The following is a 57,671-nucleotide window of genomic DNA, read 5'->3' on the forward strand; positions in this document are numbered from 1 at the left end:
CACTTGAAAATAGCAGACAGAGTTGCTTATTGGCAGGTGTAGCGATTTTATTAAAAAGATTTTAAACAGGTTCTTAGGAATATAAGTCGTTCTGGAAAATGAATCTCCTACAAGTTCCTCAAATCGTGTGTTCTTCTCTAATTGAATCTAAAATCCAATGTTTGTTAACGCTTTCAAAATCTTTTGATTGTAGATGGGTATATTTAAGTGAATAAGGATTAAAAAAATTGTAAGTATGTCCAGAATTCCCCCTAAAACTATTGCTTTTAATTCGTGAGACAGCTGTCTTCCATCCCTTTATATCGCTTCAATAACCTCGTCAACATTGTAGACATTGCTAAGGCATAGCTAATGCGATGTCTTTTGCTACTAAAGAATTTTTAATGAATTTTCTTTTTGATTACACACCTTTCTGTGAGTGATTTTTTCATCTTGTCCAATTTTAGAAAGTTGATATTTTCTAAGGTACTAATAGGTTATCCCTAGACGTCCCTATTATAGCTTGTATATTTATAAGTTAAATTTTTTTGTATTTTAAGAAAAAATGAACAAACAGAATTTTGAATAGGTAATAAATTCAACATTACATGTAGTATTTGTGTCTAATGTTTGAAACTGTATTAGTTAGAGGGAAATCAGTAGTAATACAGGGGTTCTTACATTTTTACATTGTTTATATTGGTAATCTCTTGTTAAGATACCTATATTTCTCTTTTTTGAAATATCTTATTTTTAGCGTGAAAGCTGTTGTAATAAATAATACATATAGATGATAGGAACTTATGTTAGGACATGTATAGGTGAGATGTTGAATATTAAATAGTTAATTTGTATTTAAATTCATTTTTCGAAATAAATAAACTTTTATGCGAAGTCAAATTCCTATCAAATTAATACAACTAAATGTTATTAAAATAAAAAATAATCAATTATAAAAGTAATTTTGAACGTAAGGAATTTGTAAGGAAGAGGTAAGAAAAAAGAGATTTTCCTTGTGTAAGATGAAAATGTAAAGAAGAGTGAGAGGAGAAAAATACTATATATTTCTATAAAAAACAAATCAATTAATAAGACTTCTTTGGAGGAAAAGAGACATTACAGATTCAATGTCGTCCTTTTGCAGTGGGTTAAGAAGAAAGCTGTGTGATTAGTTCCAAACAGCAAATAACCATTTATACAATATGAATAGGGGAGAGGATTATTTTGATGAAAAAGCATAGTCAAATTACATGTACAGGCTTAGCTCTTTTAATAATTGGAGGTTCCCTGTTTTATACACCTCTAACCTCAAATGTAAAAGCGGAGTCCATTCAAAATGTATCTAGTTCGTTACAAACAAGCACTCAAAGAGACCGTAATTCCGTCAAAGAGGCAATGCGAGATACATTGAAACTAGGATATCCAGGGATACTTGCTAAAACTTCTGAGGGTGGAAAAACATGGAGTTATGCGGCTGGTGTAGCTGATCTGAGTAACAAGAAAGCAATGAAAACAGATTTTCGTTTTCGGATTGGCAGCGTGACAAAGACGTTCACTGCAACAGTTGTACTTCAATTAGCAGGAGAAAACCGCTTGAATTTAGACGATTCTATTGAAAAATGGTTGCCTGGTGTCATTCAAGGAAATGGATATGATGATAAACAGATTACTATCCGGCAATTATTGAATCACACAAGTGGTATCGCTAATTACACAAGGTCAAAGGATTTTAATATGATGGATACAAAAAAATCTTATACTGCTGAAGGATTAGTAAAGATGGGAATATCCATGCCTCCAGATTTTGCTCCAGGAAAGAGCTGGTCGTATTCAAATACAGGATATGTATTACTAGGAATTCTTATTGAAAAAGTAACTGGGAACAGCTATGCGGAAGAGATTGAAAATCGAATTATTGAACCACTTGAATTAGCGAATACATTCTTACCTGGAAATTCAAGCGTCATTCCAGGAACCAAGCATGCCCGTGGATATATCCAATTAGACGGAGCAAGTGAGCCGAAAGATGTTACTTATTATAACCCAAGTATGGGGAGCTCGGCCGGAGATATGATTTCTACAGCTGATGATTTAAACAAATTCTTTTCTTATTTACTTGGGGGCAAATTATTGAAAGAACAGCAACTAAAGCAAATGCTTACAACAGTCCCTACAGGAGTAGATGAGCTTGGTGATTCCGGGCTTGGAATTTTCAAAATGAAGCTTTCAAACGGTGAATCGATATGGGGGCATGGAGGAACCATTCCTGGTTTTTTAACTTTTGCTGGAGGCACACTTGGAGGCAAGCATACATTGGCAGTCAATTTGAACAGCCTTAAAGCTGATACTCCTGATCCTTTTAAAAATATTTTACTTGCTGAATTTAGCAAGTAGTCTAAAAGTAAAAACGGGTAAAATTTATCATAGTTTCATAGTTAAACAAATTAATGATGAAAACGATCAATTATTTAAGGAGGTATCCGTGATGAAAAATAAGCTAACTGGTGTGTTAGCCACTGCATTAGCGGTAAGTATGATTCTACCAACAGGAGCGAAAGCATTTTCTGAAAGTAAGACTACTGTTGTAACTGGTGAAGAAGTAGCTAGTCAGGAACTGAAGAAGATTGCAGCAGAGAAGGCGGAGCTACTTACGAAGTCCCATGGGGCAGCTAGCGTGCAGTATGCACTAATTGATAATGGAAAACTTATTTTGTCGGGTCAGGCTGGCAAGAACGATATGGAAGGGGAAAAGCCGCTAACCCAAGATACTTTATACGGGATTGGTTCAGTTAGTAAAATGTATGCAACAGCGGCTGTAATGAAATTGGTCGATGAAGGAAAAGTCGATTTGGATGCTCCTGTTGTCCGCTATGTTCCTGATTTTAAGATGAAAGACGGTCGATACAAACGTATTACACCGCGTATGTTATTGAATCACTCCTCTGGATTGCAAGGTTCTACGTTAGGTAATGCATTTTTATTTAACGATAATGATACCTATGCCCATGATACTTTGTTACAACAATTGTCAAATCAAAACTTGAAGGCGGATCCTGGTGCTTTCTCGGTATACTGTAACGATGGTTTTACGCTGGCCGAAATTTTGGTGGAAAGAGTTAGTGGTATGAGCTTTACTGAATTTCTACATCAAAACTTTACAGAGCCTTTAAAGATGAATCATACGAAAACGCCGCAGGACAAATGGAGGGATGAAAATCGGGCTGGACTATATTACCCGGCGTACCAAGGACAACTTCCAATTGAATCGGTGAATGTTATTGGTACGGGAGGTATATCTTCCACGGCAGAAGATATGGTGCGATTCTCACAACTATTTATGGGACAGGGAAAAGGAATCCTCTCTGATAAGGTAGTTAAGGCAATGGAGCAAGAGGAATATAAAAAAGGAATGTGGCCGGGGGCTGGCGAGAATATTTTTAACTATGGTCTTGGCTGGGATAGTGTAAAACTATACCCATTTAGTGAATATGGGATCAAAGCTTTGGCTAAGGGCGGCGATACGGCATTGCAACATGCTATATTAGTCGTGCTTCCGGAACAGAAAATAGCAGCGGCTGTATTGACATCTGGTGGACGGAGCTCTACAAATCAGCTAATGGCAACTGAATTGCTGCTCGCTACGCTTAAAGAAAAAGGTACTATTAAGGAAATCAAGCCGAACAAATCCTTTGGTAAGCCGGTCAAAGTCAAAATGCCTCAAGGCGTAGCAAAGAAAGCTGGATTTTATGGTAATAGCGAAACTCATTTCAAGATTGAAATTACGAAGAACGGTGAACTATTCTTACCATCTAATCCAGAAGAAAAATATGTATATACTGCTGATGGAAGCTTTATTAATGAGGGGGGTACTTCCAAGCTCAACTTCGTAACCGAGAAAAATGGAAGAACTTATTTGAAGGAGAGCGCATATAAATCTCATCCAGGTTTAGGGCAAAGTGTGATGACCCACTATTTAGCTGAGAAACTAGAAGATAACGTGCTTTCGAAGAAAACCGCTGTTGCATGGGCAAAGAGGGAAGGTGTCAAGTTTTATCGTGTAAACGAGAAATTTAGTTCTATTCAATATCTTGTTCAGTCGAAACATCTTAGTACTCAAATTACTCGCAAGGAAGGCCCAGCAGGCTATTGGGATGGCAGAAAAATTACAGGTCCGAACACCGCGGTCCATCAGATCCAAGTACCCGTGATGAATGGTCGTGATACGACGGAAACGCATTTCTATACAGAAGGCGGCAATGAATATATGGAGATGGCTGGATTGTTATACGTAAGTGAATCTAATGTAAAACCAATTGATGTAGGCCAATCATCCAAAGTTACGTTGGATGCAAATGGGCATGCGAAATGGTTTACAATTCCACAAGCGGCAACAGACAAAAGGATGACCGTGACGCTGCCATCAAATGGTTCATTTGCGGTGTATGATGAGAAGGGAGTTTGCGTCAACTTCACCATTGTGAGTGGCAATAACAAGGTGGAACTTCCGAAGAACGGAACAATCGTATTCGCTGGGGCACCGAAATCGGAATTTGCAATCTCGGTGAACTAGCTATAATTTAAGATGATCTTAAACAAAACCAGTACGGTACAGAAAAGATGTATTACTGGTTTTGTTTGTATTTATGCATTCTTAATGAAAAAACTTGAATAATATCACTCTCAAGCACTATAAAAACATCAAAACTAGAAAATTAGTATCTCTAGAAGATGTACAGTTTTTTGGGAGTTGAATAATTTTAACAGCGTAGAGAGATTAAATTTCTACTCTTTTTCTTCTTAATTGGGGTACGACCTCAATTAAGAAGGTTTCTTCAATTAATAGAAATGTATGTACATACACATTGTATTTTTATTCCATAACTTTTAAAATTTTGTTCACGATAGTTTGATATTGTAAAAAAAGAAAATATGTGGCACGACATCACTTTGTTTTTTATACAGCTTTGTAATTAAACTATAGTATTGTATTTTTTTTCATTATTGAAATTAGTAATAATAAAATGTATTATTGAAAAGCACAATTTATAATTCAAGTAATCAAGCATATGTACCCATAATAATTTGAACATTCAGAAATTATAATATTGTCTAAAAACGAGGTGAGATTCATAGAAACAGTACATATTAAGTGGTATGGCATGTATAGTATAAATGACTTTTATAATAGGGAAGAAGCTTCTAAGAAGGGGATATTTGCAATCTCTAGAGTATATGCTAAGAATGTAACATTGCTCTATATAGGACAAACCAAAAGAAGCTTTATACAAAAGATAAGAGAACTTAATAAAGAGTGGACTTTTGATGAGAGCGAATTAAAGATTACATTAGGAATAATAGAATTTCCTAGTGGTGAAATTTACTCTGAAAAGAAGGTAAAAGAGATAAAATCTCTTTTGATTTTACGACATACCCCATTAGAAAACGAAACATCTTTATTATACTATAGAGGGAAATTTAATTTAAAAATTATAAATAAGGGAAGAAGAGGCTTAATTGTTAAAAAGCTTTCTACAGGAGATCTAATGTGGACGTAATTGGAATCACCTTTGAATAAAATTGAAGGTTTCTTAAGTGCAGAAGCTTATCAATTTTTAATGTATTAAACTATTTTGAATAACATATGTCAGATACTTGAAAAAACACAAATTATATTATGATATGAAATCCTGTATGGAAAGTGTAGTTTATTTCTATTGTTTAATAAAAATATTAAGAATTTTAGGGATAATACATAAAGAGTAGAGGAGAAAGTAAAAACGGAGGTTTGAAGAATGGGACAAGTAAGCAGATTTCAAGAAAAACAACAGAATCGTCGTCAAAAGGCAATTTTTAATATTGCATTTACTTTGGTATTAGTGACAGTTGGTATAGTGACATACCAGTTGTTTACCCCTTCTAATACATCAAAGAAAGCAATTGCTCAAGAAAAGAAAGTAACAAAGATAGAAGAGAAGAAAACTAAAGATAAAGAAACAGCAAAGATAGAAGAGAAGAAAACTGAAAATAAAGAAACAGCAAAGATAAAAGAGAAGAAAACTGAAGATAAAGAAACAGCAAAGATAGAAGAGAAGAAAACTGAAAATAAAGAAATAGCAAAGATAGAAGAGAAGAAAACTGAAGATAAAGAAGCAGCACAGTTAGAAGGGAAACAAAAAGTAGAAAAATCGGTAAAAACGAACGGAACTGAAAATAAAGAGGAAGAAAAAACGGTATTTCAAGAAAAGGATCCTCAAACTAATCCTTCATGGAAGCCAATTGGTACAGAGCAAGGAGCAAAACCTGATATGAAATTTAAAGAAGGAACAGTAGATTGGAGTGAGATGAAAAAAGCAATCTCTTATGCTGTTGATGTTCCAGAGAGCCAATTGATTTTCGATTTTATTGGAAATAATGGTAATAATAAAGCCTACGGTAATGTACGAGATAAACAAAGTAATAAAAAATATAAGGTTAATATTGATTGGGTAGAGAATCAGGGGTGGAAACCAGTATCTGTACAAGTGGTAAAATAAAGAATAGAAATGTAATTATGTGTTTAAAAGTTTATACTTGTAAAAACTCATAAAAGAGTTTGTTTCAATCAGGACTCTTTTTGTTATGTTGACAGCATTAATTACTCAGGCTCAATTGTGAGATCCTGATGCAGACAAAGTTTGAAGTTTATTAAAATCTACCTGATTTAGTGCTTCGAAAGGTTCAAAATTGCATTTTTAAAGCACTAAATAATTTATGGTACCTTTTGAAATATTTTTGGTCTCATTTCATTAGAAACAATTTCGTCTATATAACTAAAAAATGTATTATAATATCTATTGAACAGATGAATAGGATAACAATTACCTGCTGTTAGCAAGTTGCAGTTTATCTAATAAAAAGATCACTTGTTTCTAAGACAAGTGATCTTTTTATATACATTTCCTTTACTATTTTTAAAATTGAATAGATATTTCAATCTGTGTAATTACAATAGACTTGATTAAAATTAAAACTGCAACAAGGATAATACCGTCCATATTTGTAGTAAGAAATATATATAATATCTTAATGCAAGGTTGGCCTATGTTCTATGAAGATACTAAAGAATTATAGGAAACATTGATAAACGGGAATTATTTTTATTACAATATTTATGCATCTTTAGGCCTAAATAGCTGGGTATTAGCTAAGAAACTTGAGATATTAGACTCCTATTAAGTTAAAAATGGCCTTAAGGTATTTCCAATAAAGAAAATTATGTAAATAAGCTGTCCATATGGGCAGCTTATTGTATTTTTTTGCTTAGCTTGTTTTTTCCGAAGTGCTGGCGGTTCCTCTACAAGTATTCTTGCATTTAAATTATTTTTAATATATTATACTTATATGGTTATATAGAAATGGATGTATACAAAAAAGACTCAAATCTATTAATAAGATTTAAGTCCTTTTCAAAGATAAAAAGATTGTACCGAAATGGAATACAACTTATACTTTTCTTTTTAATATGTATCTAGTAAAAAGACATCTTTCATCAATAAAATTGTATTTTCAATATAAATGGAAGTTCATTTATATTCAATGATAGGAAATAGTGGGTCTAGAACATAGAGGAACAAAGAACCATACAGAGAAATTTGAAGAACCTGAAAGCTATTGTATGTAGTTTGTTCATCTCAAGTACAATACTAGTGGAGTCTTACCTCTGTAGGCAAGACTCCACTAGTATTGTTGTATAATATTTACATATCAACTAAAAAACAAAAACCATATAACACCAAGTAGCAGAATCCTAATATTCCTCCTACAGCTAATACTTGTTTAAACCAACTTTTAAATTTTATATTACTGTAAATACCTTGAACTTTTTCCATATTTCCTCCTATTAAGGAGAACCCTTAAAGACTCTCACTTCGTTATGGTACCATTAAAGAATGGAAAATAGAGGTCAAATATTGTCAAAACGTATAAATATGCAATATTGCATACAGAAATGTATTGTTACAAATGTAAGCGTTTACTATAATAAGGGTATAAAGTTTAATCACATCCCAGTACTAACAAAAGAGGAGGAAATAATATGGAAATCGCAATGGCAGTTTTAAAATTTATAGGTGGAGCAATCCCATTAGTTCAAGAGCTTCTAAAAGCATTTATGTAAATTCACTATTTAGCAATTATTTATAAAAATTATCATTCGTATGAGTAAAGCCCCTTTAACAATATTAGGGGGCTTTTTAAATTTCTAAATATTTAAGGTTACGTCACTTTTAGCTAGCAGAATTAATAGAGCTATTGAATTTTATAAGAAACAAGAAGCAGTTTCCTCACCACCTAAGATTATTTTCTCTGGTGGACAAGGATCAGATGAAAATATTTCTGAAGCGAAAGCTATGCAGGAGTATGCTGTGAATAATGGGATTCCTCTAGAGAATACAATAAAAGAGGACCGTTCTACTACAACATACCAAAATATGCTTTTTTCAAAGAGAATTATGGAATCATTAAAAGGAACACAGTATAACTGCATTTTTTCTACAAACAACTTCCATGTGTTTCGCGCCGGATTATACGCTAAAATAGTAGGATTAAATAGCCAAGGAATTGGCTCAAAAACAGCCTTCTATTATTGGCCAAATGCGATGATTCGAGAGTATATCGCAATCTTCGGTATGAATCGTGTACGTCACAGTATTGTAATAGCAATTATTATGGGATTCTCTATCATAGCAACCGGAGTAAATTATTTATTTTTTTAAGGGTGTTGTATAACTTATATTTTGGGAGTTATCTTAGGCAAGGAGTCACCTTAGGGTGACTCCTCTTTTTTGTGTTTATATGGGTTGGTTTATTTAAATGTTAGACTACAATGCAAGTGATTGTTATGATGTTGATTAAAAAGGCAGCTGTTGTAGTCGTCTTTTTATTATCTTACAAAAGTGTAATCTTCATGTCATGTTCTTGAATTTCTTCTCAAATAAAAAGGGGTTATGATAACAGCATAATAAAAAACGCATGAGGTGAATGACGTGAAAAGATATATTACACTTTTTAGTATTCTAGTTGTATTTGCTACAACGTTAGTTGGTTGCGATGTGAATCGTATGGGAAAAGATGAATACTATGTTCAAATTACAACTGATGCGAAAATAAAGTCAGGGGTATCTAAAGAAGGAAATAAATACACAGAGTATAATTATGAATTACAAGGATTTGACGAAAATGGTAATGAAAAAACAGTGAAATTTAATGGATTTAAAGAGCTTCGTAAAGAAGCATTCTTACGCGTGTTCCACTCCGATAAAAAAGGTGTAACTGCTTGGGAAGAGGTGAAGAAAGACGAGCTTCCTGGGAAGGTGAAAGAAAAATTAGACATGAAATAAATGATTTATAATGGCGAACCCACATATTCGAAGGGTTCGCTGTTTTTTTGTGGGGTAAATTTTGCCCAAATCCCCGAAAAGGGAGAATAAGCTAAATTAAGTAGGTATACCACCATATTGCCATAAAGACGTTATTCTTACGGTAGAATTATAGGAAAGGATGATGTTTTTTTATGTCTAATTCTGTATCTGACGACTTACAATTATTTGCACAGGAGATTAAGAGTCTTTTATCACCAAATACCTTACAGAATCTAGCTAGAGATGTTGGATTTGGGGTACCGCCACATCGCCATCAACCTAAGATTTTGAATTATCCCCAAAACGAAAATTTCATTCTTTCATAGTTGTCCATAGAAGTTCAGTTCGTTTTTTTCGTTTATGGGAAGAATGTATTTTTTAACTTGATAGCACTGTGACGATTCCCCTAAGAGACCTAAAAAAACTATGTAAAGAAGGTTTTCCAAAAGATTAAGCATAGCGCTACTCTTTTTGGAAAACCCTAATCGATAAATTCGTGTTATTATTCTTGATATTGCTGTTGAACCGCCTCTGGTAGTTCCTCAAAGATTATTCTTTTAAAAATGTTAATAATACTTCATTAAATTCTTTTGCAGGAGTTGCGTTTAATCCATGAGGATAACCTGTATTAGAGCAAGTTTACTATCAGGAATGGAATCATATGTGCGTTTCCACTTAACTTAAAAGGTACAGTTGCATCAGAGTCACCGTGAATTATAAGATTTAATATAAATATAAAATTTACCAATATATATATATAAACCAGTATTATAGTTTGATACTAATTTATTTGATTCTTTTATTTATGTGCTTGTTAATTTAGCATAGATGATAAAAAATAAGGTTAATTGTCCTATTATCACAATATTCGGCACTACTATAATTAAATTAATAACAAAAAAGACTGCTAAAATTCCTAAAAACAAGCACAAATGATAAATGTTCAAGCGGTGTTGTTCAAACCTGTATTGATGAAAAACAATTGTAGTTGACAGGAAATAGAGCAATACAGAACCAAAAACAAAATATAAGATAAAAGAATAATAGACCTCATGTAAAAATAATAATCTAATGGATGCTGCAACCATACTCAAAGACATTAAAATAAATAGATGACCGTAAATAATAATTTGACCAGAAGTTTGTCTAGACTTGTCGAGTTTCTTCTCCATGTTATCGAAATATTGCCACCACATCGAAATAATGAGGATAAATGAAATGATCGCAAAGCTTATTGAATCCCAATTTCCTTGTTTAGGTTGAATGACCACAAGAGTGCTTACAAGAGCTTCCCCAAAGAGAATAATGGAAAATAGACCAAATCACTCTAACAAGTGGGCTGTATTTGTAGGAACCTTTTCTAAACACTTCCTTCCAAGCAGTGGGACAATAATATCGATAAGAATCCCAAAATATAACACAGCATATCGAATCCAAGAATCAAAAAAGACGGATAGTAATGAAATAACGATTCCAATCCAAAAATATCTTCCTAAAAAGAGTGCTGCTTTTTTTCGAGCCCCCTCTTCTATACGCTGGACAACAAGATATTGAATTGCAGTCACGACCCTTAAGCCAATATAGCCAATTAAAAAAGAAAGATAATAAGGATCAAAATCAGCTGATAAGCTTGATGTCATTATTAGGACAAAAAACATTTGCAGGATCAAAAAAATTCTTTGATGAAATAAATCTTTTCCAAACCGGTTAACAAAGATGGTTTGCCCTACCCAAGCCCACCAAATCGGAATAAAAATTAAGACAAATTTTACTAAATACTCTGCATGGATTTGACCATCTTCAACATGAAGTAAAACATGAGTCGCAGCCGTCACTGCCGCCACAAATAACAAATCATAAAAGAGTTCTAACCACGTCACTTTCTTTTCTTCCATTTCTGCACTCCCTCCTTATAGTTAATAGTATGCTAAAAATATATAGTAATTGGAAGAGAAAATAATATAGACATAAACCATTTCTCCTCATTATTGTATTCAACATAATCCCCTGGAACGTCAGTGTTACATTTTATATAGTTGGCTACCCTTAAAATTTCAATATTAAAATACAATACTTTTAGGCCGTTTAGTTTTTCTCCTATGTTATCCGCTACGATTCTATCTCCACCATATAGGGGGCACCCTATATTCCCATCAACTTAAGAAATTTTAATACCTTTAAGTACAAAAAAACGTTATCATTTCTAAACAGGATAGATTAGAAATGATAACGTATGGATGATACTAGCTTATATTAGTCTTTCTGGTGCTTTGATGGTATATCATACTAATTAATAAAATGAAAGAATGTAGCAATAATAATTCTAGAATTTTTTATCATAAAGATGTAGCAACTATAGAACGCTTAGTAACAGCTATGAACAAGAAGAACGTAAAGCTAGAACAGGCTATAAATCGAGCAATGTCAAGTGTTGAAGAAAATGAGATAACAACTTTTGCTACAGATAGTGTAGCGGATACAGAACACGAACTTCATCACATGAGGGTCATCCGAAATCGGTACTTGAGTTAATCGTCAGCTGAGGTCTTTGGAATTGAACTGACGGGTAACTTTAACAAAATAAGGAGTACAATTAAACAGCCTAAAATATGCAAGTTTTTATGCGAAACTGCTTGAGTATTTTGGCTATTTTTGCATTCGTAAAAGTGCTATAAGTAAACAGCATTTTTAAATTACCAAATACCCCCATGAGATTAATGGGACTTATATTCCACCTCTTTAACAGGATTATATTAAGAAGTGGAAATAGTATAAGTACCCAAAAAACTATATTCATCAGTTTCTACTCCTTATGTGGATCATAAAGTTATTATCCCGTTTATTGTGGGCTGACTAAAGTTTCACTCTATCTCTCCGTCTCAAAAAACTCAATCCACTCCCCATCAGGACCAGCGAAGAATATGTAACGTGTTCCATCTGGTAATGTTTCGATTTCTTCTCCTAGTAAAAAGGTTACTGCGTGTTTCTTTAGTCTCTCGATTTCATCTTCTAATGAATCTACCTTAAAGCAAATGTGATGTACTTTTCCTTCGATTCTTCCACACCTAAAAAAGCGAGTTTTAAATCTGGATTCGGGTGCCCCATACGTTTAAGGAGCTGTAAGCCGACTACTTCTTCATAAAATGAGATAGATGCTTCTAAGTTTGCAACCATAAGTCCTACGTGTTCAATTCTTCTAACTGGCATGTAGATTCCTTCTTTCTGAAAATTATATACAATATATTATTGAAAATTAAGAAAATAAGCAAGATAAAAACCTTACAAATTTTAGCGTGTTGTATGGTATAGTGAGAAAGTATGTTTGGGGAGAAGGAAGGAGATTATACGATGAATACAACTACTCAAACTCCTTCATTATCAGAAACGATGAAAGAGTGGCATTATGCATTAGCATATGAAATTAAACATTGGAAAACGATAGGTGGTAGTAAAATTTCTATCATGAACGGTCGTTTTTTATATACAGATTATGAGAATACAGTGTATGTATTTCAGCTTATTTCGGAAGTAAGCTTACCTGAAGGTTCACCAATTCGAATTGAGTTCGATGGTGAGGAAGCGACAGGAGAAGTATTATCTGTACATGGATTAGAAATAGAACTGAAATTAAATGATTATATACAAGGTGAAATAAGAGAAGCGGTTTTATACAGTGAACCGTGGCAACTTTTAGAGCAACTGCAAGAGCGATTGAAAGAAGCACGTAAAGATAAGCTGAAACGTAATCGTATAAAGCGTCTTGTTGATGGGACGAGCAGTCCGAAACATATTGAGAAGATGAAAAATCCAAAAAATGAACTGGCATATCGTTCGTTTTATAATCCGACAACGTACGTATGGGGACCGCCGGGAACAGGGAAGTCTTACAATTTATCACGTATTATTTCGGCTCATTATCAAAAAGGAAAATCGGTACTTGTGTTAGCTCATAGTAACGCGGCAGTAGACGTATTAATGAGTGAAGTAACGAAGCAAATTGAAAAGAAAAAGAAAAAGAAATGGACGCCTGGCGAAATTGTTCGTTACGGTTATAGTCAACATGAACATATACGAAATCATGAAACGTTACTTGCATCTAAGTTAGTTGAAACGACGAACGGATCTTGGGGTGAGGAAAGACTCTATTTAGAAGAGACACGACAAGATCTTCGTGAAAAAATCTTATCGTATAAAGCAACATCTGCTGATAAGAAGCGTATACAAGAGATTGAAAGTGATCTTCGAAAGCAAAAGGCTAAAATTAAAGAAGTAGAAAAAGAGTATATTGAAAATGCGAAAGTAATTGGTGCAACTTTATCGAAATGTGCCATTGATTCACTTATTTATGAGCGTACATTCGATTTAGTTGTCGTAGATGAAGTGAGTATGGCGTTCGTTCCGCAAATCGCATTAGCTGCTTCACTTGGAAAACGTATCGTCGTTTGCGGTGATTTTTTACAATTACCTCCAATTGCGATGGCAAACCATGAAATCGTTCGCAAATGGCTTGGGGAAGATATGTTTTACCACGCTGGGATTGTTGATTCTGTAAATAAATCAGAAGCACATCCGAACCTATTTATGTTGCAGGAACAAAGACGTATGCATGCGGATATATCGAAGTTTACGAATTCATTTATTTATAAAAACAGAGTATATGATCATCCGTCTGTTTCAGAACGTAAAGAACTTGCGCAATTGCAGCCGTTCGCAAATGAAGCGAGTGTTTTATTTGATACGAGCCAAATGGGAGCTTTTTCGTTAAAAGATGCTGCTTCTGGTTCACGTTTTAACATTATGTCTGGTTTAGTAGCGATGCAAATGATGTTAATCGGATTGTTAGACGGTGTTCAGTCGATTGGTGTTGTGACACCTTACAGGGCGCAGTCACGCTTTTTATCGACGTGTATTAGAGAAATGTTGCAGAGAACGAAATATCAAAACATACCAGTTTTAGCGGCGACAGTTCATAAGTTTCAAGGTTCTGAAAGAGATATGATGATCTTTGATACAGTTGACAGTTATCCGCAAGAACGACCTGGCGTGTTATTCTTTGACCATAAAAATCATCGCCTCGTCAATGTAGCAGTGACAAGGGCGAGAGGGAAGTTCATTCAATTATCAGATTGCCATTATATGCGTAAAAATCTTTCTAGAAAACAAGCGTTATCGCAATTAACAGCTCATATAGAACGTCATGGAGATGTGTATGACCGCACGACATCAAGACAATTGTGGGAACGGAAAATTTCGAAACGTTTACGCTGGTTTATGGAAATGAATCTTGAAGAGCCGAAAGGGCTATTAAAAGATATTTTAGCCGCAAAACGAAAAATTATTATTTCACTGCCAAGTACGAAACAAGTAGATAAACGAGTATGGCAAGCGTTAATGCGTACAAATGCACAAATAACAGTTTATAGTGATGGACCAGTTCCGCTGAAAAATGTAAAGTTACAAAGACAAAATAAAGCATTCCCATTCTTAGTAATTGATGATGAAATCTTCTGGGCAGGCGCACCGCTCACATCTCAAATGATATTTGAAGGTAGTACGGAATTTCCGTACGTATGTGCAAGGCTGCAAGCACCAGAAACAATTGGTGTATTAAAAGGATTTTTAGATATTCGGTAAATTCGGATAGGAATTCCTTGACTTTTACTTGGAATGAACTTAGAATAAAAAATAATTTAATATAATTTTATGAAAATTCTTATCACGAGAGGTGGAGGGACTGGCCCTATGATACCTCGGCAGCGGATTCGTTATGAATACTGTGCCAATTCCAGCAAGGTAACTTGAAAGATAAGAAAGAAGCTCATTTTGACTGTATATACAGAAGCCTCTTTCTATCTTTTAGAAAGAGGCTTTTTTACGTGAAAATAAAAGGAGGAAGAACAATGGGAGCGACAGGAGTAACGTCACAAAGAAAAACAATTGAAGAGAGTATCGAAAGAAATAAGGAAAAGTACATAGAAACAAGTCATGATATTCATGCGAATCCAGAGATTGGTAACCAAGAGTTTTACGCATCTAGAACGTTAAGTTTATTGCTAGGCAGTGCAGGATTTCAGTTGCAGCACAATATAGCTGGACATGAAACGGGATTTATTGCGCGAAAAAGTTCTGGAAAACAAGGACCGGCAATTGCATTTTTAGCGGAGTATGACGCTTTACCAGGACTCGGTCATGCGTGTGGTCACAATTTAATCGGCACAATTAGCATTGCAGCAGCAATCGCATTATCAGAAACGCTTGAAGAAATTGGCGGGGAAGTTGTTGTGTTTGGTACACCAGCAGAAGAAGGCGGGCCAAATGGTAGCGCGAAATCAAGTTATGTAAAGGCAGGTTTATTTAAAGACATTGATGCGGCGCTTATGATTCATCCGAGCGGAAAGACAGCGACAACGAGTCCTTCACTAGCAGTCGATCCACTTGATTTTCATTTTTACGGAAAAACAGCTCACGCTGCAGCTTCGCCAGAAGAAGGGATTAACGCATTAGATGCGGTTATTCAGCTCTATAACGGTATTAACGCACTTCGCCAACAACTTCCGTCAGATGTAAGAATTCATGGTGTTATTACAGAGGGCGGAAAAGCACCTAACATTATTCCGGACTACGCTGCAGCAAGATTCTTCATCCGCGCAGCAACGAGAAAAAGATGTGCGGAAGTAACAGAAAAAGTAAGAAATATCGCACAGGGAGCAGCGTTAGCAACAGGCACAAAAGTGAAAATCCATCAATTCCAAAATGAAATCGATGAACTACTCGTAACAAAAACATATAACGACGTCGTAGCAGAAGAACTAGAATTATTAGGCGAAGACGTAAACCGTAAAGAAAGAGTGGGTATTGGTTCAACCGACGCAGGAAACGTAAGTCAAGTTGTACCGACAATTCATCCGTACATTAAAATCGGACCAGATGATTTAATTGCACATACGAATGAATTTAGAGAAGCAGCACGTTCAGAACTTGGAGATAAAGCATTAATTACATCGGCAAAAGCATTAGCAAATACGGCGTATCGATTAATTACGGAAGAAGGGTTGTTAGAGAAGGTCAAGGAGGAGTTTAGAGAGGCGCAGAGGAATCAAGGGTAAGGGGATTAAGGTGCTTTTTTCGAATAGCATTCTAATTAATAAGTAGAGATATAAAAAAGAACATTGAAAATCAATGTTCTTTTTTTTGTTACTAATCATTGATTTTGTTGGTTTTTCTCAAGAAAGAGAAAATTTTACTGTTAGTGAGGATAATACGTATCCCTTTATTAGAATGACAATTTCTCCTCGAACTCACTCTTTAAAACAATTAAAGGAGATGATAATCCGAATTGCATTAACGAGTCTAAAAACGCAGCGAGGGAATCCATCGAATCGCTCATGACCTTCATCATATAATTAAATTCCCCACTAATTCGATATAAATCTGTTACTTCAGGAGCGGCATTACAAAATTGAATAAAATCAGAGCATTGGCTCGTTTTAAACATGATGAATGCTTGAATGTTTTTATTAATTTTGGAAGGCTCAAATTTCGTTCGATAAGCCGCTATAACTCCTTGATCTTCAAGCTTGTTAATACGTTCTTTTACAGCAGGTTGCGTCATGGATATAATTCGTCCTATTTCTGAAACAGAAATTCTCGCATTTTCATACAACAAGTTCATAATCTTATGATCGATTTCATCCAGTTTTACTGTGTTTTGCATTGTGTAGCCTCCTTGTTTTTGTTTTCTAAAGTAAATTACGAATTATAACTATAATATCATAAGTGAACGAACTGAATTACTTATAAATCTATATTTAAAATTATCGGTGTTTGCATGAAAATATAAGTGTTGGATTTTTTAAACGGAAATTTAGGAAGGATGGAAAAAATGAAGAATCTTGATGGGAAAGTAGCGTTAGTAACAGGGGCGAGTCGCGGTATTGGTCGGGCGATTGCGATGAGATTGGCAAACGACGGTGCATTAGTTGTGATTCACTACGGACGAAATAAGGCAGCTGCAGATGAAACAATTTGTGAGATTCAATCTAATGGAGGAAAAGCATTCTTAATTGAAGCAGAACTCAATTCAATTGATGGTGTCAAGAAGCTAGTAGAACAATTGAAGAATGAATTACAAGTAAGGGTTGGTACATCAGAGATTGATATTTTAGTAAACAATGCAGGGATAGGTACACAAGGAACGATTGAAAATACGACAGAAGAAGTTTTTGATGAAATTATGTCTGTAAATATTAAGGCACCGTTCTTCTTAATTCAGCAAACATTGCCGTTACTACGAGCAGAGGGGCGTATTATTAACATTTCATCAGCTGAAGTACGACTTGGTTTTACAGGCTCAATTGCATACGGCTTAAGTAAAGGTGCATTAAATACGATGACACTTCCTCTAGCTAAACATCTCGGAGAAAGAGGTATAACAGTGAATACAATTATGCCTGGATATACGAAGACAGATATTAATGCAAAATTGCTAGATGATCCGGAAATACGAAGTTTTGCTACGAATTCATCTGTGTTCAGGCGAATAGGGCAAGTTGAAGATATTGCAGATGCAGTAGCATTCCTTGCTTCTTCTGATAGCCGCTGGGTAACAGGGCAGATTATAGATGTCTCTGGAGGGTTTTGTTTATAGGGACACTACTCCATAACCAGCAAGCTAATCAAGTAAATTACTAGTTATGAAACGATCCTTGTTTTATAACTAGTAATCTATAGAAAGGTAGGGATGATAAAGAAGTCTATTAAAACGTGATTTTTTCGCTAGGAAATTTGAATAAAGGGGCTATTTTTCATTATTCGTAATCTAAAATAATCAAATTTTATTTTACAGTAACAATAAAATAAATTATTGACCGTGTGGTACAAAAAGGGGTATTCTATTCATGTTATCTTTAAAATGGGAGGGGGATACGATTGAATAAACGTGGCAGACCTCGAGAGTTTGATTATTCCTCAATTGTAGATGTTGCAATGAAAACATTTTGGTTAAGAGGATATGAAGGATGTTCTACACAAGATTTATGCAGTGATACAGGACTTGGAAAAGGAAGTTTATACAATACTTTCGGTAGTAAACATGAACTGTATGAACAAGTATTAGAACGCTACCATGAAATTGGGATTAGGGAACAAAAGAAATTGTTACATACTCCAATTCCAGTTAAAGAACGATTAAGTAATTTTTTTGAATGGGCATTGAAAGAAGACTTTGAGAATATGGATCAAAAAGGATGTTTATTGATTAATGCCAGTATAGAACGTGCTAAAAACGATTTAATGGTACAAGAAATTTTCTCGAAGCATGTTGAACTTCTTAAACAAGCTATTGAAACAGTGATGGAGGAAGGATTGCAAACAGGTGAAATTTCAAAGAAGCAATCAGCTGAGGAATTAGCTAGTCTGCTTTTAAGCAGTTATTACGGATTCCGTGTTCTTAATGTATCGATGCAAAATCGGATGTTGTCTGAACAAGTTATCAAAGGAACAATAGAGTCTATTTGTGGCGCTTAGTGCGCTCTTTTTTTGTAATATTTTTGTACCGATCATTACAATAATGGATAAGGAGTGTTTTTATGCCATCGATTATTTATTTATTAGCTTTAGCAATCTTTTGTATGACTACATCAGAATTTATGGTTGCAGGTATGATGAATGAACTTGCTCTTTCATTCCAGGTTTCTGTATCATCTATTGGGTATTTAATTTCAGCTTATGCAGGAGCAATGGTAATAGGAGGCCCCATTTTAACTGCAATCCTCTTACGAATGCGCAGCAAACAAGCATTATTGTTTTTAATGTTCATATTTTTAATTGGTCAATCGCTCGGAGCTATTGCTTGGAACTATGATATTATGATGATTTCACGTATTATAACTGGTATTGCTTCAGCTTCAGCTTTTGGAGTCGCGATTTCCTTTTCTGCGACATTGGTTCACTCTGATTCAAGGGGAAAAGCTGCATCAATTGTACTTGCAGGCTTAATGTTCGCAACTGTATTAGGTTTACCTATAACAACCGTTATTTCGCAATATTTTGGCTGGCGTATTAGTTTTGGGGCTGTTTCTGTTCTTGTGCTAGTATCAGGGATTATGATTCAACGGTTGTTACCATCATCTTCAAATAAAGAGCAATTAAATTGGAAAGACGAACTTCTGCGATTTAAGAATATTCATCTTTGGGCAGCGTACGTAACAAGTATGTTCATTATTGGTGGTACGTTTGCGGCATTTAGTTATTTCACTCCTATCTTTACAAATGTTACAGAGTTTTCAAGCACAAGCATTCCATATTTACTTGCTCTCTATGGTAGTGCGACGGTAATTGGGAATATAATAATTGGCAAGTTCGCTGATAAATTTACAATGAAAATACTTATGGGTGGATTAATTATATTAATCATAGCGTTGTCTTTATTTGCTTTAAGTGCAGAGAATAAATACATTGCAGTTATTTCTACGATTTTTATTGGTTTAACTGGTGTAGCATTGAATCCAGCTATGGTTGCGAGGGTGATGAAAACAGCTAGTAATGGAATAATGATAAATACCGTTCATAGTTCTTTTATTACGCTAGGTATTGTTATTGGTTCGTCACTAGGTGGTCTTGGGATCAGTAAAGGATATGGTTTTGTATCTCCGCTATGGATTGGAGCTTGTTTAGCTATCCTTGGGGTAATTTCGTTATTTCCATATTTACATAAAGGAAAGGCAGATTAAGATGTTTAAAATTTCTTTATATGGGGTACCGCCACATCGCTATCAAGCTAAGCTTATGCAAAGTCCATTTTAGGTGAAATTGTTTCTTTTTCTAAAGGGCAAGTGTAGGTGATTGAAAGATTTGCATACGAAATAACCCCTAACGGGTTTCACTTTTTTGAATTAAGCGGCTTGATTATCAGACATGGTACAATTGTAAACGACACCTAATATATCAAAGACCGTTTTTTTCTCATATCGATGAGATTTCCGCCCGTTTTGCTGTAGGAGGTTGAACGGGCGAATGAGAATCTTTGATAATTCTTGGGTGTCTTTCTGTATGGCTTGATAAATAAGAAAAAAATAATCTCTAATCATATATATGGCCTTATATTCACTCAGCTCTCGTTTCTTTTTCATAAGAAGTAATTGACGCATTTGAAACATAGTAGAAGAACAGAGGAGAATAGCGATCAGTTGCCCATACAAATGGCGTTCTAATCTTTCTCGTTTTATCTTTTTACAATGGTGAATATAAAAGAATGATTTCCATGTTTTAAATAAAATCTCGATTTGCCAACGTAAAGAGTACAAATCATGTACTTGTCCCATCGGGACAATATCTGTAGAGGCGTTTGTCATATATACATTGATACCACTAAGTCGTTTGCTACGAGGAGAATACTTCATTCCTTTCTTTTTTTCTCGTATAGCTTGATCACGTAATCGTTTTTGTTGTTGTTCTTTTGTTAGCCGATGAACAATCACACGAGTTGGGACTTTATCAGTCATTCCTACATAAGCGTCGGATATTTCATATGTTTGTCCTGGTTGAAGAGAGCTCATTAAAACCTCCATATCTATCTGGATATACTCTGTACCTTTCTTGATTCTGCTATCTTGAAAATAATCAGGGTTAGGATTTTTTTGATAAATACGTGTATTCGATTTAATACGTGAGATATAATAAGCTTTTTTATCTTGTATATGTTAAAGATGTTTCAAATAAAAGAATGGGGCATTTAATGTAGAAGCATTTGATAAAAAAATCGCATAAATGAATTCAAAAAATAGAAATACATTTAATAAAACACACATGGACTTTTCTTTAATATCATAGCTTCAGTTTAATGATAGATAATTACCATGTAATTAGCCGTGCTAAAAAATACATATGATATTTCTATCTCCAGAGTTATATAATAGTGAGCTGTTGTACGTTAATACCACGAAATTTCTTCAATTTCTTTTTTATACTCTTTTTCATCATCTTTGTTTAACTTTTTATTATTAATGTAAACATAGTGCCATTCATAATTTTGTTTTTCTAAATATACATAGAAAACTATTTGTACATGTTCTTTTTCACTATTATCATAACCTGTAAATTCAACTACATAATGTTTTCCTTCTTTTTTTATATACTTCCATTTGGAGCTAGTGGTAAAGGATTCTAATGTCTCTCCTTCTTCACTCCAACGTACAACATTTTTCACATTTGTTTGGGTTGGTAAATATGCTAATTTTATGTCCATAATGTAAAGAAATGATAATAAAAATAGATTGAGGCATAGCATAATTTCAATGTGAGTGCCACCTTTTGCTCGTAAATACAGGTCTTGTTGAGTTTGAGGTAAACTCTTCACTTTTCCCAGAATTTGTATAGCGTGCTTAAAATACCAACGATTACCGTTCCACCCTACAACAAAACAAAATTCTAAATATAAGACTATGTCTACCCACAATGGGATATCTATTAGATGGAAAATAATAAACCATGGAATTTGTAGTAGTCCTAAGAGAAAGAAAAGTTTATACATTTTTCGATATGCTATCCAAAATAACGTGAAGAAGAAGGCTATCCAATTCCAAGTATTTTCTTTTGCTGGATCTTTAACTTCTCCCCATTTAAAGTCATAATAAGATTTCTTATTTTGAACGATTTTAAGTAGTGCTGGAAATGATGTAGCTTCTCCATCTAAATTAGTTATTTTCATCAAAAATTCCTCTCAGTACTGTTTGTATATAATTAGAAAGTGAAGGTAAACCGACAGTTTCGTTTTTCATACTTCTTCAATATGTTATGTATTTTTATAAATTTAATTTTGGTATTTATCATTTTTCTCTAAAGTGTTTTAATGAAAATAATTCTTCATTCATCAGACCAAAGTTCACTCATCAAATATATGAAATTGCAAATTATGGAGTTATCTCATGAAGTGAGACAACATTTACAGATTATTTCTGAAATGAGTGAAATGATAAATAGGAACATAGATCTCATTTCACTCCAACGTAGACACTACGATATATTAATTAGAAAGAGGAGTGAAATAAGTGTCATAACGCAAAGATTACAAATCGATATTAATGATATGGATGAACATTTTAATTCTTATATAAAAGAGTACAAATGAGTGATTTTCAAATAGTAGGTTCTCCATCTGCCATTTTCTATGATGAAGAGTATATTCCGAACCACAATGATATTGAATTAAGAATTCCAATTATATATGATAACACTGGAAATGTATCGTGGGATTGGGAGATAAAAAGCTAGATCAGCATCAAATTGTTACTACCTTACATCATGGGAGTTATGACGATATAGGTTACGATTATATGGCACTAGAAGAATGGAGCAAGAATAATAGATATTCTGATAGTTGCTCCACCATATGAAGTCTATTTAAAGGGTCCCGAATGTGATTGTCCAGTGGAGGATTATGCGACGCAAATTTGATATTCGGTTATTAAAAAATAACAACAATAATGATTTGACCTTGACAATATGTTAACGTTTATTCTATTTTCAAAAGTAATTTATCTTAATAAAATAGGTAGAATCTAATTATTTAGTTCACATTTTAATCCAAGGGGTACAAATTTGATGCGACGTGAAAAGGATTTGTTGAAACAATGGAAGGCGGATTTGCAAGCTATTCAAGAAGAGAAGAGACTGAAGAAGAAGGCTAAGAAAAAGAATAAGAAATATAGCATTCCGGGTAATACAGTTGACTTCATGGATGGCAAGAATACTTATCGTAAAGAGAATGGGGTATGGAAACAAAGGAATAAATAAAGTGAGGATAAATGATTTTGATTAAGTGTATGGAAATTAATGTAGGCGCCGACATAATCTGGCTAGCGTCTTATTTGTTGTTAAGGAAAGATACTGAAGCAAAAACAGAGTTTGTTAACAAATACACTAAAATTGCGAAAACTAAATTTGAAAACAAATACTATAGTAAATATGAATGGACCATACAGCGGGATAGTAAATGAAGAGATTCAATTTCATAGTGATGGTACAAAAAGTGAAAATGAAAAAGTTATTTCTTATCTATGGAACTTTGGAGATGATACAACAAGTACAGGAGCAAATCCTACCTATGTATATGGAGAAAAAGGAACATACACTGTGGAACTAACAGTAAAAGATAGTAGGGGAAAAGAAAGCAAAGAACAAACAAAGTTACTGTAAAACAAGATCCGCAAACAGGTGAATCCCATGAAGAGGAGAAGGTACTCCCGTTTAATACGCTTGTAAAAGGAAATCTGATTACTCCTGATCAAACAGATGTTTATACGTTTAATGTTACAGATCCAAAAGAAGTAGATATTTCTGTGGTAAATGAACAAAATATTGGGATGACATGGGTACTTTATCATGAATCAGACATGCAAAATTATGTAGCTTGTGGTGAAAATGAAGGAAATGTTATAAAGGGGAAATTCACAGCGAAACCAGGTAAATATTATTTAAATGTATATAAATTCGATGATAAAAACGGTGAATATTCATTATTAGTAAAATGAATTTATTTCTAACATGTATAGAATGATTGTTTTAAGGAGGAGTCTGTTAAGATAGGCTCCTTCTACTTTTTATTTATATATTAGAACCATTAAGAATAGAAAAAATCGTGTTTGAAAAAAGTTTAATTATTTCCTATCTGCATTACTATAATATCAGACTCTTTTCTTTAATAAGTCTAAAAGTTAATGTACAAAATTCAAGTGCTTATAAGGAATACTTAGCTAACTGTTCACCCCAAGATGATAATTCAGTTTCAATAAATCCTGCTTTTTTATATACAAATTTAGCTGTAAGGTTTTCAGGAGCATATCCAATCATTATTTTAGAAATGTTTGGGTTATTATTGCTTCTTATCTTATTAATTACCAGAGGTATAGCTTGTTTACCTATGCCTTGCCCTTGAAATTTTTTATCAATCATAAGTCTATAAATCCAATAATTATTATCATCAGGATCTATCCCAAACATAGTAAATCCTATCATTTTTTCATCAAGATAAATACCGTTTGCATAGAAATTATCTAGAAATTGAACTTCTGCGATAGAATAAAGGTTGGATGCAATAAATGTTTGTTGTTCTTCTGTAACAGAAAGTGTAATTGCTTCTTCCCAATTACTTTTGTCAATAGCCTTTAAATAAATCTTATTCAATCTGAAACTCTCCTTCCAATATTGAAGAGGAAGCACATAGTTTATGGGCTAGTGATACGTTATCCTCTTGTTTTTTTGCCCAATCAAATAGAAATATTTTCTCATCGACAACGCCTCCTTAAAGTTACAATTCAAAAAACATTATTATAATCAATATAAATATATTTTATCCACTATAAATTATTTTCCTGTTGAAAAGATTCTATTTTTCTGTCTAATTTATCCAAGGTATATGATACTAAGTATCGGGAGAATCTCTTTGCAAACAATTATATTTCACTTTGAATAAAGAATAATGTTTTTTGTTTTGGAGAAGAATATGATTGTTAACTTGATAGCAGTGTGGCGGTACACTATTGTCATCAACCTATTATTCTATGATTTTTGTTTCTATTTACTTATATTTTCATTGTTACTGAACTCTACTTCATTAAAAGTTTGTTTATACCCCAGATTACCTCGTGTGAAAATAAGAATAAGTAAAGCGACAAATCCCAATCCTATCACTACAAATATATCCGTATTCTTTATAACAGGGTTGGTGGAATGAGTTTGTGCTAAACTAAACGTATTTATACTCGCATGAATTAGTATAACAATAAATAAATTACCGTGATTGCAGTTATAGCTCCAAGTAAGAATGATTGAGATCGGCAAACATAGTAAAATAAAAATTGGCAAATGGATATATAGGAGAGAAAGGTCAGAACCCGGACCACCCTTTTGTGCAGCCGTTAAGAAATGTGGAAGATGCCAGAAAGTCCACAAAACACTAAGTAGTAAAGTAGCTTTTAACGGTCCAAATTTCGATTGTAATCGAGGCAGAGCGAAACCACGCCATCCGATTTCCTCGGGTAAAGGCCCACCGAGAAAGAAAATTGCTATAAAAGAGAAGAGATAGGTTATAAAAAATTCAAAATTAAGGTCACGGAAAGTAGGTATCTCTCCATTTACTATTACCATACCCAGAAACATTGCAGCGGGGATAACGATGAGGGTAAAAAAGTACCACTTCAAACCGACCTTAGTAGTTAGAATGCTGTTTCTAATTTTTTTCCATGACTCTTTGCCTTCAAGAATTCGGATCATGATACATGCTGCTAGCATAGGACCTACAAATGCATTGGCATAAAAGAAAAGATTAAACATTTTTGTTTTCGGGAAAATACCCCATTGTGACAAGATAAATGGAATTAATACAACCCACGAGAATACATATGCCATAAAAAAAAATGAAGTTAACGGATAGAATTCCAAATACCTTCTCAAACCTGTTGATGAATTTTTTGATTTTGTTAAATAATTCAACACAATCACCTCTTCATTTATATAAACCTGCATACGTGCTAATTCTACATGTTTTGATAAAGAACCTTTTTGATGTAATAATGTTCACTAAAATTTATTTGGTTTGTCGGCTCCAAATAAGAGAAAAAAACTTGCAGAATCTTTCTGTAAGGTTTTTTCTTTAAAAGTATGAGCTATCAGTACTAAAAACCTACAGTACCATATCTAATCTTGTTTCATTAGTTAATTCAATAGTATTAGTAACATCAGTTGGAGAGTTATTTTTAGTTTAGTTTGATTCCTTCTCCTTATCAGCACGGAACTTGTTTAGCATCTCCATAATAATCCATAAGGGGACACCTTTATCTCTTAATATTTTCCATAAATCCATTTCAGTAAATTTGACACTAGATTGTTTTTCTTCTTTTTCTGATGACCGAATATCAAATTTGATAGCTAAATCATTAGTAGCTTCTTTTCCCTGAGTAGAAGGGAAGCCTTGAGTATTTTTTTCTGTACCCACAGTTGAATATATTGTAGATTGATTTACATTATGTGCATGTAACCCAAATTCCATTTCTTGCATCTATTTTATATTAATTTAATATATAAATGTAATTGTTTTAAAGGTGCTTTGTAAAAATAGCAAATACTAATTAAGTGTGAAGTTAAAATTCAATTCTATATAAATAGGGATATCACCCATCGCTATCAAGCTAAGAAAGGTAAATGCCCCCAGAACGAAATTTTGTGCTAACTTGTAGCAAAATAGCTCATTTTTTCGTTTTGGGTTAATTCTGAATTCTTAAGTTGATGGGCATGGGGTACCGCCACATCGCCATCAAGCTAATACTTTCATATCCCCCTAAATTAAAATTTTCTTTCTCTACAGATAGCTATTCTGAGAAGCCGCTCATTTTTTCGTTTTTGGGGCATTTCTTTTTCTTAAGTTGATGGGCATGTATGGTGATCCCTATTAGACGATAGTGAATGAACAATTTCGGGGCTCAGTTCAAATTTATTCAAAATAAGATTTTTTGCAGTAAAATCAATGTTAGTGGAACTTTTTTAATCAAACTTTTTTCTAAATGAACATAAATACTTGCAATATTTAAATTAGTACTATATAGTTCTAGTTATGACAAAGGTAAAATTAATGAATCAAAAACGTGTGATTGAAGTAGCTGCAACATTATTTTTAGAAAAAGGGTTTGCTTATACAAGTATGGATGAATTAGTACGTGTAAGCAAAGTTTCAAAGTCTAATGTGTATTATCACTTTTCTAATAAGGAAGTATTATTAGAAGGGGTCGTTGATTATTGGATTGAAATGTATCAATCTGCAATTGATGACATACTTTCTCAGAACCAATTTTTAGTTGAAGATCGTATCCAACTGTTTTTAAAGCAATTATCACAAGGAGTTCAGTCGAGAGAGTATAAGGGGAGCTGTCCATTTATTACTCTTTATATTCAAAGTCCTAAACAGGCCACGCAAATAAAAGAAAAAATAGGTCTTTTTTTTACAGGATTACAAAAGAAAGTTTCTCTATTACTTAAACAAGGGGTAGAGAATGGAGAATTCAGAAATACGATTAATATTGATGAGGTTGCATCACTTTTTATTACAAATCTTGAAGGAGCGTTATTTATTTCAGAAACATTGAAAGATGCAACTGTAATCACGAAAACAGCAGATCATTTTTTAAAATTGCTTCGATAAAAGAAGCATTTTTTTTACATCAAATTAGTACTAAGTAGTACTAAAAGGGGGATTTTATATGAGAACAGTATTTTTAACTGGTGGAACAGGCTTTATTGGAAAGCAATTAGTAAAAGAATTAGCCAAAGAGGATGTTAAAATTCTTCTTTTAGTAAGGTCGAAAAATAAAGCAATACGCCTTTTTCAAGAAAGAGGCATCTTAAAAAAGGCAGTTATGCACTTTATTGAAGGTGATTTGACGAAAATAGATTTAGGTCTAAGTGCTGAAGATAAGGAGAGGGTATTGAAAACGGATGTGATTATTCACGCAGGAGGCCCCATGGATATTCAAGCGACAAGTAAAGAGGCAGCTTCCGTATTTTTAAATGGCGCAAAACATATTAGTGAATTAGCTAAAAGCATTCATCAATTGAAGGGCTTGCAACAATTTATTCATGTTGTAGGTTATATGAGTCCCTTTGATGATAAAAATAGCAAGATTGCAATTGATGTGTTTCAAGAAGGAAACAATTATTTGAAAATAAAAAATCCATATGAGAGAACAAAATTTTTAGCAGATCTCTATATCCGTCAGCAGGCATCAGCAGTAGGTTATCCGCTTTCTGTAATTAATCCGCCAACTGTAGTCGGTAGTAGTAAAACAGGGAGTACAGAGCAGATAGCAGGATTAGGTTTGCTTGTGATGAGTATGCGAAGAGGGCTCATGCCAGTGATTCCTGGAGGTAAGGGATATAGGTTACCACTTATTTCAAACGATGAGCTTGCGAAGTTTATTGTGCAGGTTTTCAGATTGGAGCAACCGACTATTCAAACATATACACTTGTTGAAGACAAACAGTACGATCAGAACATTGCTGAATTATTAAGTATTATGTCGGAAAGTTTGAATATGAGGGCACCAAAAATCTCTGTTCCAATGCCACTTATGAAAGCAATTATGAATAGTGGAGTAAGTAAAATAACAAAAATTCCTTCTGATGGATTGAATTTTATTACAAAACAAAATTTCCTAAATGTTTCAGCGAAAAAAATTATGGGAGGAGATTGGTTTAAGAAGACGAGTGTAATGAAATTTTTGCCTGCCGTAGTAGCTGATCTGGATTATCGAATGATGTATCAAAATGGCCAGCATAATCATTTATTTAAACGAACATTATGCGATAACACTACCCTTTACCAATTACAAGGAGAGGGTAAACCGTTTATTTTATTACATGGTTTATTCAGTGATGGAGAAGATTTATTTCCTTTAGCACAAGAGCTTCATGAAAAAACTGGTCAACCTGTATGGATTTTGGATCTTCCAGGTTTGGGACGTTCTCCTTTTAAACGAGAGAAAAATCTTCTAGATATCTATTTGAATGTAGTGAAAAAGTTATTGGAGAAAGCTACGAATGGTGCACATCTAATTGGCCATTCATTCGGTGCGTTTATTCTTCTGGAAGCATTGGTACAAGAGTACATAGATAAGAAGTATTCAATCACTTTACTTCAGCCACCTGTTGCTAAAAAAAATGCTAAATCGCTAAATGTTCCTCAATTTATGAACAAATGGACATTAAAATTAGCAACTACTAATTTGATAGGGCGTTATTTATTAAGTAATGGTTTGTTTGAAAGTACGGAGAGCATCCCTGAGCATTATATTGAAAAAATAAGTAACAGTTTTACTTCTCCTAGAATTTTAAATACTACGGTTCAGCTTAACAGTTTACTCCTGAAAAACGATCAAGGTGATTTCAATGAAGTAACAAAGTATAATCTTCACATTATTTGGGGGGATTATGACAGAGCCTATTCTGCTCCATCGCATCTTGGTAAGGTTGATTTTGTTCCATATGGCCATCATTTTCCTCTTAGCCATCCGAGTGAAACGGCAACATTAGTAATAAAAAATAGTAATACTAGCAGATGAGAGTGTGGGATAAATAAAAAGTGTGTAGTAAAATCGTTGTGTCTTTGGAATAAAATCGTACTGTTTGGGGTCCCGCCCCATCGCTATCAACTTAAGAATTAATTGTTCCCCAAAACGAAAAAAAGAAATATAGAAGCGAAAAAAACCTGTTTTTCTTTTTGATAAATATATTTATTGGAAAATACTTTGAACTTTCGGGTACAGATGCTCCTTCTATCCTATTATAGAAGCTATTTTGAACGTAAGTAATTTGTAAGGAATAGGTAAGAAAAAAGAGATTTTCATTGTGTAGGATAAAAATATAAGGAGGTGTGAAAGGCGGAACAGATATGACTTATATATGAAAAAACAAACCAGTAATAAGAGTGTTTCAAAGAAAAGAAGTAATTTCTAGGGTTAACATACATGTGGAAGAAAAGGGATTTACCGTTTGTTAAGACAGAATAGCCTTTGTAAAAATAATAATTATGAATATAATTACGAATTTAATTCTGACTTTTTTGTCATTGTTGGAGATGATAGCTGTGTGATTAATACGAAACAGCAAGCAACTAACTTTACAATTTAAATAAAGGAGAGGATGCTTTATGAAAACATGCAGTAAAATTACATGTGCAAGTCTATCACTTTTAATAGCTGGAAGTTCCCTGTTATACATAACACCAGCCTCAATTGTAAAAGCAGAACCCACGCAAAATGTATCTAGTTCGTTACAAACAAGTAATCAAAGCGATCGTACTTCCGTTAAGAAAGCAATACGGGATTCACTCCAACTTGGATACCCTGGAATACTCGCTCAAATTTCTAAGGGTGGCAAAAATTGGAGCTATGCCGCCGGGATAGCGGATCTGAGAACCAAGAAGCCGATGAAAACAGATTTTCGCTTTCGCATTGGCAGTACGACGAAGACATTCATTGCAACAGTTCTACTTCAATTGGCTGGAGAGAACCGCTTGAATCTAGATGACTCCATCGAAAAATGGTTGCCTGGCGTCATTCAAGGAAACGGATATGATGCTAACCAGATTACGATTCGGCAGATATTGAATCATACAAGTGGGATTGCTGAATACTTAAAGTCAAAAGACTATGATATTATGGATACAAAAAAATTGTATACGGCTGAAGAATTAGTAAAGATGGGAATTTCTCTTCCACCAGACTTTGCTCCAGGTAAGGGCTGGTCTTATTCAAACACAGGATACGTAATACTGGGTATCCTTATTGAAAAAGTAACTGGAAACAGCTATGCGGAAGAGGTTGAAAATCGGATTGTTGAACCGCTCGAATTGTCGAATACATTCCTACCTGGTAATTCAACTGTTATTCCAGGTACCAAACATGCCCGTGGATATGAAAGATATGACGGAGAAAGTGAGCTAAAAGACGTTACTTATTCCTACCCAGGTAGCTCGGATGGAGATATGATTTCTACTGCTGACGATTTAAACAAATTCTTCTCTTACTTACTCAGTGGCAAATTACTGAAGGAACAGCAACTAAAACAAATGCTTACTACAGTTCCTACAGGAATTGCTGAAATCGGCAGATATGGTCTTGGAATCTATGAAACTAAACTTCCAAACGGTGTCTCGATATGGGGACACGCAGGTGCCTCTCCAGGGTTTTCTACTTTTGCTGGAGGCACACTTGGAGGCAAGCATACATTGGCCATCAATTTGAATGGCCATAAAACTAGTTATAGTCCTTCTGATCCTTTTAAAAATATTTTACTTGCTGAATTTAGCAAGTAGGTAAAAAGGAAAAACAGATAAATCTTCCCATAGTTTTTATAGTTAGAAATATATATTTCTGGTTCGAAAAACTTATTCTGAAAATTTTGGGGGATTTTGGAATTACGGGGGCAAGCCAATGTTATTAAGCTAATAAAACAAAATACTCCCTAAAATAAAAAAATACGCTATTCTTTCTATAGAATCATAGAAAAGGATGGCGTATTTTTAAACTTGGGGTTAAAGAAAGTTCTTAAGTTGATGGACATGTGGGGGTACCCCATCACCATCAAGTTAAAATTTTATAATGCTCCAAAACCAAAAATTTGAGTCTTTTATAGCAATGAAGTTCATTTTATCGTTTTGGGGCAACCTGATCTGGTGGTACGCCTTATAGATATTTTTACGTTTTTAATTTTTGTATTGACCTTAAAGTTACTTTAAGGTTTATGCTAAAGACAATTACATAAAAAAGCTTTTTTTATGTCTATATATAATTAATCATAAGGTGAGGAAAGTCATATGGGTATATACAATAGGAAAAATTTAGCTTTAGTTTTAGCATTATTTAATGTATTTATTGTATTTTTAGGAATTGGTCTTGTAGTTCCTGTAATGCCATCTTATATGAGGGCATTACATTTAGGCACTGACACTATGGGATATTTAATTGCTATGTTTGCATTTTTTCAACTATTAACATCTCCTATTGCCGGAATATGGGTAGATATATTTGGACGAAAAAAAATGATCATAGCAGGGTTAATTCTATTTTCCTTTTCTGAATTTTTATTTGGAGTTGGAAATCAAATATGGGTATTATTTCTTTCTAGAGCACTAGGAGGTGTTAGTGCTGCATGTATAATGCCGGCAGTCACTGCTTTTATAGCTGATACAACATCATTAGAAAACAGAGCAAAAGCATTAGGGTATTTATCAGCAGCTATTAGTACAGGATTCATTATTGGACCTGGAATTGGTGGCTTTATATCTGATTTTGGCATACGTGCACCGTTCTTTTTTGCAGCAGTAATTTCTGGTATCGCTGCGTGTTTTTCAGTATTCATTTTGAAAGAACCTGTATCTAAAGAACAACGAGTTAAAATGCAAGATAACAAAATACAAGTTAGTTTTTTAAAAGAAATTAAACAATCTTTTCACCCTTTATATTTTATCCCACTATTACTTGTTTTTGTTTTAGGATGTGGTTTATCAGCTTATGAACATATGTTTAGCTTTGTTGTTGATAAAAAGTTTGGTTTTACACCTAAAGATATATCAATAATTATTTCAGTAAGCGCCATATTAGGAGTAATAGCACAAATCATGTTCTTTGAAAAATTAGTAAAAAAATTTGGTGAAAAAGGAATCATTAAATATAGCTTATTCATAGCCGCTATAATTATAGTTGTATCTACATTTGTCGGTAATTATTGGATGGTCGCGATTTTAACGTTTATCATCTTTTTGGCATTTGATTTACTTCGACCAGCAATTACAACATTACTTTCTAAAATAGCTGGAGAAAATCAAGGATTTATCGGAGGGATGAATTCTACTTATACAAGTCTTGGGAATATAATAGGGCCAGCAACGGGAGGTATTTTACTTAATATAAATGTTAATCTACCATATATTTTTGCAGGATTAATTCTTACTATTGGATTTGGCATAACTGTATACTGGTCCAAATATATAACAAAAAACAACAGAGATACATTTCCAATGCAATCCTAATCTTATTGACAGGTTTCTATTTAAATCCAAACCAGAAAGCTTACGTTTTTATTTAATAAATCCCTTAAGTTGATGGGTATGGGGTACCGCCAACGAGAAGCGAATTTTGCACGCTAAGCAAAAAAACAATAAGCTGTCCACATGGACAGCTTATTTACATTATTCTCGTTATTGAAAGTTATTTTTAACTTTTCCTGATCCGAAAGAGTCAATCTTTGTTTTGTTCTTCTAATAGTTGAATAACCGTATCTAATTTTTGTTCAACTGAATCTTGCTTTTTGCGATTGTTAGTATGCCGAATTATACGTATAATTCCCCCGAACACTGCCTGCACCGATGATTACTAAAATAATAGCAACTCCCATGTAATAAATAGAGTTTTCTAAAGGCATTATTTAGAATCTCCTTTTTCCCTATTTTACCCTTTAAAAGGATTGATATATTGTTTGATTTTGGTTAATATAATACCCTAATTTTTATAAATTAATATATGTATTATCTTATAAAAAAACTCAGCAGGATTTATTCTGATGAGTTTTTTTGTTTATATAATTTATCAATAATTATTCTTTTTTCTCCGGCTGATAGGAAAGAATAACGACACCTGAACTGGTCGTTCTTGTTTCGATCAGTTTTAAAGCCTTTGTATCGTTTCCGGTTTTAAAGAGATGCTTTCCGCTTCCCACGATAACAGGATTGACCATAAAATGATATTCATCAATGAGGTCGTGTTGCATCAATGTCTGTATAAGCTCACCACTACCATAAATTAAAAGGTTCTGACCGGGCTGTTCCTTCAGTTTCGATATTTCTTCTACAATATTATCTTTGATAAGATTTGCATTCCATTCGGTTTTTTCCAAAGTTGTTGAAGCAACAAATTTAGGCATGCTGTTCATTTTATCAGCAAAACCCTCTTCATCAGTCATAGAAGGCCAGGCAGCTGCAAAACCTTGATAGGTTACTCGCCCTAGTAGAAGCGCTTCACTTTCAAACAGTAAATCGGATTGAAACTTTGCTACTTCTTCATTGAAATATGGAGCAGTCCAAGCTGGTTCCTCCATGACACCATCTAGTGAGAGGTACATCGATACAATTATTTGTCCCATTTTGTTCTCCTTTAATTTTAAATTGATATTTTTACATATTGGTAACACAATTATTAATTCTCCAGTTAGAGAAATTCTCCCTTTTTAATAGTTTCGACAAAATGTATTTATATATGTTTCGGAATAACCTAATATATATTAATAACTTTGAAATATTGTATAACTTCTAATTTTTATGCATTATTGATTAGCATTGCTTATTGTGCTAACGAATCAGGATAGTGTGGCGACTGACTAAATAGTTGCTTATCCTCAATTATTAGAAGGGAAGTTCTATTATTTCGCGAATTTATTAGACATAGACGAGTGCTATAATTTTCTATATCTACATAATGAGGTGACTACGCATGAATCAAAGACCGTCAGAAGAAGAATACGCTGGGAACTCCGGCGAATATATCCGTTTGGTGCCGGACGGTAACATCATCGACATTCTGCTCGCCCAGGAAAAGCAAATGACCGAGCTCCTGGCATCGTTGACCGAAATCCAGGCCGCGTATCGGTATGCGGAAGGCAAATGGACGCTGAAAGAAGTCGTGGGCCACATTGCAGACGCGGAACGCGTCATGACCTACCGCCTGCTCCGGTTCGCAAGAGGGGACCAGACGCCTCTGACCGGTTTCGATCAGGAATTGTTCCTGCCTCCTTTCGGAAGCTGGACAACGGCGCAATTGGCCGAAGACTACCGGGCCGTACGGCAATCAACGATCACATTGCTGCGCGGGCTACCGGCGGAGGCGTGGACCCGCAAGGGCACAGCCAACAACCTAAGCATTACGGCGCGCGCCCTCGCGTACGGCATCGCAGGACACGAACTTCATCACATGGGAGTTATCCGAAACCGGTACTTGAGTTAATCATCGGCTGAGGCCTTTGGAATGGAACTAACACATCTTATGCAACCTTAGATACCGTTCTTATTGGGGTCCCGACCTACAACCATCAACTTAAGGATTTAGACTATTTTGAAATGAAAAGCACGTTACTATTCTCTTATGTTAATGAGAAAGGGTGACGTGCTTTTTATGATTATGCACCAAAAACAAGAGTTATTTTTATTTGCTGAAGAGTTATATCGATTTTTTTCATTTGGAGGTATTTGTTTTTCTTAGCTTGATGGGGCACTACTCTATAATGGTCAAATTAAAATTTAAAACAGTTATAGAGACTCCATTCCTCGGAAATATTTTAACTATTAAGTTGTAAAAAGATATGATGCGAGGAAGTTTTTTTTATAAATCAAAAAAAATTGATGAATCAGTTGCATAAAGAACGAATCAGCGTATATACTATAAATATCAAAAAAAGTTGATGAAGGGAAGTGAACTACAGTGGTACAAGATTTTCAGCTCTATGAGAAAAAGTTTAAAGCGTTGGCTGATCAAAAACGTTTAGAAATCATGTATGAACTTTGCCAGCGGGGCCAGACGTGTGTATGTGATTTAACAGAAGTTTTTGAAATGACGCAATCTAAGTTGTCCTATCATTTAAAGATTTTATTAGATGCAGGTTTAATTGTAAAAGAAACAAAAGGTACGTGGAGTTATTATGATTTAAATGATGCGGAAGTGAATAATTTATTATCAGAAGAATTGTGCTGTATCTTTAGAAAAACAGGGAAAGGTAGTTGCTGTTAAAATTTTGAGTTATTAATCAAAAAAATTGATTAATGATATATAAAGAGGAGGAATAAGGTATGAGATATGTTCACATCGGTATAAACGTTACGAATTTAGAGAAGTCTATTGAATTTTATGAAAAGGTATTTGGTGTATCACCAGTTAAAGTGAAAACAGATTATGCAAAATTTTTATTAGAGACGCCAGGACTTAATTTCACGCTGAACGTGCGAGATGAAGTGAAGGGAAATCAGGTAAATCATTTTGGTTTCCAAGTGGATACAGCTGAAGAAATTACATTGCATAAAGAACGATTAGAAAAAGAAGGTTTCTTCGCGCGTGATGAGATGGATACGACTTGTTGCTATGCAGTACAAGATAAGTTTTGGCTAACGGATCCCGATGGTAATGAGTGGGAGTTCTTTTATACAAAAGCAGATAGTGATGTTCATAAAATAGAAGATCCATCTTGTTGTACGACTTCTACCGTAGTAGAAAAAAATTCTTGTTGTTAATAGGAGCTGGAAAATAAAATGAAACGTTTATCCTTTCTAGACCGATATTTAACACTATGGATCTTTCTAGCAATGGCTGTTGGGATTGGTTTAGGGTTTGTGTTTCCTAGTGTAGTAGACGGACTAAATACATTACAGGTTGGAACGACGTCTATTCCACTTGCTGTTGGTTTAATTGTAATGATGTATCCACCATTAGCGAAAGTTCGCTATGAGGAAATGGGCCGAGTATTTAAAGATGTAAAAGTGTTAGTTCTATCTTTAGTACAAAACTGGATTATTGGTCCGGTACTTATGTTTGTGTTAGCAATTATTTTTCTTCCTGATAAACCAGAATACATGGTTGGTCTCATTATGATTGGGTTAGCACGCTGTATTGCAATGGTCATTGTTTGGAACGATCTTGCCGATGGAGATAAAGAGTATGCGGCAGGTTTAGTTGCTTTTAATTCGGTATTCCAAATGCTCTTTTTCTCAGTTTATGCATACGTATTTGTAACTGTAATTCCAGAATGGTTAGGGATTGAAGGTGCTATTGTCGATATTACAATGATAGAAGTAGCAAAATCAGTATTTATCTATTTAGGAATTCCTTTTATAGCAGGTATGTTGACACGCTTTGTACTCGTTAAGTTAAAAGGAAGACAGTGGTATGAAAAGGTGTTTATACCGAAAATTAGTCCACTTACATTACTTGCATTGCTATTTACGATCATCATTATGTTCTCTTTAAAAGGGGAGATGATTGTTAGCGTACCATTAGATGTGGTAAGAATAGCGATTCCGTTATTAATCTATTTTATTGTAATGTTTTTTGTTTCTTTCTTTATGGGAAGAAACATTGGTGCAAACTATTCGGTGACTACAACGTTAGCATTTACAGCAGGTAGTAATAACTTTGAGTTAGCGATTGCTGTAGCGGTTGGTGTGTTTGGTATTCATTCAGGCGCAGCATTCGCAGCTGTTATCGGACCGTTAGTTGAAGTCCCTGTCATGATTGCACTTGTAAACGTCGCTTTTTGGTTTAAGCGTAAATATTTTAATGACCAACCAGTATAATTTAAAAACAAAGGCGGAAAACAACATGGAAAATAAAAAGACAATCTATTTCTTATGTACAGGAAATTCATGCAGAAGCCAAATGGCAGAAGCATGGGGCAAACAATATTTAGGAGATAAGTGGAATGTATATTCTGCAGGAATCGAAGCACACGGAGTGAATCCAAACGCAATTAAAGCAATGAACGAAGTAAATATCGACATAACAAATCAAACATCAGATATAATTGATGCAAACATTTTAAATAGTGCTGATTTAGTCGTTACGCTTTGTAGTCATGCGGATGCTGTATGCCCATCTACTCCGCCGCATGTGAATCGTGTTCACTGGGGATTTGATGATCCAGCAGGAAAAGAATGGTCTGAATTTCAACGTGTTCGCGATGAAATTGGAGAACGTATAAAGCGATTTTCTGAAACAGGGGAGTAAATAAAGGAAAGAGTCAATCTTCTATTGTGTTGGAGATTGGCTCTTTTTTATTATGTATTTCATTTACTTATCGCATCGTTTTAAAACTACTCTTGAAAATAATACAGAATATTATGTGAAAATGGTAAAGTTAGAATAGAACAGTTTAAAACAGGGGGTGTAACGTATGATCTGTGAACTAAGCAAGAATGGTTTTTATAGGTGTAATAGTTTAGTGAATGAACAAGGTCAATTAGAGGTACGTGCTGTAATTGCAGGAGTGAATCCTGGTCGTATATTTGTAGATAACGTGTCTTCTCCTAATTCGGGACTCATTTGGTTAGGTAATAATGATGGCTTCTTCTTTATTGGAGATGCTGAAAATGAAGAGTTTAATAAAGAACTGAATCGTTTTATTAATAATGTAATAGTACCTGAGGCGAGGAAAGCAGGACTAGATTGCTTTGAAGGAATCGGAAATCATTCAAAGTGGAACAAAACAATTGAAAGAATATTTCAGCACCGTAACTTAAAGAGTTGGAATCAAAGAGTGTATACGCTAAGAAAAAAGGGTTATGAAAATCATCATGAACCTGAAATTGAACAGGAATATACTGTGCTGAAAATGAGTAAAGCTCTCTATGAAAATAGTAATAATGCATTTAAGAATATTGATTTTTTACAATCAAAAATTTTAGAGTTTTGGTCTTCATCGGATCGTTTTTTCAATGAGGGAATCGGTTATTGCATTGTTTATGATGATGTAATTGTGAGTGTTTGTTTTTCAGGGTTTGTATTTGAAAATATACACTGCATAGATATTGAAACAATAGAGGGTTACCAGGGGAGGAAATTAGCTCAAAAGATAGCGCATAGTTTTGTAAAAGATTGTTTGGAGAATGATATTATTCCATATTGGGACTGTATGGAATTGAACAAGCCTTCTGTTGCAGTTGTGGAAAATGTAGGGTTTACAAATGTTTTTAATTATGTAGGATATTATTTTCTATTTGAATAATCTGTTGAATATAGAAGTAGTTTTTTTAATTCATACATGTAAGAAAAGGACATGCAAATCCGATTTTACGAAAAATCTAATGACTTAAAATTCATACGAGGTGAAAATAATGGTAATAAAACAAGACGAAATGAAAGTAGTAGTGGCAGCTGGGGCATTTAATAACAATCCGGGCTGGATTCAAACGCAAGAAGATGATCTTAACTTATTAGTTGAAACAATGTGGGAAGAAAGATTTGAACATAACTCCATTTCAGCTATTTTAGCAGAGCATGTATGGGAGCACCTTACTTTTGAAGAAGGGGTAAAAGCAGCTAGCATTTGTTATAAATTTTTAAAACCGTCAGGCCATATTCGGTGCGGTGTCCCTGATGCATTTTTCCAAGATGAAACATATCAAAATATAGTGCAAGTAGGCGGACCTGGCCCGAAAGACCATCCAGCTGCAAGCCATAAAATCGTTTATAATTATAAAACATTAACGAAAATGTTTGAAACAGCTGGATTTGAAGTAGTTTTACTGGAATATTGCGATGAAAATGGGCAATTTTATTACAAAGAATGGGACGCAAATGATGGCGTTATTTTCCGATCAAAAAGATATGATCCTAGAAATCAAGGAGATAAACTTGGTTGCCCATCGTTAATTGTGGATGCGATTAAACGGTAAGGTATGCGTTAGTTCAATAAGTTTATGAGCCGCAAATGCGGCTTTTTATCTATTGTGTAATTATTACTGGGATGCCTTTTCGAAAAACTGAATGATTTTTTTAGAATTATCTTCACTTAAATCATAACCTTCACCGTGTGTTTCATCGCTCGCTTTTGCCATTACGATGTCACCATCCGATTCTATCCAAACAAAAAATTCCTGTATAGATTTATCTTGATAAGTAACCTTCATTTTTGAATGCATATGGTTTTTTGCATCTTGATCTAGAAGGAGTGTTTTTTTCTCTGCGCTTTCCATACTTGTAAAAATTGTTTTCATATTTGTTTTATTTACTATTTTATTACTCCCTTTTGAATTTACAGGACTAATCTCAAGTTTTCTCACTTCTTTTTGTTCAAACATAACGTTTTCATATACAATTTCTTTTTCTTTCACTGTTGTGGATGCTTCTTTATTGGAAGCTTTCGTTTCATTTGAATTACTTGTACATCCAATTAATAAGGTGATACTTAATGCTCCAATTATACCGAATGTTAATCTCTTCAATAATATGCCCCCCATCTACTATTTTCTATAATTCTATTTCCTATTTGAAATATCCTAGCTATGCTTAATGAAGTGAAATACATTTTGTTATGGGGAATAGAATGGATTGCATGTACGTTAATTTTTTGTATGAAAGGAGAGAAGGAAGTGAAGCACATAATAAAAGATGTATTAATGAATTATTTTACAGAAATCCGTTCATTAGTAATAGAAGAAGAATTACATATAAATAGCTGGCATACAGATTTACACTATAAAATCATGGTAAATGGAAAGCGATATTCCGCACGGTTTATGAATAGCAATCGAATAATCAATCCAGCTTTTGGAGCGTTATCAAATGAACAATTGAAAGAGCAAGTACGCTTTACCTATTATTTACGAGGGCATGGAATTCCTTTTATGCAAATTAACAAGAATACGTCAGGGGAGTCATTTACATTAGTCACTTGGAATGATGAACAGTACCGATTTGTATTGTCTAATTGGATTGAAGGAGAGCATCTTACACACTGCACAGAATCTATTGCAGAATCGTTTGGAAAGAAGGCAAGAAAGATTCATGATATTTCTAGTACATTTCAAAGCTCGATTTTTCAAAAGAAATCTCATTTAGATGGGTATGCCCAGTTTATTGATATGTTAGAAAGTAAGGTAAGCGCATGTAAGGAATTACGGGAGTACATAAATCTTGCTACATATCATATAGAGTGCGCATATACGAGTAATTTACAGTTTATTGTACAAACAGATTTAAATCCTTTGAATGTTTTATGGGACTCAAGTCAATGTGTAAAAGGAATTGTAGATTTTGAATCAATTGGATATGTTGATCGTATTGAAGGACTAGCCTTTTTAATAAAATGGTACTCGCGAATAGAAGGAATACAGTCTCATGAAGTATGCTCAAGTGTTGCTAGTTCATTTTTAGAAGGGTATACTGCACATAATATTGTAACACCAAATGATTATAAGAGACTTTCTTCATTGTTATGGTTATCCGGTAGTTTGAATTGGAATTTTGTGAAGAAAACGCTAAGTGTATTAGAAGATGCGAGGCAGTTAGAGGAACATTTGAAGGTTTATAGAGTAAGGGGAGAGAGGTTGTCTTCATTATTAATTTGTAGATAACCTTTCTTCTCCTTTGGGATTTATAAAACAAAACATATGAGGTGTTCTAAAAATGAAAATACAAACTGTATTGTTTGATGGTTTTGGAGAACTTGTCTCATTCGTACCGTTTGAGGTACTGAAAAGAGCGATAGAAGAAGGGGCTCCATTTACAATTGAATTCGTTTCGAGTGAACCAAAATAAGAAGTTACTACTGATTAAAGTTTCATTTTATAAATTTTACTTTATTAAAAGTTGATTTGTTAGAAAGGATAATCATTTATTGCTATAATGAATGGATGCGTGGCAGGAAATAGATAGAAAGATACTGCTAGTAATTTATACTTCAAATGTAGGGAGATTGAACAGAGTTATGGGGAATGAAAAGGAAATTAGTTCCGCTAAATTAATATGGAAGATGACGCGCCCGCATACATTAACGGCGACGTTTTCTCCTGTAATTTTAGGGACAGTGGCATCACTTTATGTTGCCAAAATTGATTGGCTTTTATTTATTGCGATGATGCTTGCATGTTTAGCACTGCAAATAGCAACGAACTTATTTAATGAGTACTATGATTTCAAACGTGGATTAGATACCGCTGATTCTGTTGGCATCGGTGGCGGAATTGTCCGTCATGGATTGAAACCAAAAAATGTTTTAACTGTTGCGCTTTTATTATATGTCTTAGCAGCAATTATTGGAGTTTATATTTGTATGAATAGCAGCTGGTGGTTAGTCGTCATCGGTTTAATTGGAATGGCGGTTGGTTATTTATATACAGGTGGTCCATTACCGATTGCGTACACTCCATTTGGAGAACTAGTTTCTGGATTGTTAATGGGGACATGTTTTGTACTCATTGCTTTCTTTATTCAAACGAATACTGTAACGATTGAAAGTGTATTGATTTCCATTCCAATTGGAATTTTAGTAGGTGCAATCAATATGTCGAATAACATCCGAGATATCGAAGAAGATATTAAAGGTGGAAGAAAGACATTAGTAATCCTCCTTGGGAGAGAGAAAGCTGTGGTAACACTAGCGGTAGCCTTTTTCATTGCGTATTTATGGATTGCCGTAATTGTATTAATGGGTTATATAAGCCCTTGGGCATTAGTTATGTTCCTAGGTTTGAGAAAGCCAATTTCTGCGATTCAAAGTTTCCAAAAAGGGGCAAAGGATCCTGGATATATGCGCATCGCAATGAAATCAACAGCGATGACAAATACGATTTTCGGCTTCTTATTATCAGCAGGATTATTAATTAGTTACTTGTTTTAAATGAAAATATTGTTAAGTAACTTAACCCCAGTTTCTCAGTTTTTATATAGAGAGATTGGGGTTTTGATTTTGTTTAATGCTAAAAACAGTTTTATTTGAAATGCAAATACCAATAAATCGCAACTTCATCATTTTCAATATCCAAACCTTTATAAACAAGAAAATCAAACCCACCAATTATAAATCCACATTTTTCATAAAACTTACATGCTGCGACATTATTATTTTGCGTTTCAAGCATGATACCTGGCATATTGCCTTTTTTGGCCCACTGCTTTGCTTGATCAACTAATCTTTTACCAACTCCGAGTGTACGATATTTTTTATCTACCGTTATATCTTCTATGTAAGCATAGTGGTTCCAATTCTTTTTCAATACCATTAATCCAATGATTTGGTTATGTAACAGAGCTATGTAAATGACTTGATTAGGTTTATTTATATATTCATTGTAAGGCAGTTCTTCATTATCATCTTGATTTTGTAAATACCTTTTTTCATAACTCGGAATGTCTTCTACTGTATATTCTATGCGTCTATTTACTTTGGAAATAGAAAGAATTAACCGAGCATTCACTATAAAACTGTCATCAATCTCCGGGAGATTATCTAAATCATTTGTTTCTAACTCTCTAATTACAAGGTTCATCGGGGCACCTCCACATAATATTTCTTCTGATTCTTTATTTGGTTCAAATGAATTCCAATTATAAAATTATAATAGAGTTTCAATGGTAAGGCTATCTTTGTATCAATATGCTATCATCTTGATAGGAAAATGTTATTTAGAAAGAGTAGTATTTTTTATTTTGGATGTATATCCAGTTTTCAAATTTAACTATGTTAGAAAAATAAATATTCTTCTAAAGAGTAGATGCAATACGCTATTCTTTAACTAATTTCGACATTATCTGCATTTTATCTTCACCTTCCTCTATTAATCTATTTATTGTAAATATCAGCTGAAGTTAATGTTTAGCTGCATAAATAATGAATATGAAAATGAGTAGGGAAAGGATCGAAACATAATGAAAGAATTACAAAATAAGAAAAAAACAAGTGTAGTAACTAAGGCAATACTATCTCTAGGAGTTGTTTTAGCAACGACCTTATTCACGTTCTTTTTAATAGGAAAATGGAACGCTATCCCAGCGAAAGGGGTAGCGAATGAAAGTAGTAACCCAGTTAATACACAACAACAAGAAAAGAAAAAAGAAACACCACCGGCAAAACAGAAAAAACCTGATGGAAAACCAGTAGGAAAGGTTGTTTATTTAACATTTGATGACGGTCCTAGCGAATTAACTGGGAAATTTTTAGATGTACTAAAAGAGCAACATGTTGCTTCGACATTTTTTATGCAAGGTAGCAATTTACAGAATACAGGTTTTCAGGAAAATGTAAAACGAGCAGTAAAAGAAGGACATTATATTGGTGCACATAGTATGACACATAATAGTGATAAGCTATACAAAAAAGGACAATTTGTAACGGAGATGAAAGAAACGTTAGCTCTTATTCATAATATTACAGGTACAACTCCTAAACTAGTCCGTCCGCCATACGGATCTGCACCAGGATTAAAGGCTACGGACATTCGTAACAAAATTGTAGAAGCGGGAATAAAAGTTTGGGATTGGACGATAGATTCAAATGATTGGAAATTAAAAGGTAATCCCACTCAGATTATCGAAAATGTAAAGAAACAGACAACAGAAGAAGTAGAAGTTGTTTTAATGCATGAAAAGGCACAAACATTACAAGCTCTTCCTGAAATTATTAAATTTTATAAGGAAAAAGGATATGAATTCGGGGTATACAATGAAGCGGATCATTTTCAACTAAACTTCCAGAAAGATCAACGTCTATAGTATAAACATAACTATCTTAAAAAGGTGTTTTCCATTACTAAATCAATAACTAAGCCAAAAGTCGATTTCTTATTTTATAAAAAAATCGGCTTTTTCGTTTGTATATTACGTTACAAGAGTTTCCTTATTTTCTCCGGAATGTCCTTTTTAGAAATGTATGCAACAGAGTCTTTATAGTAAGAGTATTTTGTTTGGGATAGTCAAAAAACGTATATTACAATATAAAAATTCACTTTAATACTAAAGGATACATGACAACGATTCCTATAAATCCTTCTCAATAATTGAAAATAAAATCAATCCAGATTATTATATTGTTATTGTAATTATAAATGTAATTACATTTTATTGAAGGAGGATACAAAGATGAAAAACTCAAAAGGCTCTATTGAATCAGAGATAAGCAAAGCAATTACTCACTGGGAAAAGGACTACCTAGGACGCGGGTCTATATCCGCTAAGACAGATATATTACGGGATATGATTATCGTAAATTTACAAGGTATTTTAACGCCGGCTGAATATACGGTTTGCGAAACGAAAGACGGTATGCTAACGATAAAGAAAAATCGTTCGGAGCTAGTTGAATCTGGAATTGAAGATTTGAAAGAGATTATTCTAGAATTAACTGGAGAAAAAGTGAAAAGCTTTCATACGGATATAAGCTCCCGTACTGGTGAACGAGTAATGATTTTTAAATTGTTTCATAATCTTGAGGAAAAATTTTAAAAATTAAAACCACCGTAGGGTTAGTGGGAGATAATTAAGAAGCCTAAAAGTTTTGCACTTTATTTAAATTTATTAACATGATAATAATTAAAAACTTGAAATTATTTACGTATACTGAATTTTAATTGGAATAACGCTCAAAAAAAACTGATAAATAAATTGACAAACTGCTTAATATAGTTTATCTTATAATTGTTTTAAAAAATTAATAGATGCTTATTTTAACTGTTTGCTATAATTAAGGCTTTAGCATTTTTTTAATATGTAATATTGACTAAATGAAAAAGTTTCTTAATTGAAAGATAGCGCATAACATAAATTGATATATTGATTGCATAATCTAGGAGATCAGAGATATACTTTTATTTTTAATAGGAGTAATACATACATTACTATCCTCTATAAAATGGGAGCTCTTCAAAAAACTTTATTGAAGTTAGTTGAAGTGAAACCGACAATCTCCATAATTCAATGATGATATAAAATCATTGAATTATGGAAGTTGTCGGTTTTTTTTATGGGAAAAAACGATGCACTAAAAAGAGTGAATGAAAATTGAAATTTAAAAAACTATCGTAATTAAAAGGAATTTTTATAGGCTATTTTCGCTTAGAAGGGAGTATTTAACATGTTAATTTCGCTGAGTTCATCAACACTGTTAACTTTATTTTTTATGGCGCTTAGTGCTTCTTGGCTAAGTGGATTATTGTTTTTACATGCAAGGGTACCTTTACGTTTTGTTCATATCCATATTGGTATCGCTGCTTTACCTTCATTGGTTTCTTTACTCGCACTTGTTAATAACAATGGAGATAGAGTTGTGGGGCCTTGGCATCTAGATACTTTAGCTTGGTTAATGGCTTTCTTTGTTCTTACAATTGATTTAATCATTCAGCGTTTCTCTGTACGTTACTTAATGGGGGATCACTCATATCGAAAATACTTTGCACTTTTTACATTTACTACAGGTGTATCTTCGGTTGCATGGTTAAGTGATGATCTTCGCTTAATGCTCATTTGTTGGGGAGCAACGCTTATAGGATTGGTTCTACTTATAGGGCTAAATAAAGGGTGGAAAGTAGTTAGTGAAGCAACTAAAATCTCTGGCTACCTATTTACAATAAGTTGGATTGCCTTGCTATCAGCTATCATTTGGCTTTTTCAAGTAACAGGACAGTGGCAGTTAACATCAGTTTTAACGAATGAAAATGTAGCGCTACATGGAACATTGGAGAGAACAGGAATTAACTTATTAATTATATTAGCTGTGATGATTCCAGCAGCACAATGGCCTTTTCAAAGATGGTTAATTGAGTCTGCTGTTGCTCCAACTCCTGTTTCTGCTATTATGCATGCGGGTTTAGTAAATGCTGGCGGTATCATGTTAACTAGATTTTCACCTCTTTTTCATGATGATATTGCACAAATAATTTTACTAATTTTCTCTAGTATTTCTGTCTTAATAGGTACAGGAATTAGTTTAGTCCAAGTTGATTATAAACGTCAGCTAGTAGGCTCAACTATTGCACAAATGGGATTTATGCTTATTCAATGTGCATTAGGCGCCTATTTAGCGGCTGTTATTCATTTAATTTTACATGGTTTGTTTAAAGCTACACTGTTTTTACAAGCTGGTTCTTCCGTGCAACGTTTTGGGGTAGTGAATCAGTCTAATGAAAATATATCTAATTTATGGATTATAGTTGGGCGTGTTTTAGGATTATTTATAGCAATTACTTTCTGGTTTATGACTTCTGGAGAGGGGTATCAACTAGTTAGTGCGTTAATCTTAGGATGGTCATTATACTTTTCATGGAAACAGCTTGTTGTTTTTGGAAAGGGAAGAATGGGACGAATTGCTGGCTTAATTGTTTTGATTGGATTTTCTCTCATTTACTTTACTGTTCATAATTCTCTTTATAAATGGTTGCATACTGATATTTATCAAAGTGTTCAACCTTCAGCTCCAGCCGTTATCTTTGTTATATGTATTTTACTATTTAGTAGTGTTATTAGTACTTTCGTTACTCGTCATCAATCTTCTACTTTATTCGCTGTACTTTATCTTTGGTTAGTTCGAGTAGGTGAGGCGAGACGAAAGTCAGTAGAAAGTCACCCAAGCTATCTGAAACATTATGTATCAAAGGGAGGTAATTCGTGATGAGCATACCGTCAATATTAAAGAAAGATACAAACATTGATATGCAAGAAAATAATATAAATGATTTAGTTGCATCTGCTAGCCGAGTTATTGCACCACTTTGGCCTATCTCTACGTTTGCAGCTCACCACCCTTGGATGGGACTTGAAAAGCAATCATTTGAACAAGTCGCAAATTGGTTAAAAGAAGCTCGTAATGTGGATATTTATCCTAGTGCCTCTATGATTCATTCGGCAAAAGCAAAAGGTGAGATTGAGGAATCATTTTTACAAATGAGTTTGTCTCGTTGGCTGGATTCACAATCTTTTCATATTCCGCGAGAGAAAGCAGAGCGATTTTGCCAAGCAGCTTTAAAATTAGAAAAATTACCTTCTGGTCTATTATCCTCGCCAGAATTAAATAAATTGGCAGAAGAAATGAGTTATATAAATACAGCAAGTATGAAAGCCTCTGTTATGCAGCCAATAAGTTCGCTTATAGAGAATCAAAATAGTGAAAACCTATCTGATGTTCTTAATTATCATATCATTAAATGGTGTAAATTATATCTTGATGACTCCGGATCAAGTTGGACGATGCCAAATCGAGAGAAAGGTTTTTATCGTGCATGGCAACACCTTATTAAATTTGATCCAGCGCTCAGTAAAAATGAGCGTAAAGTTTTAAAAGATTGGCCACAAGATGCCGAAGTAGCTTTAGCGAGAGCATTATCTGAACTAGGAATTTCTGAATCTAACATACAAGCTTACCTTGAAGGGCACTTACTTTCTTTACCTGGGTGGGCAGGAATGATACGATGGCGCTCACAACAATCAATTCAGGAACAGGGGCTTTTAATAGAATATTTAGCAGTTCGAATTTCTATGGAGCTGGCTATTGCAACACCTTATTTACCTTTAAAAAATCAAAAGGTTGAGAAAAAAGTTTCGATCGTCCCACTTATAGCTTCTTGGATCTATTGGGGGAATATTTCAACACGGGAATGGTTACAAATGCCTGCTGCTGAACAAAGTGAATTATTAGTATTCGCTTATCGTTTTGATGAAAATATTCGCAGGAAACTTTGGCTGGAAGCTTGGGAACAAACGCATGCAGAGCAATTAAGGGAGAAGATTGCTTCTAAACAACGTGCAACCAATGATAAAAAACGTGTATTAGCTCAATTAGCATTCTGTATTGATGTACGTTCAGAACCGTTTCGTCGCCATCTTGAAAAATTAGGTCCGTTTGAAACATTTGGAATAGCTGGTTTCTTTGGATTACCAATTGCAACTAGTGAACTAGGTAGTAATAACAACCATCCTTCTTTGCCAGTTATACTCAAACCGAAACATCAAATAAAAGAGCTCACAAATGAAAATGAACTTAAATCTTATGAGCAACGTAAGAGGGTAGGCAGTTCGGTACGTTATACATTTAAAACGATGAAACAGAACGTACTGACAAGTATGGCGCTACCTGAGTTAAGTGGTCCTTTACTTGGTCTACAGATGGTGACAAGAAGCTTTGTCCCAAGAGGAGTTGGTGGTTTCATTCGTAACCTTCGTAAAACTATGTTACAAAAACCTGATACAACATTCTCGCTTAATCATGTTCATGACACGAAGGGTGAGATACCTATCGGTTTTACGAAAGAAGAAAAAGTGAACTATGTGCGTCAAGCTTTAAAAATGGTGGGACTGACAGAAAAATTTGCTCCTTTAGTTGTAATGTGCGGACATAGTAGTCAAAGTACGAACAATCCTTATGCTGCAGCACTTGAGTGTGGTGCTTGTGGCGGAGCAGCAGGAGGATTCAATGCAAGAGTTTTTGCTACTTTATGTAATCTCCCAGAAGTGAGAGAGGCGTTGTTGGCTGAAGGTATTAAAATTCCTGAGGATACCATTTTTGCAGCAGCTGAACATAAAACAACAGTGGATGAATTGGAATGGATTTACGTCCCAGAACTTTCGGAAACTGCGCAAGAAGCATTTGATTGTATCGAGTCGATTATGCCAAATGTGAGCCAACATGCAAATAGAGAGCGTTTAACGCAATTACCAAATTTTAAAACGAAAATAAAAAATGCGAGTAAAGAGGCACATCGATTTGCAGAAGATTGGAGTGAAATACGTCCAGAATGGGGATTAGCTCGTAATGCATCTTTTATTATCGGGCAACGAGAATTAACTCAGGATTGTGACTTAGACGGTAGGGCTTTCCTCCATAATTATGATTGGAAACAGGATGAAAGTGGCGATATATTAGCTAACATTATTGCAGGACCAGGGACAGTAGCTCAGTGGATAAATCTACAATATTACGCTTCAACTGTAGCTCCTCATTATTATGGTAGTGGAAACAAAACAACCCAAACCGTAACGGCGGGTCTCGGTGTTATGCAGGGAAATGCAAGTGATTTGTTGCCGGGCTTACCTTGGCAATCCGTTATGCAGTCAGATAGTGAGACGTATCATTCACCACTTCGTTTACTAATTGTAATTCAAGCGCCTAGTCAATATATAGAACGTTTGCTAAATAATGATTTCACATTTCGAGAAAAAGTTCAAAATGGATGGGTTAGACTTGCAAGTGTTGATCCAGAGGGACGCTGGAAAAACTGGTAACAATCATGTAATGAATTATCAACTATTGTTACTAGCTTAAAAGTTTCATAAATACAATAATGAAGAAGGAGTGCTCCATATGAATTCAAAGAATAAAAAAGTTTTATTGTTAACAGACATTAAACATGGAATAGAGCCTATTATCCAACAAGTAACTAACATTCAACAAGAAAACATGTTGACTATACACAGCTACGATTCTGTAATTGTACATCCTTATGGAGATATAATGAGATCTATTATTATTGCTATTTATCAAGAAAATGTTGAAGAAATTTTTGTTGTAGGAATAGAGGATAAAGAAACTGATGTAGTTAATCTACAAATTCAACGTGATTCCATAAAAAATAACAAGGAACTAGACTATCTCTTTGAAAATTGCATGCCTGAATTTTCAAGTGGTAGCCTTGATGAATGGCTAAGTGGAAAAGAAAATGTTAGTGAAAATATTGAGAAGAGTATAGATATGATTTGTCATCATCCACTAGTACCGTCTGATGTTAAAGTTCATGGTTTCAAGATTGATAGAACAGGGGAAAAAGAAACGGTTGTTAAAGTTTCTGTTAATAAAGTAGTGAAACAAATGCATTCTTATGTGTAAGTTATCGATAGATAAGTAACTTTTATTTGGTAGATACTGTAATATGTTAAATGTTTGGAGTTGTTTCCTTTAAAAAGAGTAAAAGAAATCTTCTATAAATGGAGATCTTTTGCTCTTTTTATAATAAAAAATTATTTGATGTTTTTTCGAAAAATGTTCTTAAGACAAGGCTTTTAGTTTTATAAGAACCTTTATTCATGATAGCAAGATAATTTTGATAAGAAGTATATAGTAAGAATGATTTGGAGATACCGATGGGGATATAACTATTTTATTTAGGACGGTGCAATTAAAATGGATTTACAGAAAGGGAAATTATATTGGAACACGACTTTTTCTAATACACCTTCTTATCCTCGTTTGGACGAAGATATAAAATGTGACGTACTAATAATAGGAGCAGGAAGTTCGGGTGCTCAATCAGCATACTATTTGAGTGAATCAGATTTAAATATTGTTATCGTTGATAAAAGAAAGGTAGGACATGGAAGTAACCTTACAAATACAGCACTTATTCAATATTTAGGTGATAAGATGTTTTTTGAACTTGTAAATACATTTGGGGAAGAGTATGCAGTTAAGCATATGAAATTATGTGAACAAGCTATTAATGATATTGAATATGCTGATCAAAACTTGCCTTATTGCTCTGACTTTAAACGACGTGACAGCTTATATTATGCAAGTTATGAAGAGGATATAAAGAAATTAGAAAAGGAACTGTATTATTTACATAAGCATGATTTTAAAGCGGCTTGGTTATCAGAAAAACAAATTGGACAGAGATATCCATTTAAAAAACGTGCAGCTATTTATACGTATAATGATGGTGAAATAAATCCTTATAAATTTACACATAGTTTATTAGAACAAGCCTCTAATAAAGGAGTTCACATTTATGAAGATACAGAGATTGTTGGCAAAAAGTTAGAGAAAGAATGTGCTATCTTTTATACAAAGGAGGGCAATTCTATTACTGCCAATAAAGTAATTGTGGCTGCAGGATATGAAGGATTGGAATTTAAAAAGGAAAAGAACGCTACACTGATTAGCTCATATGCAATTGTTACTAATCCTGTGGAAGATTTATCTTCTTGGTATAAACGCACTCTCATTTGGGAAACTGCGAGACCATATATTTATATGAGAACTACTGCAGATAATAGGATTATTATAGGTGGATTAGATGAAGATACAAACATTGCTCAAGAAAGAGATTCAAAATTAATCCATAAAAAAGAGAAATTAGTGAATGAATTTAATAAGCTCTTTCCCAATATAACAGTTGAACCTGAATTTTATTTAAGTGCTTTTTATGGTGGTACTCATGATGGTTTACCTATAATTGGAATGTATGAAGAGTTTCCAAATTGTCACTTTATCTATGCGTATGGAGATAATGGATTAGTTTATAGTATGGTACTTTCTAAAATTGTTCGAGATATAATTATTAACGGTTCAAGTCCAGATTTGAATTTATATTTACAAACTAGACCAAAACTAAATGAGTAAACTGCATGTATACAAAATCATAGTAGTAAGGAGCTTATTTAGGGTTCCATTATAAAAAAACGCTATTTTAAATGTATTAGTTTCATGTGACTATTTGTTAAATCCATTCATTTTACTAAGTTCAGTTATTTGTATAATCCATTCTTTTTTTAGGTAGGGTAGAGTTGCTTGGATATGATGATATTCCCATTCTTCCTCAATGGTAGGGTAAAGATTAAATAAGTATTTTTCTTCATCATTTGTTACACTTGCTTTAGGATTGCCAGTAAGTTTAAAATAAATGTCGCACCATCCGCTATAGTTTGTTAACATGAATAAAAAATTAGGACATGTGAATTCGATGAGGTATATTTCTTTCTCTAATTGAATATCTGATAGTAATTCTCTTGCAGTCTCATAAGTAGGCTTCTTTTGGTAACCATTGCATGAATGCCATGCCCAAATGGGTAAATCTATAATAAAGTCAATACCTTTCTGTTTCATGTGTCTTACAATGTATTTATATGCTGTGCAATCTTCTTTACTAACAAAAATAGGATCGGCTATAAGCTTACCTTCATTCAAAAGTGTATTTATGGCATTTTGGTTTTGAAAAGTCCATAGGATTGTTGAATCTATAGATGTATTTAAGTTTGATTGTTTATAAAATTGTTTTTTCATCTTTCTCTCCATTTTCTTTTTTATTTTATAAGAGTTTAAGATAAGTACAAAGTGCATTATATTTTTATCTTTATTAAGAGTTGGAAAAATCCATTAAAGATAGAAGAGTTTGTTTGCAATTACAAAAAATGATTCTTATAATCATTTAAAAATAACAGAAGTATTTGTTCTAATAAAGAATGAATTGTGCTTTAAGAATTAGAAAGGATAGCCATGCAAAATAAAATTATTGTTATGTTTCAAAAAGATTTTCGTTTATATGATAACCCAGCTCTATTTGAGGCTGTTCAGTCTGGTGAGGTTCTTCCTGTATATATACAAGATGAAACTTTTTCAATAGGAAGTGCGGCAAAGTGGTGGTTGCACCATGCTGTAATAGATGTAAAGAAGCAACTTGAGGCATTGGGCTCTACTTTAATAATTCGTAAAGGACGTACGGAGGAAGAAATACTTTCTCTCATAGAACAATTAGATATAACAGCTGTATATTGGAATATTTGTTACGATCCGGACAGATTACAATCTAATCAAAAAATGAAAATGATGTTAGAGGATAAAGGTATTATCTGTAAAGAATTTAATTCGCATTTATTATTAGAACCGTGGATTATTAAAAAGAAAGATAACACTGAATATAAGGTGTTTACGCCTTTTTACAATGCATTTCAAAAGCAGGTAATACTTAAACCTATTAGCAGAGTGCAGAGTATAAAGTGGGGAAACTCTTTACCAGCAAGCTTATCTGTTTCAGAATTACACTTGTTGCCGACTATACCGTGGACATCTCATATGGAAGTAATATGGGATCCGACAGAAGAAGGGGCATATAAAACATTCAAGAAATTTTTCTCTAGCAAATTAGTCTCTTATAGTGAAGGAAGAGATTTTCCAGATCAAAATGTCCATTCGATGTTGGCACCGTATCTTTCATTTGGTCAAATATCAGTAAAGCTAATGTTTCATTACTTAATAAATAAAAGTACCGAAAGACAATGTAGTCTTTTTGAAAAACAAGTTAATAGCTTTATACGTCAATTAATTTGGCGAGAGTTTTCTTATTATTTACTATATCATTATCCATTTACAGTATATAGACCTCTTAATAAGAGCTTTGAAAATTTCCCGTGGGATAAGGAAGAGGAGTTATTAAGAGTATGGCAAAAGGGGAAAACGGGTTATCCGTTTATTGATGCGGGAATGCGAGAACTATGGCAAACAGGTTTTATGCATAACCGGGCAAGAATGGCTGTAGCCTCTTTTCTTGTAAAGCATTTGTTAATTCCGTGGCAAGAAGGAGCAAAATGGTTTATGGATACACTACTAGATGCTGATATTGCAAATAATACAATGGGATGGCAATGGGTTGCTGGAAGTGGAGCGGATGCATCACCGTACTTTCGTATTTTTAACCCGATCACACAAGGAGAAAAGTTTGATAAAGATGGGGAGTATATAAGAAAATGGGTACCAGAATTAAAAGATATCCCAAACAAATATATACATAAACCGTGGGAAGCACCTGAGCATATTTTACAAAAAGCCAATATAAAACTTGGGGATACATATCCTTATCCGATTGTTGATCATAAGGCAGCACGAGAGAGAGCCCTTTGTGCATATAAAAGTATGAAAGAATTTGTATGAAATAGGTTAAACAATATGTATTTGGAATTTAAATATTAGGATTTTATCCATTACAAGGACATACTAATCATATAAAGTTTCTATAATCTTCTAGTAAAAAGGAGAATGTTTATGAAAAAATCTAGTATTATAGTATTTTTACTAACATATGGTTTGTTTTATGTTTCTAGTGTTTTATTCCCTATTGATCGTACTTGGTATGATGCGTTAGAAAAGCCGTCTTGGACACCTCCTGGTATGACAATCGGAATGATATGGGCTGTATTATTTGGACTTATTGCATTATCAGTTGCAATTATTTACAACAACTATGGATTCAAGCCAAAAACATTTTGGTTTTTATTCCTTTTAAATTATATATTCAATCAAGCGTTCAGCTACTTTCAATTTAGCCAAAAGAATTTGTTTTTAGCAACAGTAGATTGTTTACTAGTCGCTATTACTACGTTACTTCTCATTATGTTTTCTTCCAATTTATCTAAAGTATCGGCATGGTTGCTAATCCCATATTTTTTATGGGCTACATTTGCTACATATTTATCTTGGACAATTTATAGTATAAATTAAAGACGTAAATGAAAACTTGAGCACAATGAAAATGCTCGAGTTTTTACGTTTATTAATGGTAATCTAAAGTATAGAATATACACATCTTAGGGAGGGCATATATGTGAAGAAATGGATAAAAATTACTCTGTACTCTTTACTAGGTATTTTAATTATGGGAAGTGTTACTTTTTTAACGTGGTCTCAGTTTACTTACAAACCAACGAAAGAGGCTTTGTCTTTAGTAGATGATAAAAAAGATGAAAATTATATAGTTTTTGGAGAGAAAGATGCAAAAATAGGGATTATTTTTTATCAAGGAGCTAAAGTAGAAGCGGAGGCCTATAGTTACTTAGGAGAAGCACTTGCAAAAGATGGGCATTTTGTAGTAATGCCTAAGTTACCATTAAACTTAGCGATATTTGGAATAAATGAGGTAGATAGTGTAATTGAACAGTATCCTGAAGTTCAAAAATGGTATGTTGCTGGGCATTCAATGGGTGGAGCTATGATTTCTAGGTATGCCTTTCAACATGAAGAAAAGGTAGACGGGATTATTTTCTTAGGTTCGTATCCTGCAGATGACTTCTCTACTAAGTCGATTCCAATGTTATCAATTTACGGGGAAGTAGATGCTTTAGCAACTGTAGAAAAAATAGAGAACAATAAAAAGTTTATGTCAAAAAATACAACTATGCACATGATAAAAGGGGGCAATCATGCTCATTTTGGCATGTATGGTGAGCAAAAAGGTGATAATGCGAGTTTAATTACGCCAAAAGCACAACGAGATGAAACAGTGAAAGTAATTGAAGAATGGTTATTGAAACGATGATAACGAATTTCATAAATTTATCAAAAGAATGCCTCTCTCTTAAGATAGTACAATGATAGACGAGAGAGGAAATAAAGAGCCAACTCATACGAGTAGGCTCTTTTATTTATCTACTATTTTCAATTGTCCTCTTATTTTCTCCGGAATGTCCTTTTCAGAGATAACATCGTAAGAGTACACATACTTACCTTTTACATGAATTTTTAAGTAAGTTTTTCTTATAAAATCATTAGGCGTGTTCGTTCCAACATTATATTCTTTTTCATTGCTTAATTCATCAACAGCTTTTAGTGAGTACATAGCTTTTCCTTTATGATGATAATCCGGAACACCATATCCTTTCGCAACGGCATATACATTTTTTTCTTCAGCAATCGGATTAAATCTGTCTAAATCCCCGCGTAATATGAAAGGTAGTAAGTATATAGGAAGGCCTATTCCTAATATGCAAATTACAAATTTTTTCATTATCGTTTCTCCTCTTGTTCATTTACATGCTTCAGTATAGAAAAAAATTCTTATGAATAAAGGGAGATTTTCTTAAGTTTTTCTTAAAAAGAGTTTAAAGGTTATTTTAACCAAACATTATGTCACTAGAACATATAGAAGAGAAAAGAAAAACTATCACCAACATGTTAAACATGTATCTTTATAGGGTAGCGAATATTGGGGAATTTACACAATTTAGATTCTGAAATTTTACGATTAGTAGTTGTTAGGGAAGAGAGAGGGTTTAGAGTTTCAGATGTGTGTCAGTTACAATTGAAAAGTTACATCAACAACAAAAAGGAATACATGAGTAAAAAAGACAGCAAGAAATGTATCTAATGTCTTAAAAGTGTAATTGTAGGAACTATTAGGATATTTTTCCTTAATATATGCATACTAAACATACTATAAAAGGTACATAGAAAGTGAGGGAATCATGGCTAAATTTTTGAGGCGTTTAAAATATAGAGACAACCCTAAGTCATGTTCAATACGAGACAATACTCATTTTCAGGAAAAAAATATTGAAGACTCCCTCTTAGACGCTGATTTATCCAAAAACATAGCTCATATTCAGAATATATTTCGTCAAGCGCCTGATTTAGTAATTCGGCAGTTTCAAATAACAGTAGGTGGATTAGAAGCAGCCTTAGTATACTTATCTGGATTAACAGATAAAGAATTGATTCAAAATCATGTTCTCAGTCCTTTGATGAATATTGATTTTGATACTAATAGAGAACTTCCAATTCCGTTAGGACAAATTAAGATTATTAATACATTAAGTCAGATTGAAAATGCTATTTTTGGGGGAGATAGTGTTTTATTAATTCACAGTCGAACAACAGCACATCAATTGGATACAAAAGGGTGGCCACAAAGAAGTGTTGAGGACGCACATAACGAAATAGCTCTAAAAGGAGCACATCAAGCTTTCATAGAAACTGGAAGTCAAAATATCGCAATGATTCGAAGATATATTCCTCATCGTGAATTAGCGATAAAAGAAATAATAATTGGTGTACGGAGCAAAACCAAAATTTCTATTTTATATTTGAAAGATGTAGCTTCTGAAGATGTGCTGAAGGAATTAGAAACACGAATTCAAAATATTACAATCGACGCTGTTGCTAGTAATGGCGAACTTATAGAATTCATTGAAGATCACCCTTACTCACCGTTTCCGCAATTTATATTAACTGAAAGACCTGATTTGGCTGTATCTCACATTCTACAGGGTAGATTTGTAACTGTAATGGATCATTCACCTAATGTGTTAATTACTCCAACAAATTTTATTTCCTTTTTTCAAGGAGTCGATGACTACGGTACAAGGTGGTTAGTTGCTTCGTCTATTCGGTTGCTTCGTTTTGTCGCCTTTATGGTTGCTTTATTTCTGCCTGCGAGTTATGTTGCGTTTATTTCCTTTAATTTTGAAGTTATTCCTGTAGAGCTATATTTATCTATTGCTGAATCAAGAACGCGCGTACCCTTTTCCCCAGTTATGGAAGCGTTACTTATGGAAATAACATTGGAAACGATGAGAGAAGGGGCTTTACGGATACCTACTCCGATTGGTCAGACAGTTGGAATTGTAGGTGGTATTGTCATCGGCCAGGCGGCTGTTCAGGCGGGAATTGTAAGCAATATTATGATTATTGTTGTTGCTGTTACCGCCATCTCTTCTTTTGTTATCCCTAACTATGATATGGGAGCGGCAG

44 protein-coding genes, 12 pseudogenes and 1 riboswitch (1 of these 57 running past the window's edge) are annotated in these 57,671 nt (G+C 33.8%); of the genes and pseudogenes, 40 read left to right on the forward strand and 16 right to left on the reverse strand.

Annotated features, from left to right (window positions below; translation table 11 throughout):
* The first annotated feature begins 1,206 nt into the window (after nt 1-1,206).
* From ACQRBL_RS14350 to ACQRBL_RS14365, 4 genes are all read left to right on the forward strand, one after another.
* Nucleotides 1,207-2,373, forward strand: coding sequence for a serine hydrolase domain-containing protein (locus tag ACQRBL_RS14350; protein ID WP_023522436.1), 1,167 nt, complete (start codon nt 1,207-1,209; stop codon nt 2,371-2,373).
* A gap of 91 nt (nt 2,374-2,464) precedes the next feature.
* On the forward strand, nt 2,465-4,549 hold the full coding sequence (locus tag ACQRBL_RS14355; protein ID WP_411995979.1) for a serine hydrolase domain-containing protein: 2,085 nt from the start codon (nt 2,465-2,467) through the stop codon (nt 4,547-4,549).
* A gap of 550 nt (nt 4,550-5,099) precedes the next feature.
* Entirely contained in the window at nt 5,100-5,534 is a 435-nt protein-coding gene (locus ACQRBL_RS14360; RefSeq protein WP_002094078.1) for a hypothetical protein, read from the forward strand.
* A gap of 237 nt (nt 5,535-5,771) precedes the next feature.
* Entirely contained in the window at nt 5,772-6,512 is a 741-nt protein-coding gene (locus ACQRBL_RS14365) for a DUF1510 family protein (protein WP_427734780.1), read from the forward strand.
* A 1,203-nt stretch (nt 6,513-7,715) separates the two neighbouring features.
* Here ACQRBL_RS14365 and ACQRBL_RS14370 read toward each other — a convergent pair.
* Nucleotides 7,716-7,847, reverse strand: a complete 132-nt coding sequence (locus tag ACQRBL_RS14370; RefSeq protein WP_000416933.1) for a hypothetical protein — start codon at nt 7,845-7,847, stop codon at nt 7,716-7,718.
* Nucleotides 7,848-7,946: 99 nt separating this feature from the next.
* Here ACQRBL_RS14370 and ACQRBL_RS14375 point away from each other — a divergent pair.
* The 3 genes and pseudogenes from ACQRBL_RS14375 to ACQRBL_RS14385 all read left to right on the forward strand — a co-directional run bounded on the left by ACQRBL_RS14375 (nt 7,947) and on the right by ACQRBL_RS14385 (nt 9,356).
* Nucleotides 7,947-8,134: pseudogene (locus ACQRBL_RS14375) on the forward strand (hypothetical protein).
* Nucleotides 8,135-8,228: 94 nt separating this feature from the next.
* Nucleotides 8,229-8,732: pseudogene (locus tag ACQRBL_RS14380) on the forward strand (YdcF family protein); the annotation flags it as partial.
* Between the two features lie 270 nt (nt 8,733-9,002).
* Nucleotides 9,003-9,356, forward strand: coding sequence for a YxeA family protein (locus ACQRBL_RS14385; protein ID WP_411995977.1), 354 nt, complete (start codon nt 9,003-9,005; stop codon nt 9,354-9,356).
* A 570-nt stretch (nt 9,357-9,926) separates the two neighbouring features.
* Here ACQRBL_RS14385 and ACQRBL_RS14390 read toward each other — a convergent pair.
* Both ACQRBL_RS14390 and ACQRBL_RS14395 read right to left on the reverse strand, forming a co-directional pair.
* Nucleotides 9,927-10,107: pseudogene (locus tag ACQRBL_RS14390) on the reverse strand (alpha/beta fold hydrolase); the annotation flags it as partial.
* A 73-nt stretch (nt 10,108-10,180) separates the two neighbouring features.
* Nucleotides 10,181-11,272 (reverse strand): annotated as a pseudogene (locus tag ACQRBL_RS14395) (low temperature requirement protein A).
* 409 nt (nt 11,273-11,681) lie between these two features.
* On the opposite strand from ACQRBL_RS14395, the pseudogene ACQRBL_RS14400 reads away from it, so the two are divergent.
* A pseudogene (locus tag ACQRBL_RS14400) lies at nt 11,682-11,864 on the forward strand (hypothetical protein); the annotation flags it as partial.
* A gap of 379 nt (nt 11,865-12,243) precedes the next feature.
* On the opposite strand, the pseudogene ACQRBL_RS14405 reads toward ACQRBL_RS14400, so the two are convergent.
* A pseudogene (locus ACQRBL_RS14405) lies at nt 12,244-12,584 on the reverse strand (VOC family protein).
* Nucleotides 12,585-12,695: 111 nt separating this feature from the next.
* Between ACQRBL_RS14405 and ACQRBL_RS14410 the strand changes: the two are divergent.
* Nucleotides 12,696-15,011 (forward strand): AAA domain-containing protein, encoded by a 2,316-nt coding sequence (locus tag ACQRBL_RS14410; protein ID WP_411995976.1) that lies wholly within the window; start codon nt 12,696-12,698, stop codon nt 15,009-15,011.
* Between the two features lie 76 nt (nt 15,012-15,087).
* Nucleotides 15,088-15,189, forward strand: a riboswitch (SAM riboswitch).
* An 88-nt stretch (nt 15,190-15,277) separates the two neighbouring features.
* Complete coding sequence (locus ACQRBL_RS14415; RefSeq protein WP_023522428.1) at nt 15,278-16,483, forward strand: M20 family metallopeptidase; 1,206 nt, start codon at nt 15,278-15,280, stop codon at nt 16,481-16,483.
* 167 nt (nt 16,484-16,650) lie between these two features.
* On the opposite strand, the gene ACQRBL_RS14420 is transcribed toward ACQRBL_RS14415, so the two are convergent.
* Nucleotides 16,651-17,091 carry an Lrp/AsnC family transcriptional regulator gene (locus tag ACQRBL_RS14420; RefSeq protein ID WP_002120574.1) on the reverse strand — a complete coding sequence of 147 codons (441 nt, stop codon included), beginning with the start codon at nt 17,089-17,091 and terminating at the stop codon, nt 16,651-16,653.
* A 168-nt stretch (nt 17,092-17,259) separates the two neighbouring features.
* On the opposite strand from ACQRBL_RS14420, the gene ACQRBL_RS14425 reads away from it, so the two are divergent.
* The 3 genes from ACQRBL_RS14425 (at nt 17,260) to ACQRBL_RS14435 (ending at nt 20,107) form a co-directional block, all read left to right on the forward strand.
* Complete coding sequence (locus ACQRBL_RS14425; protein ID WP_023522426.1) at nt 17,260-18,024, forward strand: SDR family oxidoreductase; 765 nt, start codon at nt 17,260-17,262, stop codon at nt 18,022-18,024.
* 281 nt (nt 18,025-18,305) lie between these two features.
* Entirely contained in the window at nt 18,306-18,902 is a 597-nt protein-coding gene (locus ACQRBL_RS14430) for a TetR/AcrR family transcriptional regulator (protein ID WP_001042187.1), read from the forward strand.
* A gap of 62 nt (nt 18,903-18,964) precedes the next feature.
* Nucleotides 18,965-20,107: an MFS transporter gene (locus tag ACQRBL_RS14435; RefSeq protein WP_097920264.1), complete on the forward strand. Its 1,143-nt coding sequence runs from the start codon at nt 18,965-18,967 to the stop codon at nt 20,105-20,107.
* A gap of 162 nt (nt 20,108-20,269) precedes the next feature.
* On the opposite strand, the pseudogene ACQRBL_RS14440 reads toward ACQRBL_RS14435, so the two are convergent.
* Both ACQRBL_RS14440 and ACQRBL_RS14445 read right to left on the reverse strand, forming a co-directional pair.
* Nucleotides 20,270-21,076 (reverse strand): annotated as a pseudogene (locus tag ACQRBL_RS14440) (IS4 family transposase); the annotation flags it as partial.
* Nucleotides 21,077-21,306: 230 nt separating this feature from the next.
* On the reverse strand, nt 21,307-22,083 hold the full coding sequence (locus ACQRBL_RS14445; protein WP_023522424.1) for a DUF2628 domain-containing protein: 777 nt from the start codon (nt 22,081-22,083) through the stop codon (nt 21,307-21,309).
* A gap of 141 nt (nt 22,084-22,224) precedes the next feature.
* Between ACQRBL_RS14445 and ACQRBL_RS14450 the strand changes: the two are divergent.
* The 3 genes and pseudogenes from ACQRBL_RS14450 to ACQRBL_RS14460 all read left to right on the forward strand — a co-directional run.
* A pseudogene (locus ACQRBL_RS14450) lies at nt 22,225-22,829 on the forward strand (MerR family transcriptional regulator); the annotation flags it as partial.
* A 147-nt stretch (nt 22,830-22,976) separates the two neighbouring features.
* Entirely contained in the window at nt 22,977-23,168 is a 192-nt protein-coding gene (locus ACQRBL_RS14455) for a hypothetical protein (protein ID WP_001250594.1), read from the forward strand.
* A 150-nt stretch (nt 23,169-23,318) separates the two neighbouring features.
* Nucleotides 23,319-23,905, forward strand: a pseudogene (locus ACQRBL_RS14460) (PKD domain-containing protein); the annotation flags it as partial.
* A gap of 205 nt (nt 23,906-24,110) precedes the next feature.
* Here the strand turns inward: ACQRBL_RS14460 and ACQRBL_RS14465 are convergent.
* From ACQRBL_RS14465 to ACQRBL_RS14475, 3 genes and pseudogenes are all read right to left on the reverse strand, one after another.
* Complete coding sequence (locus ACQRBL_RS14465) at nt 24,111-24,557, reverse strand: GNAT family N-acetyltransferase (RefSeq protein WP_023522419.1); 447 nt, start codon at nt 24,555-24,557, stop codon at nt 24,111-24,113.
* A gap of 390 nt (nt 24,558-24,947) precedes the next feature.
* Nucleotides 24,948-25,898: a CPBP family intramembrane glutamic endopeptidase gene (locus ACQRBL_RS14470; RefSeq protein WP_003270963.1), complete on the reverse strand. Its 951-nt coding sequence runs from the start codon at nt 25,896-25,898 to the stop codon at nt 24,948-24,950.
* Between the two features lie 157 nt (nt 25,899-26,055).
* Nucleotides 26,056-26,421: pseudogene (locus tag ACQRBL_RS14475) on the reverse strand (DUF3914 domain-containing protein).
* Between the two features lie 579 nt (nt 26,422-27,000).
* Between ACQRBL_RS14475 and ACQRBL_RS14480 the strand changes: the two are divergent.
* The 4 genes from ACQRBL_RS14480 (at nt 27,001) to ACQRBL_RS14495 (ending at nt 32,952) form a co-directional block, all read left to right on the forward strand.
* Entirely contained in the window at nt 27,001-27,567 is a 567-nt protein-coding gene (locus tag ACQRBL_RS14480; protein ID WP_001072312.1) for a TetR/AcrR family transcriptional regulator, read from the forward strand.
* A 58-nt stretch (nt 27,568-27,625) separates the two neighbouring features.
* Nucleotides 27,626-29,482, forward strand: coding sequence for an alpha/beta fold hydrolase (locus ACQRBL_RS14485; RefSeq protein ID WP_098855995.1), 1,857 nt, complete (start codon nt 27,626-27,628; stop codon nt 29,480-29,482).
* A gap of 587 nt (nt 29,483-30,069) precedes the next feature.
* The gene (locus ACQRBL_RS14490) at nt 30,070-31,236 is read left to right on the forward strand and encodes a serine hydrolase domain-containing protein (RefSeq protein WP_000845172.1); all 1,167 of its coding nucleotides are present in this window, start codon (nt 30,070-30,072) and stop codon (nt 31,234-31,236) included.
* Nucleotides 31,237-31,737: 501 nt separating this feature from the next.
* Nucleotides 31,738-32,952 carry an MFS transporter gene (locus tag ACQRBL_RS14495; RefSeq protein WP_098519172.1) on the forward strand — a complete coding sequence of 405 codons (1,215 nt, stop codon included), beginning with the start codon at nt 31,738-31,740 and terminating at the stop codon, nt 32,950-32,952.
* Between the two features lie 208 nt (nt 32,953-33,160).
* Here the strand turns inward: ACQRBL_RS14495 and ACQRBL_RS14500 are convergent.
* Both ACQRBL_RS14500 and ACQRBL_RS14505 read right to left on the reverse strand, forming a co-directional pair.
* Nucleotides 33,161-33,344: pseudogene (locus ACQRBL_RS14500) on the reverse strand (DUF4083 family protein).
* 171 nt (nt 33,345-33,515) lie between these two features.
* Nucleotides 33,516-34,061 carry a dihydrofolate reductase family protein gene (locus tag ACQRBL_RS14505; RefSeq protein WP_411995975.1) on the reverse strand — a complete coding sequence of 182 codons (546 nt, stop codon included), beginning with the start codon at nt 34,059-34,061 and terminating at the stop codon, nt 33,516-33,518.
* Between the two features lie 347 nt (nt 34,062-34,408).
* On the opposite strand from ACQRBL_RS14505, the gene ACQRBL_RS14510 reads away from it, so the two are divergent.
* The 7 genes from ACQRBL_RS14510 (at nt 34,409) to ACQRBL_RS14540 (ending at nt 39,351) form a co-directional block, all read left to right on the forward strand.
* Entirely contained in the window at nt 34,409-34,918 is a 510-nt protein-coding gene (locus ACQRBL_RS14510) for a DinB family protein (protein ID WP_223617914.1), read from the forward strand.
* A 474-nt stretch (nt 34,919-35,392) separates the two neighbouring features.
* Entirely contained in the window at nt 35,393-35,698 is a 306-nt protein-coding gene (gene arsR, locus ACQRBL_RS14515; RefSeq protein ID WP_002182884.1) for an arsenical resistance operon transcriptional regulator ArsR, read from the forward strand.
* A 59-nt stretch (nt 35,699-35,757) separates the two neighbouring features.
* Nucleotides 35,758-36,195, forward strand: coding sequence for an ArsI/CadI family heavy metal resistance metalloenzyme (locus ACQRBL_RS14520; protein ID WP_097920270.1), 438 nt, complete (start codon nt 35,758-35,760; stop codon nt 36,193-36,195).
* A gap of 18 nt (nt 36,196-36,213) precedes the next feature.
* Entirely contained in the window at nt 36,214-37,254 is a 1,041-nt protein-coding gene (gene arsB / locus ACQRBL_RS14525; RefSeq protein WP_411995974.1) for an ACR3 family arsenite efflux transporter, read from the forward strand.
* Nucleotides 37,255-37,279: 25 nt separating this feature from the next.
* Nucleotides 37,280-37,684: an arsenate reductase (thioredoxin) gene (arsC, locus tag ACQRBL_RS14530; RefSeq protein ID WP_000428353.1), complete on the forward strand. Its 405-nt coding sequence runs from the start codon at nt 37,280-37,282 to the stop codon at nt 37,682-37,684.
* A gap of 166 nt (nt 37,685-37,850) precedes the next feature.
* Nucleotides 37,851-38,681, forward strand: a complete 831-nt coding sequence (locus ACQRBL_RS14535) for a GNAT family N-acetyltransferase (protein WP_411995973.1) — start codon at nt 37,851-37,853, stop codon at nt 38,679-38,681.
* A gap of 109 nt (nt 38,682-38,790) precedes the next feature.
* Complete coding sequence (locus ACQRBL_RS14540) at nt 38,791-39,351, forward strand: class I SAM-dependent methyltransferase (RefSeq protein WP_071711700.1); 561 nt, start codon at nt 38,791-38,793, stop codon at nt 39,349-39,351.
* 63 nt (nt 39,352-39,414) lie between these two features.
* On the opposite strand, the gene ACQRBL_RS14545 is transcribed toward ACQRBL_RS14540, so the two are convergent.
* Nucleotides 39,415-39,900, reverse strand: coding sequence for a hypothetical protein (locus ACQRBL_RS14545; protein ID WP_023522407.1), 486 nt, complete (start codon nt 39,898-39,900; stop codon nt 39,415-39,417).
* 147 nt (nt 39,901-40,047) lie between these two features.
* On the opposite strand from ACQRBL_RS14545, the gene ACQRBL_RS14550 reads away from it, so the two are divergent.
* The 3 genes and pseudogenes from ACQRBL_RS14550 to menA all read left to right on the forward strand — a co-directional run bounded on the left by ACQRBL_RS14550 (nt 40,048) and on the right by menA (nt 42,296).
* Complete coding sequence (locus ACQRBL_RS14550; protein WP_023522406.1) at nt 40,048-41,031, forward strand: phosphotransferase enzyme family protein; 984 nt, start codon at nt 40,048-40,050, stop codon at nt 41,029-41,031.
* A 52-nt stretch (nt 41,032-41,083) separates the two neighbouring features.
* Nucleotides 41,084-41,212: pseudogene (locus tag ACQRBL_RS14555) on the forward strand (DJ-1/PfpI family protein); the annotation flags it as partial.
* Nucleotides 41,213-41,384: 172 nt separating this feature from the next.
* Nucleotides 41,385-42,296: a 1,4-dihydroxy-2-naphthoate polyprenyltransferase gene (menA, locus tag ACQRBL_RS14560; protein ID WP_023522404.1), complete on the forward strand. Its 912-nt coding sequence runs from the start codon at nt 41,385-41,387 to the stop codon at nt 42,294-42,296.
* Nucleotides 42,297-42,387: 91 nt separating this feature from the next.
* On the opposite strand, the gene satA is transcribed toward menA, so the two are convergent.
* Complete coding sequence (satA, locus tag ACQRBL_RS14565) at nt 42,388-42,945, reverse strand: streptothricin N-acetyltransferase SatA (RefSeq protein WP_411995972.1); 558 nt, start codon at nt 42,943-42,945, stop codon at nt 42,388-42,390.
* Between the two features lie 379 nt (nt 42,946-43,324).
* Between satA and ACQRBL_RS14570 the strand changes: the two genes are divergently transcribed.
* From ACQRBL_RS14570 to ACQRBL_RS14595, 6 genes are all read left to right on the forward strand, one after another.
* Entirely contained in the window at nt 43,325-44,167 is an 843-nt protein-coding gene (locus ACQRBL_RS14570; protein ID WP_411995971.1) for a polysaccharide deacetylase family protein, read from the forward strand.
* A gap of 366 nt (nt 44,168-44,533) precedes the next feature.
* Entirely contained in the window at nt 44,534-44,896 is a 363-nt protein-coding gene (locus tag ACQRBL_RS14575; RefSeq protein ID WP_411995970.1) for a DUF2294 domain-containing protein, read from the forward strand.
* 628 nt (nt 44,897-45,524) lie between these two features.
* Nucleotides 45,525-47,057 carry an NADH dehydrogenase subunit 5 gene (locus ACQRBL_RS14580; RefSeq protein WP_411995969.1) on the forward strand — a complete coding sequence of 511 codons (1,533 nt, stop codon included), beginning with the start codon at nt 45,525-45,527 and terminating at the stop codon, nt 47,055-47,057.
* Nucleotides 47,057-49,663, forward strand: coding sequence for a DUF2309 domain-containing protein (locus ACQRBL_RS14585; RefSeq protein WP_411995968.1), 2,607 nt, complete (start codon nt 47,057-47,059; stop codon nt 49,661-49,663). The genes ACQRBL_RS14580 and ACQRBL_RS14585 overlap by 1 nt, the downstream gene beginning before the upstream one ends.
* A gap of 79 nt (nt 49,664-49,742) precedes the next feature.
* Nucleotides 49,743-50,264: a carbonic anhydrase gene (locus ACQRBL_RS14590; protein ID WP_411995967.1), complete on the forward strand. Its 522-nt coding sequence runs from the start codon at nt 49,743-49,745 to the stop codon at nt 50,262-50,264.
* A gap of 294 nt (nt 50,265-50,558) precedes the next feature.
* The gene (locus ACQRBL_RS14595; protein ID WP_000365631.1) at nt 50,559-51,776 is read left to right on the forward strand and encodes an NAD(P)/FAD-dependent oxidoreductase; all 1,218 of its coding nucleotides are present in this window, start codon (nt 50,559-50,561) and stop codon (nt 51,774-51,776) included.
* A gap of 90 nt (nt 51,777-51,866) precedes the next feature.
* Here the strand turns inward: ACQRBL_RS14595 and ACQRBL_RS14600 are convergent, their stop codons facing one another.
* Nucleotides 51,867-52,436: a DUF3841 domain-containing protein gene (locus ACQRBL_RS14600; RefSeq protein WP_000743889.1), complete on the reverse strand. Its 570-nt coding sequence runs from the start codon at nt 52,434-52,436 to the stop codon at nt 51,867-51,869.
* Nucleotides 52,437-52,649: 213 nt separating this feature from the next.
* Between ACQRBL_RS14600 and ACQRBL_RS14605 the strand changes: the two genes are divergently transcribed.
* The 3 genes from ACQRBL_RS14605 (at nt 52,650) to ACQRBL_RS14615 (ending at nt 55,461) form a co-directional block, all read left to right on the forward strand.
* Nucleotides 52,650-54,080, forward strand: a complete 1,431-nt coding sequence (locus ACQRBL_RS14605; RefSeq protein ID WP_098277329.1) for a cryptochrome/photolyase family protein — start codon at nt 52,650-52,652, stop codon at nt 54,078-54,080.
* Between the two features lie 111 nt (nt 54,081-54,191).
* The gene (locus ACQRBL_RS14610; RefSeq protein ID WP_000749744.1) at nt 54,192-54,647 is read left to right on the forward strand and encodes a TspO/MBR family protein; all 456 of its coding nucleotides are present in this window, start codon (nt 54,192-54,194) and stop codon (nt 54,645-54,647) included.
* 103 nt (nt 54,648-54,750) lie between these two features.
* Entirely contained in the window at nt 54,751-55,461 is a 711-nt protein-coding gene (locus ACQRBL_RS14615) for an alpha/beta hydrolase (RefSeq protein ID WP_411995966.1), read from the forward strand.
* Nucleotides 55,462-55,563: 102 nt separating this feature from the next.
* Here ACQRBL_RS14615 and ACQRBL_RS14620 read toward each other — a convergent pair whose 3' ends face one another.
* A complete protein-coding gene (locus ACQRBL_RS14620; protein ID WP_023522396.1) occupies nt 55,564-55,929 on the reverse strand; it encodes a YxeA family protein in 366 nt (121 codons plus the stop codon).
* A gap of 457 nt (nt 55,930-56,386) precedes the next feature.
* Here ACQRBL_RS14620 and ACQRBL_RS14625 point away from each other — a divergent pair, with 457 nt between their 5' ends.
* Nucleotides 56,387-57,671 carry the 5' portion of a spore germination protein gene (locus ACQRBL_RS14625; RefSeq protein WP_023522395.1) on the forward strand. It continues 263 nt past the right edge of the window, so 1,285 of the gene's 1,548 nt are visible here — the first part of the coding sequence; it begins with the start codon at nt 56,387-56,389; its stop codon lies beyond the right edge, outside the window.

It is taken from the genome of Bacillus sp. AF62 (genome assembly GCF_050312695.1).
In the GTDB taxonomy this organism is placed as follows: domain Bacteria; phylum Bacillota; class Bacilli; order Bacillales; family Bacillaceae_G; genus Bacillus_A; species Bacillus_A cereus.

Bases quoted from the DNA above. Each gene is read 5' to 3' on its own strand.
- ACQRBL_RS14490 (WP_000845172.1), top strand. From the start codon at position 30,070: ATGAAAACATGCAGTAAAATTACATGTGCAAGTCTATCACTTTTAATA.
- ACQRBL_RS14610 (WP_000749744.1), top strand. From the start codon at position 54,192: ATGAAAAAATCTAGTATTATAGTATTTTTACTAACATATGGTTTGTTT.
- ACQRBL_RS14580 (WP_411995969.1), top strand. From the start codon at position 45,525: ATGTTAATTTCGCTGAGTTCATCAACACTGTTAACTTTATTTTTTATG.
- ACQRBL_RS14435 (WP_097920264.1), top strand. From the start codon at position 18,965: ATGCCATCGATTATTTATTTATTAGCTTTAGCAATCTTTTGTATGACT.
- ACQRBL_RS14350 (WP_023522436.1), top strand. From the start codon at position 1,207: ATGAAAAAGCATAGTCAAATTACATGTACAGGCTTAGCTCTTTTAATA.
- ACQRBL_RS14540 (WP_071711700.1), top strand. From the start codon at position 38,791: ATGGTAATAAAACAAGACGAAATGAAAGTAGTAGTGGCAGCTGGGGCA.
- ACQRBL_RS14480 (WP_001072312.1), top strand. From the start codon at position 27,001: ATGAATCAAAAACGTGTGATTGAAGTAGCTGCAACATTATTTTTAGAA.
- ACQRBL_RS14575 (WP_411995970.1), top strand. From the start codon at position 44,534: ATGAAAAACTCAAAAGGCTCTATTGAATCAGAGATAAGCAAAGCAATT.
- menA (WP_023522404.1), top strand. From the start codon at position 41,385: ATGGGGAATGAAAAGGAAATTAGTTCCGCTAAATTAATATGGAAGATG.
- arsC (WP_000428353.1), top strand. From the start codon at position 37,280: ATGGAAAATAAAAAGACAATCTATTTCTTATGTACAGGAAATTCATGC.
- ACQRBL_RS14590 (WP_411995967.1), top strand. From the start codon at position 49,743: ATGAATTCAAAGAATAAAAAAGTTTTATTGTTAACAGACATTAAACAT.
- ACQRBL_RS14570 (WP_411995971.1), top strand. From the start codon at position 43,325: ATGAAAGAATTACAAAATAAGAAAAAAACAAGTGTAGTAACTAAGGCA.
- ACQRBL_RS14600 (WP_000743889.1), bottom strand. From the start codon at position 52,436: ATGAAAAAACAATTTTATAAACAATCAAACTTAAATACATCTATAGAT.
- ACQRBL_RS14365 (WP_427734780.1), top strand. From the start codon at position 5,772: ATGGGACAAGTAAGCAGATTTCAAGAAAAACAACAGAATCGTCGTCAA.
- arsB (WP_411995974.1), top strand. From the start codon at position 36,214: ATGAAACGTTTATCCTTTCTAGACCGATATTTAACACTATGGATCTTT.
- ACQRBL_RS14485 (WP_098855995.1), top strand. From the start codon at position 27,626: ATGAGAACAGTATTTTTAACTGGTGGAACAGGCTTTATTGGAAAGCAA.
- ACQRBL_RS14595 (WP_000365631.1), top strand. From the start codon at position 50,559: ATGGATTTACAGAAAGGGAAATTATATTGGAACACGACTTTTTCTAAT.
- ACQRBL_RS14410 (WP_411995976.1), top strand. From the start codon at position 12,696: ATGTTTGGGGAGAAGGAAGGAGATTATACGATGAATACAACTACTCAA.
- ACQRBL_RS14420 (WP_002120574.1), bottom strand. From the start codon at position 17,091: ATGCAAAACACAGTAAAACTGGATGAAATCGATCATAAGATTATGAAC.
- ACQRBL_RS14495 (WP_098519172.1), top strand. From the start codon at position 31,738: ATGGGTATATACAATAGGAAAAATTTAGCTTTAGTTTTAGCATTATTT.
- ACQRBL_RS14425 (WP_023522426.1), top strand. From the start codon at position 17,260: ATGAAGAATCTTGATGGGAAAGTAGCGTTAGTAACAGGGGCGAGTCGC.
- ACQRBL_RS14535 (WP_411995973.1), top strand. From the start codon at position 37,851: ATGATCTGTGAACTAAGCAAGAATGGTTTTTATAGGTGTAATAGTTTA.
- ACQRBL_RS14510 (WP_223617914.1), top strand. From the start codon at position 34,409: ATGAATCAAAGACCGTCAGAAGAAGAATACGCTGGGAACTCCGGCGAA.
- ACQRBL_RS14505 (WP_411995975.1), bottom strand. From the start codon at position 34,061: ATGGGACAAATAATTGTATCGATGTACCTCTCACTAGATGGTGTCATG.
- ACQRBL_RS14455 (WP_001250594.1), top strand. From the start codon at position 22,977: ATGCGACGTGAAAAGGATTTGTTGAAACAATGGAAGGCGGATTTGCAA.
- ACQRBL_RS14520 (WP_097920270.1), top strand. From the start codon at position 35,758: ATGAGATATGTTCACATCGGTATAAACGTTACGAATTTAGAGAAGTCT.
- ACQRBL_RS14355 (WP_411995979.1), top strand. From the start codon at position 2,465: ATGAAAAATAAGCTAACTGGTGTGTTAGCCACTGCATTAGCGGTAAGT.
- ACQRBL_RS14415 (WP_023522428.1), top strand. From the start codon at position 15,278: ATGGGAGCGACAGGAGTAACGTCACAAAGAAAAACAATTGAAGAGAGT.
- ACQRBL_RS14620 (WP_023522396.1), bottom strand. From the start codon at position 55,929: ATGAAAAAATTTGTAATTTGCATATTAGGAATAGGCCTTCCTATATAC.
- ACQRBL_RS14605 (WP_098277329.1), top strand. From the start codon at position 52,650: ATGCAAAATAAAATTATTGTTATGTTTCAAAAAGATTTTCGTTTATAT.
- satA (WP_411995972.1), bottom strand. From the start codon at position 42,945: ATGAACCTTGTAATTAGAGAGTTAGAAACAAATGATTTAGATAATCTC.
- ACQRBL_RS14470 (WP_003270963.1), bottom strand. From the start codon at position 25,898: ATGCAGGTTTATATAAATGAAGAGGTGATTGTGTTGAATTATTTAACA.
- ACQRBL_RS14585 (WP_411995968.1), top strand. From the start codon at position 47,057: ATGAGCATACCGTCAATATTAAAGAAAGATACAAACATTGATATGCAA.
- ACQRBL_RS14445 (WP_023522424.1), bottom strand. From the start codon at position 22,083: ATGAAAATAACTAATTTAGATGGAGAAGCTACATCATTTCCAGCACTA.
- ACQRBL_RS14370 (WP_000416933.1), bottom strand. From the start codon at position 7,847: ATGGAAAAAGTTCAAGGTATTTACAGTAATATAAAATTTAAAAGTTGG.